Here is a 45,000-nt window from a genome sequence, read left to right on the forward strand (position 1 = left end):
ATGCTGTCTCCACCCGAGACTCAGTGAAATCGAATTCGCCGTGAAGATGCGGTGTACCCGCGGCTAGACGGAAAGACCCCGTGAACCTTTACTACAGCTTGGCACTGAACATTGAACCTACATGTGTAGGATAGGTGGGAGGCTTTGAAGGCGTGACGCCAGTTGCGCTGGAGCCGTCCTTGAAATACCACCCTTGTATGTTTGATGTTCTAACGCAGGGCCCTGAATCGGGCTCGCGGACAGTGCCTGGTGGGTAGTTTGACTGGGGCGGTCTCCTCCCAAAGAGTAACGGAGGAGCACGAAGGTTGGCTAATCCTGGTCGGACATCAGGAGGTTAGTGCAATGGCATAAGCCAGCTTAACTGCGAGACGGACAGGTCGAGCAGGTACGAAAGTAGGTCATAGTGATCCGGTGGTTCTGAATGGAAGGGCCATCGCTCAACGGATAAAAGGTACTCCGGGGATAACAGGCTGATACCGCCCAAGAGTTCATATCGACGGCGGTGTTTGGCACCTCGATGTCGGCTCATCACATCCTGGGGCTGAAGTCGGTCCCAAGGGTATGGCTGTTCGCCATTTAAAGTGGTACGCGAGCTGGGTTCAGAACGTCGTGAGACAGTTCGGTCCCTATCTGCCGTGGGCGTTGGATGATTGAAGGGAGTTGCTCCTAGTACGAGAGGACCGGAGTGAACGAACCTCTGGTGTTCGGGTTGTCACGCCAGTGGCACTGCCCGGTAGCTAAGTTCGGAATCGATAACCGCTGAAAGCATCTAAGCGGGAAGCGAGCCCTGAGATGAGTCATCCCTGACCCCTTGAGGGTCCTAAAGGGCCGTTGGAGACCACAACGTTGATAGGTGGGGTGTGTAAGCGCGGCGACGTGTTGAGCTAACCCATACTAATTACCCGTGAGGCTTAACCATACAACACCCAAGAAGTGTTTCGAGCCTTGTAACGAATACGATACTACTTACATCAGCTTTCACAGATTGAAGAATTTGCCTGGCGGCCATAGCGCCGTGGAACCACCTGATCCCATGCCGAACTCAGAAGTGAAACGCGGTAGCGCCGATGGTAGTGTGGCATTCGCCATGCGAGAGTAGGACACTGCCAGGCACCCAATTAAACAGCGATGTGAAGAATCACGTCACTGGCTGCGAGGATGACACCTCAGAAGAAGCAGCAGAAGATTTAGCGCAAGTTAACCGAATGCGGAGCGGTAGTTCAGTCGGTTAGAATACCGGCCTGTCACGCCGGGGGTCGCGGGTTCGAGTCCCGTCCGCTCCGCCACTAATTTGAAGGCCTTCCCAGATGGGAAGGCCTTTTTGCTATGGGCGTTTTTTGCCCACAAGACCCACAGGTTTGCACATCAGAACGAGTACAAAGGCCCAGTCTCACGACCGGGCTTTTGTATTTTTAGCGTGTTAAACCACCAATATCTGGCTTTTCCCTGCCAAGTAAGAGTGCCAGATGGCCGGTTATTCCCGCCATTTTCTGGCTATATCCGGGCCTTATCAGCCATTTGAACGAGTCTACAAGGGGTCAAATCAGGCTTCTGTCGTTTGCCGACTACAGGGAAGTTCCATATTGACCACCCCCTCTTCCATTTGCACATCGATCTTGAAGCCCAGCCGTTTGGCGAGGTTGACCATGCCGCGATTGCTGGGCATGGTCATGCCGGATAGCTGGCCAATCCCCTGCTCTTTGGCGTAACGGATGATCTTCTCCATCATCAATTTGCCGAGACCCACCCCTTTCAAGTCCGATCGCACCAGAATGGCAAACTCGGCATCGCTCTGGTCCGGGGTCGAAATGGCGCGTACCACGCCGAGGATTTGATCCTGCAGCTCGCCATCTTGCCCCACCGCTACGAATGCCATCTCCCGGTCGTAATCGATCTGGGTCATGCGAGCCAGCTCTTCATGGCCCAGCTCGCCTACATCGGCGAAGAAGCGTTTGTACCTGTCTTCATCGGAGACCTGCAGCACGAACTGCTTGTGAGCCGGTTCATCTTCCGGCCGGATTGGGCGCAGCAGGATATGGCGCTGATCTTTAAGCCAGGCACCCTCCTCCAATTCGGTAGGATAGGGGCGGATCGCCAGTCGGTTGATTGTCGGGATGGTAGGGTCAGTCAGTGTGAGGCTGGCATCCAGCACCACCATCTCGGCACCACACGCTTGCAGCGGGTGCAGGTCCAGTTCCTGAATCTCAGGAAAGGCGAGCAATAGCTCGGAGAGCTGGCAAAGCACTTGGCCCAAGGCATCGATATCCAGTCGCTCCGGCGTGGCCTGTTCGCGGATCTTGCGGCACTTGAGCGCACCGATGATCTGGTAACGAGCCAGCGCCTGATTGAGCGGCGGTAGCGCTGCTACCATCTCCTGTGGTTCGGCGCCCGACTCGCCCAGCAGAATGACGGGGCCAAAGATGGCGTCTTGCTGGATCCGCACCCGCAGCTCCAGGCCGCCGCTGCGGCGAGCCATCCGCTGCACCAGCAAGCCTTCGATGCGGGCGCCCGGATCATGCTGTTTGACCCTGTCCAGAATGGCATCTGCGGCTTGCGCCACTTCGGCCGAGGTGCGCAGATTGAGCACCACGCCGTGTACGGCAGACTTGTGCAGGATATCGGGCGAGCGCAGTTTTACCGCTACTGGATAGCCGATCTGCTCGGCGGTCAGGGTCGCCTCGATGGCATCGGTAACGATCCAGGTTGGCAGGGTCGAGAGACCGGCGGCTTGCAAAATCGGGTGTACTAGATGGGTATCCAGCCTCAGTTGCTTGCGCTCCTGCGCCTGATGGATCAGTTGCTGGCACAGCTCGACATTGAGCTGGTTGCCATGCAGGGATGCCGGTGTCTCCATCAACTGCTTCTGGTTGCGGCGGTATTCCACCATGTGCATGAAGGCCGCCATGGCGCTTTCCGGCGTGCGGTAGGTCGGGAAGCCCGCCTCGGTAAAGAGTTTGCGACCCTCCTGCGCCGAGTATTCGCCCGCCCAGTTGGTGAGGATATTGAAACGGCGCGCTCTGGGATGCTGTTTCAGATGGGCGATAAGATGGCTGGCCAGCGGCGAGCTCGGTGCCGTGAGCGAGGGGGCGTGGATGATCAGGATGGCGTCGATGCCATCTTCCTGCAACACGTTGTCCAGCGCCTCCTGATAGGTGGTGATGGTGGCATCGCTGCCGATGTCGAGCGGCGGGAGAGCCAGCTTGCCGCCTCGCTCCAGCAGTACATCCACCGCCATATTGGCCAGCCCGCGACCGTTGGAGATGATGGCGAGCCGCTCCCCCTTGAGGGTCATGGAGTGGCTGAGGGTTTCCACCGCGGCAAACAGTTCGTGGGTATCCCGCACCCGCAGCATGCCGGCACGGCGGATAGCGGCGTCATAAACATTGTCGAGACCGTGGGCCGGTTCGTGGCGCCCGCTTTTCAGTACCAGGATCGGCTTGTTGCGCGAGGCTGCCCGCGCCGCCGAGAGAAAGTGGCGGGCGTCGTGCAACTTGTCCATATAGATCAAAATGGCGCGGGTGACGCTGTCGCGGGAGAGTTGATCCAGCAGCTGGCCGAAGTCGATGTCGCAGTGATCACCAAGGGAGATGAAGGCGGAAAAGCCCAGTTCATGCTGCTTGGCCCAATCCAGAATGGTGGTGCTGACGGCGGCGGATTGCGACAGAAAGGCGACCTGTCCCGGCTTGGCGGCAATAGGGGAAAAGCTGGCGTTGATCCCCTGGCCGGGCAGCAGCATCCCCATGCTGTTGGGGCCGAGCAGGCGAATGCCATATTGCTGGCAGACCCGTTTCAGCTCCAGCCGCTCCTCGGGGGAAAAGTCGGCGGCCAGTATGATGGCAGCTCCCGCGCCCTTTTGGCCGAGCGCTTCCAGCAACGGCAAGACCCGCTCCCGTCTGGTGCAGATGATGGCGAGATCCGGGGTCAGCGGCAGGCTGGCAATATCGGGATAGGCCAGCACGCCGGCGATGGCCTTGTTACGCGGGGTGACGGGGAGGATGGGCCCTTTGAACTGGCCCGCCAGCAGGTGGCGCACGATCACATGACCCGCCTTGAGCGGGTCAGTCGAGGCGCCGATCACGGCGATTGAGTGGGGTTTGAACAGCCGATCCAGACCGCTTGCTTTCATGGGCACTCCCGACAAAAGGGGGAAGATACTAGTCTAATACGCCTTTGCTGCGGGTTCTGTGACCGGATCTTGATCACCGTTTGTTCAGGGCATTGGCTCGCAGATAAAAGCGCAGTTCGCCTTGCACCCGGCGAATGGCTCCCAGGTGGCGTTCCTGCAGATAGATATCCTGCTCCCGGTCGAGCGCCGTGCTGGGCACGCCCATGCTTTGCAGATACTCGTCAAACAGGGTTGAACCCTTGATCTCTACCAGATGCTGTTTCATGGCTCTCCTCCCTGCGCCTTGGCGTTTGTTGATGAACGCCCAGTCTGCGATGACCTGCCGGGTTTGCCTATTGTCACTTTTGACACGAGATTTGACACGAGAGTGCTCACACATCTTTCAGAGAGGGCGCCGTTGAGGTGCTGGCTGGCGTTATAGTATGGCGAGGAGCATGAGGCACGGATGGTGCGCAGGATGATCAGAGTCTGGTGGTGGTGCATGGCACTGTGGACGGTTGGCGTATCGGCAACCGAGCAGCCTATCCGCGCCTGGAATCTGCTGCTGGATCACCCCAACCCCGCCGTCGTCCAGTTGCTGCGCCTCTCTCTCGATCTCACCGTGCCCGAATATGGCCCCTACCAGTTGGTTTCCAGCCCGCAAATGGAGCAGGGGCGGGCGGTGAAGGAGCTGCGCAGCGGCGAGCTGGTTCAGGTCGGTGTTTTTGCCCCCGATGGTGAGCGAGAACGGGAGTTGCTGGCAATCCACATTCCGCTGGCCAAGGGGCTGCTGGGGTGGCGGGTGTGTCTGGTTCGGCAGGGGGATGAGAGGCGTTTTGCCGCCATCGGGTCGTTGGCGGACTGGCATCGCGCCGGACTCTCCATCGGTCAGCACAGATCCTGGCCAGACACCCAGTTGCTGCGGGCTAACGGCCTCAAGGTGACGGTGGGCAATCTCTATGAGGCGCTCTTCAATATGCTGCGCAAGAAGCGCTTTGACTGCTTCCTGCGCTCGGTCATCGAGGTCGAGGATGAGCTAAGGCTGCATCCGGATCTCGCCATCGAGCCCCGTCTGGTGTTTCGCTATCCGCTGGCGCTGCTCTTCTTTGTCTCGCCAAAATATCCGGAGCTGGCCCAGCGCATCGAGCTTGGCCTGCTGCGGGCGCGGCAGTCTGGTGCTTTTGACCGGGTCTTCGAGGAGGGATTTGGCAGCACCATTCGGCGGCTGAAACTGGATGAGCGGGTGCGCCTCGAGCTGCACAACCCCGACTTGCCGCTGCCCAGCCGCATCATGATGGCCGATCCGGCCCTTATCTATAAACCGGTGTCAGCGCAGTGAGCCCTGATTCTGCGCGGTATCCCAGAAGGCGCGGATCAGCGGTTCCTCCAGCCGCTTCTTGAGTACCCCGATCCCCACATCAAATGGCTTGAAGGCTGGCTTGAGGTCGATGATCCGCACCTTGTCGCCGAGCGGGCTATGGTCGATCACCGCTGCCGGCACCAGCCCCACGCCACAGCCGAGCGCCACCATGGCGACGATTCCCTCGTTACCCGCCACTTCGGCATAGATGTTGGGTGCTATCCCCTTGTTGCGAAACCACTGATCGCTGCGTTTGCGGGCCAGCCCCTGCTCGGAGAGGATGACTGGCAGCTGCTCCCAATCAGGTTCTCCCTGACGGAACCACTGGTTCAGCTGCGGGGCATTGCGCGGCGCGATAAAGACCAGCGGTACCAGCTGCAGGCTGGCGAACTCCAGCTTGGCGGGCAGAGCATCGGGGCGGGCGGCGATGGCGAGATCGGCCTCATCGGCCAGGATCTTGTCCACCGCCAGCGCCGGGTCGCCGGTCTCCAGCTTGATCTCCAGCTGGGGGTAGCGGCGGCGAAAGCGCTCCAGCACCTCGGGTAGCAGAAAGTAGCTGGCGGTGACCGAGCAGAAGACCCGCAGCCGCCCCTGCAGCGGTTCATCGCTGCGTTTGAGCTCCTGCTTGAGCTGACGCCACTCCTGCAACAGGCCGCCGCCGAATTCGCGCAGCTTCTCGCCAGCGGGGGTGAGCCGTACCGAGCGGTTGTCCCGTTCGAACAGGATGCAGCCGGTCTCCTGCTCCAGCCGCTGGATGGCGCGGCTCAGGGTGGAAGGGCTGACCGCCATGGTATCGGCGCTTTTGCCGAAATGAAGGGAGTCGGCGAGGTGGAGAAACAGCTCGAGATTGCGAAGGTCCATCTTTCAGCTCCTGGCGCGGCTTGTGTGCCCGATATCCAGCGGTTGGCGGCTTGTTTCTGCCATCTCGCGGTACATTCAGCAGGCGATTATGAAGGGTGAGCGTTTCAGTTATTGCAATGTACTGTTTCGAATATATCAGTTCAGGCAATAAGTGTCCCGCGCTATAGTGGTTCAGACAACGCCGCTATCCGGCATGGAATCAATCGAACGGAGCAATCACCATGGCTAACTATTTCAACACCTTGAACCTGCGTCAGCAGTTGGCCCAACTGGGCAAGTGTCGTTTCATGCAGCGGGCGGAATTCGCCGACGGTTGCAACGTGCTGAAGGGCAAGAAGGTGGTGATTGTGGGCTGTGGTGCCCAGGGCCTGAACCAGGGTCTGAACATGCGCGACTCCGGGCTGGATATCTCCTACGCTCTGCGCAAGGCTGCCATCACCGAGAAGCGCGCCTCCTGGCAGAAGGCTACCGACAACGGCTTCGCGGTCGGCACCTATGAAGAGCTGATCCCGACCGCCGATCTGGTGCTGAACCTGACTCCGGACAAGCAGCACTCTGACGTGGTGAAGACCGTGATGCCTCTGATGAAGCAGGGGGCTGCGCTGGGCTACTCCCACGGCTTCAACATGGTGGAAGAGGGTCAGCAGATCCGTTCCGACATCACAGTCGTGATGGTGGCGCCCAAGTGCCCGGGTACCGAAGTACGTGAAGAGTACAAGCGTGGCTTTGGTGTACCGACCCTGATCGCCGTTCACCCGGAGAACGATCCCAAGGGCGAAGGCATGGCCATCGCCAAGGCGTGGGCCTCTGCCACCGGCGGCGACCGTGCCGGGGTGCTGGAATCCTCCTTCGTGGCGGAAGTGAAATCCGACCTGATGGGCGAGCAGACCATCCTCTGCGGCATGCTGCAGGCCGGTTCCCTGCTCTGCTACGACAAACTGGTTGCCGAAGGCACAGACCCGGCCTACGCCGGCAAGCTGCTCCAGTTCGGCTGGGAGACCATCACCGAAGCCCTCAAGCAGGGTGGCATCAGCCTGATGATGGATCGCCTCTCCAACCCGGCCAAGTTGCGCGCCTTCGAGCTCTCCGAGCAGCTCAAGACCCTGATGCGCCCGCTGTTCGAGAAGCACATGGACGACATCATCGCCGGTGAATTCTCTCGTGGCATGATGGCCGACTGGGCCGAAGACGATGCCAAGCTGTTCGGCTGGCGCGAAGAGACCGGCAAATCTGCCTTCGAAAACGCCCCGGCGTTTGCAGGCAAGATTGCCGAGCAGGAGTACTTCGACAATGGCGTGGTGATGGTGGCAATGGTCAAGGCGGGTGTCGAGCTGGCGTTCGAGACCATGGTGGCTTCCGGTATCTACGAGGAGTCCGCCTACTACGAATCCCTGCACGAGCTGCCGCTGATCGCCAACACCGTTGCCCGCAAGCGCCTGTACGAGATGAACGTGGTTATTTCCGACACCGCCGAGTACGGCAATTACCTGTTCGCCAACGCCGCCGTGCCGCTGCTGCGTGAGCACTTCATGCCGACCCTGAAAGCGGGCGATCTGGGTGCCAGCAAGGCGGAAGGGCAGAGCGTGGATAACCTGGCGCTGCTGGCGGCCAACGAAGCGACTCGCAACCACCCGATCGAAAAAATCGGTCAGGTACTGCGCGGCTACATGAAGGATATGAAACGCATCGCTGTTGGCGGTTAAGCCTGCATCGAGCTGGATGATGAAGGGGCGGGGATGACGATCCCCGTCGCCGGTCGGACTGGACACCCGCTCGGCCAGCCAGAAAAATCAGCCTGACAGTCATAAAAAAGCCCCGCTCATCGAGCGGGGCTTTTGCATTCAGAAAGGCCCGATAAATCAGGCTTTCCACGCTTTCCAGGTGTTGATCAGACCGTTGGTGGAGCAGTCGTGGCTGGTGACAGCCTCGTTGTTGCCCAGCTCCGGCAGGATCTTGTTGGCCAGCTGTTTGCCCAGCTCCACGCCCCACTGGTCGAAGGAGAAGATGTTCCAGATTGCGCCCTGTACGAAGATCTTGTGCTCGTACATGGCGATCAGGGCACCCAGGGTTTTCGGGGTCAGGCTCTTGAACAGGATGGAGTTGGTCGGGCGGTTGCCTTCGAACACCTTGAACGGCACCAGATCCTTGACCTGCTCCAGGGTTTTGCCAGCAGCCAGGAACTCGGCTTCGACCTCTTCCTTGCTCTTGCCGAAGGCCAGCGCCTCGGTCTGGGCGAAGAAGTTGGCCAGCAGTTTCGGGTGGTGGTCACCGATCGGGTTGTGGCTGATGGCCGGCGCCAGGAAGTCACAGGGGATCAGCTTGGTGCCCTGATGGATCAGCTGGTAGAAGGCGTGCTGGCCATTGGTGCCCGGCTCACCCCAGATGATGGGGCCGGTCTGGTAGTCAACCGGCTTGCCGTTACGATCCACGTACTTGCCGTTGGACTCCATGTTGCCCTGCTGGAAGTAGGCAGGGAAGCGGTGCATATACTGGTCGTACGGCAGAATGGCTTCGGACTCGGCACCGTAGAAGTTGTTGTACCACAGGCCGATCAGCGCCAGCAGTACCGGCACGTTCTGCTCATAGGAGGCAGTAGCGAAGTGCATGTCCATCTCGAAAGCGCCTTGCAGCAGGGCTTCGAAGTTCTCGAAACCGACAGACAGGGCGATGGGCATGCCGATGGCAGACCAGGAGGAGTAGCGGCCGCCAACCCAGTCCCAGAACTCGAACATGTTGTTGGTGTCGATGCCGAACTCGGCCACGGCCTTGCCGTTGGTGGAGAGCGCGGCGAAGTGCTTGGCAACGTGGGCCTTGTCACCGGCGATATTGATAAACCAGTCGCGGGCGGTCAGGGCGTTGGTCATGGTCTCCTGAGTGGTGAAGGTCTTGGAGGCCACCAGGAACAGGGTGGTTTCCGGATCGATCTTCTTCAGGGTTTCGGCGATGTGGGTGCCATCGACGTTGGAGACGAAGTGCATCTGCAGGTGGTTTTTGTAGGGACGCAGTGCCTCGGTGATCATCACCGGGCCGAGATCAGAGCCACCGATACCGATGTTGACCACGTGCTGGATCGCCTTGCCGGTGTAGCCTTTCCACTCGCCGGAGATGATCTTCTCGCAGAAGCCTTTCATCTTGGCCAGTACGGCGTTCACTTCCGGCATCACATCCTTGCCGTCGCACTCGATGGGGCGGTCGGAGCGGTTGCGCAGGGCCACGTGCAGTACGGAGCGGCCTTCGGTCATGTTGATCTTGTCGCCATTGAACATGGCATCGATCGCGCTGCGAAGATCGGTCTCTTTGGCCAGATCAATCAGCAATTTGAGGGTTTCTTCGGTGATCAGGTTCTTCGAGTAATCAACCAGGATGTCGCCGCCGAAGGTAAGGGAAAACTTGTCAAAGCGCTTCGGGTCCTGCGCGAACAGATCCTTGAGTCGAGTCTCTTTGTTTGCTGCAAAGTGGGCTTCCAGTGCCTGCCAGGCCTGGGTTTGGGTTGGATTGATATTTTTCATAGGATTCCTGAAATGCCAAGTTGTGTTTGAACCTTGCAGGCAAGGTCCCGCCAAACCTTATTATCCGAGCATTATAGCGAGCCGATAGGGCGGCCCGTGTAACAGATTTTTACCGATTGTCTTTTACCGCAATGGGTCACTGCCGGGAGCATACAACCAGAACATTGGGATTATGTGTCACGAAAGCAAGGCGGATCTTGCGCTTGCTCATGATTGGGGCCACCCCGATAGCCTGAAATTGTTTTCATCCGGTTGGCGTGGTTATGCATCGACATGGCCATGGGCTGGGGCCAGAAACGACAATGCCAGCCCGAAGGCTGGCATTGTCTGTTGCAGCAGAACCGCGATCACGCCTGCGGTTTTTGCATGTGCATCACCATCTGCGGGAAGGGGATCTCGATGCCTTCGGCATCAAAGGTCAGTTTCACCTTCTCGTGGAAGTCGAACCAGACACCCCAGTAGTCAGCGGTTTTCACCCAGGGGCGCACCACGATATTGACCGAGGAGTCGGCCAGCGCGGCAACGGCGATGGTAGCGGCCGGATCTTTCAGGATGCGCGGCTCTTCGCTTACCAGACGCTCGAGGATCTGTTTGGCCTTGCGCAGGTCAGAGCCGTAGCCGATGCCAAAGGTCATGTCGACGCGGCGGGTATCCATGCGCGAGTAGTTGACGATGGTGCCGTTGAGGATGGCGGAGTTCGGGACTACCACCATCTTGTTGTCACCGGAGGTGAGGGTAGTGGTAAAGAGCTGAACGGACTGCACCACACCCGCAGTGCCTGCCACTTCGATAAACTCACCCGCCTTGATGGGGCGGAAGATGATCAGCAGGAAGCCGGCAGCGAAGTTGGAGAGCGAGCCTTGCAACGCCAGACCGATGGCCAGACCGGCGGCACCGATAATGGCGACGAAGGAGGCGGTCTGCACGCCGACACGGCCCAGCGCGGCGATCACCACGAACACCAGAATGGCGTATTTGAGGATGCTGCCGACGAAGTGAGTGACTGTGGTGTCCAGCTTGCGGGCCTGCATCACCTTGACCACGCCACCGCTGATGAGGTTGGCGGCGATATAGCCGACCAGCAGGGTCAGCAGGGCGGCGGCGATATTGACGCCGTATTCGATCAGCAGTCCCTGATTATTGACCAGCCAGGTCTGCGCTTCGGTAATGATTTCGGGTTCCATAGGATGTCCTGTCAGGTTCTAAAAGGTTTATGGTGGATAAATCTAACACCGCAGCGCGACAGTACGGGTCGCATCTGGTACTTCTTTTCTGCCATAAAAACCTGACACAAAAAAGAAGGGAGGCCAAAGCCTCCCTTCTTTTTGCTGAATGATGCGAAAAAACCATCAGCTCTGCAGCAGCTGGCTGCGGATAAATTGCCACTGATCTTCGAAACCGGCGGTCGGCTTGAGCTTGAACTCGGAGCGCACGAACTGGCTGATACGGCCTTCGGAGTAGGCCAGCAGCAGATTGGCCAGCATGGTCTCGTCGAGCTGGAAGCCTTGCCCCTCGCGCAGTCGCTTCTCACGCAGCACCTGCTTGATCTGGGTCTCCAGCTTGTCAAACAGGATGCTGATGCGATCCCGCAGCCGATCGTGCTCACCCAGCAGGGCGTCGCCGTTGAGGATACGGGTGATGCCGGGATTGCGCTCGGCGAACACCAGCAGCAGCTGCAGGATGTGGTGGCAGCGTGCCATGGTGTCCTTCTCTTCCGCCATGATCAGATTGACCCGTGACAGCAGGGAATCCTCGATAAAGTCGATCAGCCCCTCGAACATCCGCGCCTTGCTGGGAAAATGTCGATAGAGGGCTGCTTCAGAGACGCCGACCTCGGCCGCCAGACGGGCCGTGGTGATACGCTGACCCGGACTGGTTTCCAGCATATGGGCGAGCGCCTGCAGGATCTGATCGCGCCGACTCTGTTTCTGATTACTGCTTGCCATGGATTCCCCTAAAAAAACAATGGCTTGATTCTATTATTAGGCACCGCCCATCGGGCTGGTGTGGTCTGTTATTGGCGACCAGAAGAACCAAAACCGCCTTCACCCCGTTCGCTCTGATTGAACTCATCGACCAGTTGGAAGCTGGCCTGAACTACCGGCATGATCACCAGCTGGGCGATGCGCTCGCCGGGTTGCATGGTGAACTCATCCTTGCCGCGGTTCCAGACTGAAACCATCAGCTGACCCTGGTAATCGGAATCGATCAGACCCACCAGGTTGCCCAGCACGATGCCGTGCTTATGGCCGAGGCCGGAGCGGGGCAGAATGGTGGCACATAGACCCGGATCCTGGATGTGAATGGCCAGACCGGTCGGCACCAGGGTGGTATCGCCCGGAGCCAGAGTCAGCGGCGCATCCAGCAGTGCGCGCAGATCCATGCCGGCAGAGCCCGGTGTGGCGTAGGCGGGCAGCGGGAACTCGGTACCGATACGGGCATCCAGAATCTTCAGTTCAATTTGTGTAGTCATGAATCGCTTTTTCAGTTGGATCTTGTATTGGCGCCCCTCTTGGCAAGGGCGGGGCGCCGTGAGTCTTGTTCTTTCGGGACGCTCAGTGCCGGTAGTGGCGGGCAATCAGGGCGATCAGGTGACGGGCCAGCGTCAGCTTGTCGGCCAGCGGCAGCGGGGCCTGGCCCCCTTGCCAGAACACGGTCAGGGCGTTGTCATCGGCGTTGAAGCCTTGCCCCTCGCGGGACACATCGTTGGCGGCGATCATGTCCAGCCGCTTACGCTGCAACTTGTCGAGGGCGTATTGTTCCACATCCACGGTTTCGGCGGCAAATCCGACGGTGAAGGGTTTGTCTGAAAGGGCACCGACGGCCGCGATGATGTCGGGGTTTTTCACCAGCTTCACCACCATCTGGTCGTTGTCGCCGGTTTTCTTGATCTTCTGGCTGGCCACCTGCTCGGGGCGATAGTCGGCCACCGCCGCGCAGCCGATGAAGAGGTCGCACTCGCCGACCCGGCTCATCACCGCCTGATGCATCTGCTCCGCGCTCTCCACATCGACACGGGTCACGCCAGCAGGCGTAGCTAGCGTCACCGGACCGCTCACCAGCGTCACTTCGGCGCCCGCTTCACGGGCAGCTCGGGCGATGGCGTAGCCCATCTTGCCGGAGCTGTGGTTGCTGATGTAGCGCACCGGATCGAGCGCCTCGCGGGTTGGCCCTGCGGTGAGCAACAGCTTGACGCCTGCCAGCAAGGGCTCGGCGGCCAGCTGCTGGCAGCAGCGATCCACCAGTTCGAGGGGGTCCAGCATCCGCCCCGGGCCCACATCGCCACAGGCCTGGCTGCCGGCATCCGGCCCCCACAGCAGAATGCCGCGGCTGGCCAGGGTCTTGAGGTTGGCCTGGGTCGCGGCGTTGAGATACATCTGCTGGTTCATGGCAGGTGCCAGCGCGATGGGCGCCGGAGTGGCCAGACAGAGGGTGGTCAGCAGTTCGTCGGCCATGCCGGCGGCCATGCGCGCCATCAGGTTGGCGCTGGCGGGGGCGATCAGTACCAGATCGGCCCACTTGGCCAGCTCGATATGGCCCATGCCCGCCTCGGCAGAGGGATCCAGCAGGCTGTAGGCCACCGGATGACCGGAGACCGCCTGCAGGGTCAGCGGGGTGATGAACTCCTTGGCGGAGCGGGTCATCACCACCCGCACTTCGGCGCCCTGATCTTTCAGGCGGCGTACCAGCTCGGCACTCTTGTAGGCGGCGATCCCGCCACTGACACCCAACAGGATGCGTTTATCGGCCAATCTCATCTGCTGTTTCTCTATCCGGCTCATTCTGACTGGTCGGCTAAGATACCACAGGCAATGGATGACGACAGGGGTTGGCATCAAGGGGTGTGGTCGGGCGCGCGCAATTTTTTGCTATGTTTTTTCTCAACAGGGATGAGGGAGAGACAAATGAGCATCAAAGAGTGGCCGGAAGATGAACGCCCCAGAGAGAAGCTGCTGCGTCAGGGGCCTGCGGCGCTCTCCGATGCCGAGCTGCTCGCCATCTTTCTGCGCACCGGCGTCAATGGCCTGAGTGCAGTGGATCTTTCACGTAATCTATTGAATCAATTCGGCTCTTTACGCAGTTTGCTGGGGGCGGATCAACGGGCATTCTGCGAGGCGCACGGCCTTGGCCCGGCCAAATATGCCCAGTTGCAGGCGGTGCTGGAGATGGCCAGACGTCATCTGGCCGAGCAGTTGCAACGGGGCGATGCCCTCACCTCGCCCCAGCTGACCCGCGACTATCTGCAGGCCCAGCTACGGGATCGGCCGCGCGAGGTGTTTGCCCTGCTGTTGCTCGACAATCAGCACAGAGTCATTCAATTTGTTGAGCTTTTTTTCGGCACCATCGACTCGGCAAGCGTCTGGCCAAGAGAAATCGTGCAGATCGCGCTCAAACATAATGCAGCCGCGGTGATTCTGGCGCATAATCACCCGTCCGGCGTCGCCGAGCCCAGCAGGGCCGACCGCCAGATCACGGATCGGATCACGGCCGCTTTGGCCCTGATCGATATCAGAGTGCTGGATCACTTGGTGATCGGTGATGGCATCACGGTTTCTTTTGCCGAGCGCGGTTGGCTATAACTGTGCTCTGGCACCGTATTAGTTGATCTTTGATCACGGATGCTGTATAAAATGCCGCCTTCTGTTTGCCCCGCAATCGAAGGCCAGCGGGGCAGATATTTGCTCGAGCAATGAAGTAAGATTTGGAGAGACTGACATGTCTAGAGTATGCCAAGTAACCGGCAAGCGCCCGGCAGTTGGTAACAACCGTTCGCACGCTAACAACGCCACCAAGCGTCGTTTCCTGCCGAACCTGCACACTCACCGTTTCTGGGTTGAGAGTGAAAAACGCTTCGTAAGCCTGCGCGTATCCGCAAAAGGCATGCGTATCATCGACAAGCGTGGCGTTGAAGTGGTTCTGGCTGAACTGCGCGCCAGCGGTGTTAAGGTATAAGGAATTAGATCATGGCTAAAGGTATTCGCGAGAAAATTCGCCTGAACTCCAGCGCCGGTACTGGTCACTTCTATACCACTACCAAAAACAAGCGCACCATGCCCGAAAAAATGGAGATCAAAAAGTTTGATCCCGTTGTTCGTCAGCATGTGATCTACAAGGAAGGCAAAATCAAGTAATTACTTGATGCTGCATTCCCAAAAACCCGGCTTCGTGCCGGGTTTTTTTATGCGCCGAATTCAGTACACTGCCGGTTCAAAGGGAGGCTTGCCATGTTCAAATTGAGCCGCAAAGGCTGGAATAACGTGATCATTGTGGTGGTGCTGATCGTGATCACCCTGTTGCATCGTATGGAGACTGCCCAGCAGGAGAACAGCGCCAAGCGGGCTCGCCCCTTGCTGCCGGATGCGGCCGTGGTGCTCACCTGGCAGGGGCCGAGCTGGCAGATTGAGCGGATTGGTCAGGGCTGGCGCAGCGTGCCGGATCTGGGGCTCGACACGGCTCAGCTGGATGCCCGTCTGGCGCGCTGGCAGAGCTGGTTGCTGCCCCCCGGCGAGGTGGTGCGCGGCACCCCGGTGGCCATCAAGGTGTGGATTGCCGGCCAGAACGATCCGGTCGAGATCGGCCTCTATCAGAACAGCGGCCAATATGGCGCTCAGCTGCCCTCCGGTCTCTGGCTCGCCCTCACTGCCGAGCAGTATCGCGATCTGCTGCGTCCTGCTCCCTGAGTTTCTTTTCCTTGCGAGGTGCCCATGCCCGAATTGCCAGAAGTTGAAGTCAGTCGTCAGGGGATCTCCCCCTGGCTCACCGGTATCAAGGTGACGCGCGTGGTGGTGCGGGATGGCCGCCTGCGCTGGCCGATCCCCGGTGAGATTCAGGAGCTGGTGGATCTCACCATCCATCGGGTGCGTCGCCGTGCCAAATACCTGCTGCTGGAGACCGATTTCGGCACCGCCATCCTTCATCTGGGGATGTCCGGCAGCCTGCGGGTGCTGGATATCGGCACCCCGGCCGAGAAGCACGACCACGTGGATATCGAGCTGGAGAATGGCAAGCTGCTGCGGCTCAACGATCCGCGCCGCTTCGGCGCCCTGTTGTGGACCCGGGAACCGGCCGAAGCCCACGCGCTGCTCGCCAAGCTGGGGCCAGAGCCGCTCACCGATGCCTTCAGTGCTGATTACCTGCAGGGGCGCGCCAAGGGGCGTAGCACCGCCATCAAACAGTTCCTGATGGACAATCAGGTGGTGGTCGGGGTGGGCAACATCTACGCCAACGAGGCGCTCTATGCTGCCGGCATTCACCCCAAACGGGCGGCGGGCAATATCAGTGCCGAGCTGCTGGGAACCCTGGTGGCCGAGATCAAGCGCGTGTTGGCCGAGGCGATTCGCCAGGGCGGCACTACCCTCAAGGATTTCACCAGTGCCGATGGTAAGCCGGGCTATTTCGTGCAGCAGTTGCAGGTCTACGGCCGTGGCGGTCAGCCCTGTTTCCACTGCCACACCCTGCTGACCGAGACAAGAATGGGCCAGCGCACCACGGTTTTTTGCAGTCATTGCCAGCGCTGAGCGCACTTTTTGCCCCGATCCGGGGGAAGTTGTAACAGCGTATTTCCACTCTGTTGAAGATTTGCACAGCTGTCACTAGTATCCCGACCGTTCAGGCGGTTTGAGAATATAAAAATGACAGTTAAATCAATAGACTGGGAATATTTATCCCGGCAGGAGCGCTATTGCGCAAAATCCATGGCCCGCTTCCTCTACCCCGAGGGATGTGACCGGAAAACCTTCAATCGCGGCAAGTTCGTGCTGCGCAGCCTGCTCTATCGCAAGTCGCTGAGCCGGGTCTTCAGCCTGTTTCAGTGCGACTCGCTCAAGGCACTGCCAGCGGTCTATCCCGAGCTGCTCGACAAGCCGATGCGTCCCTATCGCTTCGCCTGTGCCAGCGCCCGTGAGCGGGCCGAGATGCTGGAAAATCACTATCGGTTGTTGCTGGAGTGCTACCCACAGCTGATCGACCCCCTCTATCTGGGCGAGGGGATCGCGCTGGGGCACTATCCCCAGAGCGGCTGCCGCATTCTGCTGCGCCACGATGGCACCTTCCGCCGCGAGGCCGAGCTGGCGCTCTCCATCGTCAATGGCGAGGGACAGCGCCTCTATAGCTGCGCCTTTTCGCTGGCGGGCAGCGTGGATCGTTTGATTCTGATGATCGGCTCCATGCAGGGGCCGGAGCCTGCGGTCGACAATGCTCAGGATCGGGTGCGCGAGCTGACCAAAGAGGGGCACGGCCTGCGGCCCAAATCCCTGCTGGTGCAGCTGGTGTTGCAACTGGCACAGGCCATGGGGGCGGCAGAGGTGCTGGCGGTGCGCAAGCGGGCCCACGTGTTTCAGGCCAAGCGCTACAGCAGCAAGCAGAAAGCCAATTTGCAGGCCGATTATGACGACCTGTGGCAGGAGTTCGACGCCCGGGATGTGGATGCCAACTTCGTCGCCCTGCAAGCCCAGCCGCGCAAGCCGCTGGAGGAGATCGCCTCCAAGAAGCGGGCCATGTACCGGCGCCGCTACGAGTGGCTCGATCTGCTGGTGCAGGAGATGAATGAGCGGTTTGCCCGTCAGTAACCGGCAAGCAGGCTGGTCTCTCCATGCGAGAGAGATACAACAAGGGCTACCCGTGGGTAGCCCTTGTTCGTAGTTGCCGTTGGGAATGGCGAGTATGGAAGGAGATCACCCTTTCTGTTTGGCTGCGATGGCCTGGGCCACTACCGGGTCGACAAACTGACGAATGTCGCCACCGTGTAGCGCCACCTCTTTCACCAGTGTGGAGGAGATAAAGGAGTTCTCCTCCGCCGGGGTGAGGAAGACGCTTTCCAGCTCCGGCATCAGGCGGCGGTTCATATTGGCCAGCTGGAACTCGTACTCGAAGTCGGAGACGGCGCGCAGGCCGCGGATCAGCACGTTGGCCTGATGCTCTTTGGCGAAATCGACTAGCAGACCGGAGAAGCCCACTACCTTGACGTTGGGAAGCTGGCTGGTCACTTGCTGGACAAGCTGGACACGTTCTGCCAGATCGAACAGCGGGCGCTTGCTCGGGCTGTTGGCGACCCCGACCACCACCTCGTCAAACAGCTTGGCGGCGCGGCCGATGAGATCGGCGTGGCCATTGGTAACGGGATCAAAAGTCCCGGGATAAATTACCCTGGTAGTCATCTTTGCGGTCCTGCAACCTGGAAATTTGGTCGCATTATAAGGTCGTCGCTTGAGAATAGCAGTGCATCAGGCAAGAATACGCCATCGCGCATCAAGCCTCCTTGCATTGGTGACAGGGAGCAAAGGGATTTTTTATGAAACGTATTCTGGTCGTTCGCAATGACAAGATTGGTGACTTCATGCTGGCGTGGCCTAGCTTCGCCATGCTCAAAGGCTCCATGGAGTGTCATGTGACTGCCCTGGTTCCGGCCTACACGGCGCCGCTGGCCCGGCTCTGCCCCTGGATTGACGAGGTGATCATCGATCCGGGCGTGCGGGCCGACAAGGAGCAACAGCGAGCGCTGCTGGCGCGGATCAAGGCGGCGGCGTTCGACGCGTCCATCTGCCTCTTCTCCAACTCCCGCAACGCCATGCTGGTGTGGAAGGCGCACATCCCTTACCGGCTGGCACCGGCGACCAAGCTGGCGCAGGTGCTCTACAACCAGCGACTGGTACAGCGCCGCTCCCGCTCCCAAAAGCCGGAGTCCGAGTACAACCTGGAGCTGATCCGCCGCTTCCTGGCCGATCAACAGGTGGCCGTGGTGGAGCCCAAGACTCCCTTCCTCAGTTTCGATGAGGCGAGCCTGCAGCAGGTGCGCGAGCAGCTGGCGGCCAAGCTTAAGCTCGATGCCAGCCGCCCCTGGTTGATGGTGCATGCCGGCAGCGGTGGCTCGGCCAACAACCTCTCCATCGAGCAGTATGCCCGTATCATCATCAAGCTCAATCAGGCCTGCCCCGAGCTGCAGTGTGTGCTGACCGCAGGCCCGGGCGAGGAGAAGATGGCCGAACAGCTGGCGGCCGAGTTGCTGGCCCACGGCGGCAACGGCTGGATCTACCGCTCCAGCGATGGTCTGCCGATGTTCTGTCAGGTGCTGGCCAACGCAGCCCTGTTCGTTGCAGGCAGTACTGGCCCGCTCCATATCGCCGGCGCGCTCGATGTGCCGACCATCGGCTTCTTTCCGATGCGCCGCTCCGCCACTCCGCTGCGCTGGAAGCCCCTCAACAGCGAAGGGCGTCACCTTGCCTTCAGCCCGCCTGAGGATAGCGACCATCCTGAGGATATGAGCCAGCTCGATCCCAAGACCATGGTGCCGGTGATGGCCCGCTGGGCGGCGCCTTTCTGGCGCAAATAACGTATGCAGCAATGCAAACAGGGCCCCGCGGGGCCCTGTTTCGTATGACGGTTATTCCGGCTGCTGCGGTTGCTGGCGCACCCAAAGGTCGGCGTATTTAACGAAGGTAGAGTGGGCGGAGAGGATCGCCAGCAGCAGCCCCTGCTTGCCATCGAGGAAGCCCGCTTTGAGCAGGTACATCTTGAGGAAGCAGCCGACCGCGTGGATCAGCCCCTGACTGAGGGAGCCTTTCTTGCCGCGGGCGGTGCGCTGATCGGCCCAGGCGCGGGCATAACCGGCGGATTTGACCAGATAGTGCTCCAGATCCCGATAGGTGAAGTGGAGCAGGTCGCCATGAATATTGACGATCTTCATGTTGGCCCGTACTTCCACCTTTTCGTGCACCAGCGCCTCGTTGTAGCTGGTGAGTGCCTTGGGATAGAGACGCAGCACCCGATCCGGATACCAGCCGCTGTGGCGGATAAAGCGGCCAAACACCCAGGAGAGGCGCGGGATCGAGTAGATGGTATCGCTGGCCGGATTGGCCATCACGTTGGCGATGGCGGTTTTCAGCTCGGGGGTGAGCCGCTCGTCGGCATCCAGCCACAGCACCCAGTCGGACTGCACATGGGACTGGGCCAGTCGGCGCTGTTTGCCAAAGCCCGGCCACTTGGCGTTGACGAAGAAACGGGCGCCAAACTCGGCGGCAATGGCCGGGGTCTCGTCCTGACTGCCGGAGTCCAGAATGACGATCTCGTCCACCAGTCCGTCGAGGGAGGCGAGGCACTTGCGCAGGTTGTCGGCTTCATTCTTGACGATCAGAACGGCAGCCAGAGTCGGTTTTTTCACGAATGTGGGCTCACGGTTATTGCCCGGCTGGCGGGTCGAATGCGTATTGATGGGCCATTCTAACGGAAAAACGGGCCAAAGAGAGAGCCGCCATTGCCCGTTTCTATCAGCTGTTTGCCTGCTCGGCTGGCGTTGCATCTCTTCAGAAGACCTGTGGAAAAATGAGACGGCAGGGGGGATTGCCAAGGATCTTCTGTTATTTATCCAGTCATTCTTGGGGCATAATCTCGCCCAGTGATGATTAACCGCCGGGCCAGACCCGAGAGAAGACGCGTAATGAAAATATTGGTGATCGGCCCCTCCTGGGTCGGCGATATGGTGATGTCCCAGAGTCTCTACAAGGCGATCAAGGCCAACCATCCGGAGAGCGAGCTGCACGTGATGGCCCCCGCCTGGTGCTGCGCCCTGCTGGAGCGGATGCCGGAGGTGGACAAGGCGATCACCATGCCCCTTGGCCACGGTGACTTCAAGCTGGTGGCGCGCCGCCGCCTCGGCAAGCAGCTGGCAGCCGAGAAGTACGATCAGGCCATCGTCCAGCCCAACTCCATGAAATCGGCGCTGATCCCCTGGTTTGCCCGCATTCCGGTGCGTACCGGCTGGAAAGGGGAGCACCGCTTCGGCCTGCTCAACGATATGCGCAGCAACAAGTCCGCCTTCCCGCTGATGGTGGAGGGCTATCTGGCGCTCGCTTATCCCAAGGAGCAGATGAAGAGCCGAGCCGATATTCCGACCATTCCCCACCCCTCTCTGCACGTCGATCTGGTCAACCAGAGCAAGGCGCTGGAGCGACTGGGGCTGGATCGCGCCCGCCCGGTGCTGGTGCTCTGTCCCGGTGCCGAGTTTGGCCCGGCCAAACGCTGGCCGGAGGGCCACTACGCCGTGGTGGCCCAGCAGCATCTGGACGAAGGGTGGCAGGTGTGGATCTTCGGCTCCAACAAGGATGTGCCGGTCGCCAATACCATCCGGGATCGGGTCAATCTGCTGACCCGCCCCAACTGCCACGTGCTGGCGGGCAAGACCAGTCTGCACGAGGCGATCGATCTGATGGCGCTGGCCAGCCGGGTCATCTCCAACGACTCCGGCCTGATGCACATCGCCGCCGCCCTCAACCGGCCGCTGGTGGGCGTCTATGGCTCCACTTCGCCGCTCTACACCCCGCCGCTGGCGGATCGGGTCGAGATCGTCCACACCGACATCGAGTGTCGCCCCTGCTTCAAGCGCACCTGCAAGTTCGGCCATCTCAAGTGCCTGATCGACCTGGCGCCGGAGCAGGTGGTCGATGCCTGCAAGAAGCTGGAGCAGAGTCAGTAAGATGCCCTACCGTCTGCTCTACAACCTGCTGATCCATCTGGGATTGCCGCTGGCGCTGCTGGCCCTCTACAAGCCGAAGAAAGGCAAGCCAGGCTTTGGCAAGCGCTGGGCCGAGCATCTCGGGCGGCTGCCCGCCACCGGACAGGAGGCGCCGCTCTGGATCCATGCGGTGAGCGTGGGGGAGACGCTGGCCATCACGCCGCTCATTCGCGCCCTCAAGGCGGAGCGGCCCGATCTGCCGATCCTGCTCACCACCACCACCCGCACCGGCGCCGATCAGGCTGCCAGGCTGGGGGATCTGGTGATCCATCGCTACGCGCCGCTCGACTACCCCTGGGCCATTGCTGCCTTTCTCGACACCTTCAAGCCGCGCGCGCTCTGGGTGATGGAGACCGAGTTATGGCCGAACTGGCTGGCCGCCTGCGAGACGCGCCATTTGCCGGTGACCATCATCAACGCCCGCCTCTCCGAGCGATCCTGCCAGCGTTATGACCGCTTCCACGGCGCCTTCGACGCCCTGAGCCGGCCGTTGACCCATCTGCTCTGCCAGCATCAGGATGATGCCGACCGCTTCGCCCGCCTCGGCATCGATCGTTCGCGGCTGGCGGTGACCGGCTCCATCAAGTTCGACATCCAGTTTGGTGACGAGGTGCAGACCAAAGGGCGAGTCCTGCGCCAGCAACTGGGGGCGGATCGGCCGGTCTGGATCGCCGCCAGTACCCATCTGGGTGAGGACGAGCAGGTGCTGGCCGCCTTCGATCTGCTGCTCAAACGCCATCCCGCAGCGCTGCTCATTCTGGTGCCGCGCCACCCCGAGCGGTTCGACCGGGTGGCCGAACTGTGCGCCCCTTACGGCTGCGTGCGGCGCACTGATGGTGCTGCGGTGAGTGCGGAGGATAAGGTCTATCTCGGCGATACCATGGGCGAGCTGCCGCTGATGCTGGCGGCGGCCGATGTGGCCTTTGTTGGCGGTAGTCTGGTGAAGATCGGCGGTCACAACCTGCTGGAGCCGGCAGCCCTCGGCAAGCCCTGCCTGACGGGGCCCGCCTACTTCAACTTCAGCGATATCACTCGCCAGCTGGTGGCTCAGGGTGGCGCAGCCATCGTGGCCGATGCTGCCGAGCTGGGCGAGCGGGTGAGCCAGCTGTTTGCCGACGGCAACGCCCGCCGCGAGATGGGGGAGCAGGCCCGCGCCGTGGTGCTGCGCAATCAGGGAGCCCTGGCGCGCACCCTCTCTCATTGCCTCACCGCGTTGGAGAACGACTGAGTGTCAGCCTTTCATACAGTCCGGCCATAAAAAAACGGAGCGCGATGCGCTCCGTTTTGTTTTTGGCGGTGGCCGGGATTAGCGAACGATCAGCCCCAGCAGGATGCCGACCACACCGAAGTCGGAGTCGCTGAAGGTGGTGTTGGCGAAGCCGAGGTCGCCCAGTACCGGCAGCAGGAACACCGGCAGAATGGTGAGCAGCAGCAGGCCGTTGGCGAAGGAGCCCAAAATTGCGCCACGACGACCACCGGTGGCGTTGCCGAAGACTCCGGCAGCGGCGCCGACGAAGAAGTGCGGTACCACGCCCGGGATGATGACGGTCAGGCCCATGGCGTAGAGCAGCGCCATCCCCACCAGGCCGGCGGCAAAGCTCGACAGGAAGCCGATCAGTACGGCGTTGGGGGCGTAGGGGAAGACGATGGGGCAGTCGAGCGCCGGCTTGGCGTTCGGCACCAGCTTGTCGGAGATCCCCTTGAAGGCCGGTACGATCTCGGCGATGACCATCCGCACACCCTGCAGGATCACGTAGACACCGGCGGCGAAGGTGATGGACTGCATCAGGGAGAACATGAACCAGTGCTTGCCCTTGGCGACGCTGGAGACAAACTCGGGGCCGGCGAAGGCGGAGGTCACCAGGAAGATGATGCCCATGGTGAAGGAGATGGCCACCGGGGTATCGCGCAGGAACAGCAAGCTCTTCGGTACCTGCACATCTTCGCAGCTGTGGGCCTTGTTGCCGAACTTGGCGCCGATCAGGGCGGAGAGCACGTAGGAGCAGGTGGAGAAGTGGCCCAGCGCCACGTCATCGGAGCCGGTGATCTGCTTCATGAAGGGGTGGGCGATGGCCGGGAAGAAGACCATGGCGACACCGACCACCAGACTGCCCACCGCGATCAGCGGCACACCGCTCATGCCGCCGGCAGAGAGGATCACCGCCACCATCATCGACATGAACAGGGTGTGGTGACCGGTCAGGAAGATAAATTTCCACGGGGTCAGGCGGGCGATCAGGATATTCACCAGCATGGCGAAGAACATGATCATCGCCATCTCCTTGCCAAACGAGGTCTGGGCGATGGAGACGATGGCTTCGTTGTTGGGGACGACCCCCTTGATGCCGAAGGCGTGCTGGAAGATGACGGCAAAGTCACCCAGCGAGTTGATCACCAGAGTGGCACCGGCCCCCAGAATGACGAAACCCATGATGGTCTTGACCGTGCCCTTGATGCACTCGGTCACCGGTTTCTTCTGGGCAATCAGGCCGATAAGTGCGATCAGGCCGACCAGCACGGCGGGCTCGGACAGCACGTCAAACATCAGAAAGTTGAAAAATTCCATGGTCAGCTCCTGGCAACGGAAGATGCGGCCCGCAGGCCGCATGGAGGATCCTTAGAGGGCGCCCAGTTCGCGCAGGGCGGTGGCGAGCTTCTCTTTCATCGCGGCCTTGTCGACCATGTTGTCGAGGGCCACCAGACGGCCGTTGACGCCCATGCTCTGTAACTGCTCGGCGATGTCGCGGGTGGCGACAAAGATCTCGGCGCTTTCACTACCGGCGGAGGCCAGATCGCGGTGATCCACCTCGGCGGTGACTGCCAGCTCTTTCAGGATGCTCTTGATGCTCATCTCCATCATCAGGCTGGTGCCCAGACCGTGACCGCATACAACCAGAATTTTCATTGTCTCTTCCTCTGTCAGGTGCGCCGTGGCGCAGATCAGTAGCGCGCCAGAATGCGCAGGATGTCGTCTTTGGTGTCGGCCGCGATAATGGCCGCCACGTCCTCTTCATTCATAAACAGCTCGGCCAGCTGGGCGATGGTCTCCACGTGGGAGTTGCTGTCGCTGGCGGCCAGGGTGATCAGCAGCCGGATCGGGTCGTTGCCCTCGGAATCGAAGTTGACCCCCTGCTTGATGACGGTCAGCCCCAGACCCAGCCGGTTGACGCCGTCTTCGGGGCGGGCATGGGGCATCGCCAGACCGGGGCCCAGCACGTAGTAGGGGCCGAGCTCTTCATGAGAGCGAAACAGCGCCGCCACGTAGGAGGGTTCGATGGTGCCATTGGCCAACAGGGGCGCCGTTGCCAGCTCGATGGCGTGACGCCAGTCGCGGGCTGCGGGTTCGATGCGGATGACATCCTCGGTCAGCAGTTGAGTCAGCATGGTGGTGATCCGGCTAGTTAAGATGGCGCCAATCTATCGATCTTGCGGTGGTGAAACTGTGAGGGTGATCGCGAAAGTTAGCGCTATCAGGTAGCGCTAACATGAAACTGTGATAGCGCTATCACTTCACCCATTAACGGGAGCCATCTTGCCCCTGCGGTAGGGGAAAGAGAGTAGAATCGGCCCTGAGCAAATAGTCAGTGGCGCTCTTTTGCCTTAAAGTGAGCAGCCGCAAGCCGAGGAAGGGATGGATGTCAGAAGCGAAAAAGCGCCGTAGCACGGGTCGGGTGACCCTCAACGATGTGGCCCAGCTGGCCGGTGTGGGGGCCATGACGGTTTCCCGTGCCCTGCGCACGCCGGAGATGGTCTCCGACAGGATGCGCGAGCGCATCGAAGCAGCGGTGGAAGAGCTCGGCTATATCCCCAATCGGGCCGCCGGGGCGTTGGCCTCTGCGACTTCCCAGACCATCGTAGTGATCGTCCCGAGTCTGGCGGAAGCGGGCTGTGGCGAGATGATCGCTGGCCTGCAACAGACCCTGCTCGAGGAGGGTTACCAGATCATGCTGGGGGATGCCCAGCATCTGAAACAGCAGGAAGAGAGCCTGCTGACCAGCTTTTTGCAGCACAATCCGGCGGCGGTGGTGCTGTTTGGTGGCGATCCCGGCGAGACGATTCGTACCCGCCTGAAAGCCTCCCGCCTGCCGGTGGTGGAAGTGGGTGCCATGGCCCGCAGCCCCATCGACATGAATGTGGGGGTCTCCAACTTCGATGCCGGTTATCAGCTCACCCTCCACCTGATCGAGCGGGGCTACCGCAATATCGGTTTTCTCTGTGCCCGTCAGGAGCAGTGGATGCTGCAACAGCGGATGCAGGGCTGGCAGAAGGCGCTGCTCGACAACTACCTCTCCCCCGATGCCATCATCAACACCTCTGAGCGGCCCAGTTTCAGCACCGGCGCCACCATGCTGGGTGAATTTCTGCTGCGCTGGCCCGAGCTGGACGCGCTGATCTGCGTCAACGATGAACTGGCGGCCGGGGTGCTGTTCGAGTGCCAGCGCCGCCATTTGAATGTGCCGGGCAAACTCGCCATCGCCGGATTTGACGATCTGGATGTGGCGCGCGCCTGTTATCCGACCCTTACTTCGGTCAGGATCCCCTATCGCAAAATGGGGCAGGAGGCTGCCGAGCTGATCCTGCGCCAACTGGCCGGGGAGCCCGTGATGGGCACTGCGCTGGCCCTCGATTTTCAACTGCAAAAGCGTCAAAGCAGCTGATCCCCGTTTCACACGTCATCAAAGAGGCAACCATGTTCAAGGCTCTGTTACTGGAAAACCAAGACGGCAAGACTGTACCGACTCTGACCCGGCTGGCCGAGAGCCAGTTGCCGGAAGGTGAGGTGCGGGTAGCGGTGAGCTACAGCTCCATCAACTACAAGGATGGGCTGGCCATCACCGGCAAGGGCAAGATAGTGCGCCAGTGGCCGCTGGTGCCCGGCATCGACTTCGCCGGTACCGTGCTCGAGTCTGCCGACAGCCGCTATCAGCCCGGCGACAAGGTGGTGCTGACCGGTTGGGGCGTGGGCGAAGGCCACTGGGGTGGTATGGCCGAACAGGCGCGGGTCAAGGGGGACTGGCTGGTGCCATTGCCCGCCGGGCTGGATGAACGGCAGGCCATGTGCATCGGTACCGCCGGTCTCACCGCCATGCTCTGCGTACTGGCGCTGGAAGAGGCGGGCATTACTCCCGCAAGTGGCGAGGTGCTGGTCACCGGCGCGGCAGGCGGTGTTGGCTCCACCTCGGTTGCCCTGCTGGCAGCCCTTGGCTATCAGGTGGCAGCGCTGACCGGTCGGCCCGAAGAGCAGGGCGCCATGCTCACTGCGCTGGGTGCCAGCCGCATCGTGCCGCGCAGCGAACTGCTGGTGCCCGCCAAACCGCTGGAGAAGCAGCTGTGGGCCGGGGCCATCGATACCGTCGGCAGTCAGGTGCTGGCCAAGCTGCTGGCCCAGATGAACTATGGCGGCGCCGTGGCGGCCTGTGGGTTGGCGGGCGGCTTTGATCTGCCTACCAGTGTGATGCCCTTCATCCTGCGCAATGTGCGGCTGCAGGGGGTCGATTCGGTGATGTGCCCGCTGGCACGTCGTCAACTGGCTTGGCAGCGACTGGCACGGGATCTGCCAGCCAGCTTCTTTGCTCAGGCGGTCACCGAGATCGGGCTGGAGCAGGTGGTCGAGGCTGCCGAGGCCATCACGCTGGGTCAAATCGCGGGGCGCACTCTGGTCAAACTTTGAACTCTGACGACTGGCGAGCCCGACATTTCCGGATAGAATTGGATTGCGGGTGAACTATCCAAGGAGAGTGAAGATGGGTGGACACAAGCCGGATTACGACTCCTCTGATGATGATTGGGAGCCGGATTCCTGGGAAGAAGAGCTGGATCAGTGGGAAGATGAAAGCTGGCAGGATGATGACACTTTCGATGACCAGTGAACCACGGCATTGAACGAACAGGCGGGCTTTGGGCCCGCCTGATTTTTTTGCCGCGCTCACATGGCTGAGCGTTCGTCCTTGGTCAGGGGCGGGGCGCTGGGTAGAATGAACTGCCCAAATGACGCTCAAGGATGACTATGCGACTCTCCATCATATTGTTGGCTGCCCTGCTGGGTGGCTGTGTCTCCAACGATGACCCTTGCGAGAAGGTGTGGAGTGAGGTTGGGGAGGCGGATGGCAAGCTGGGCTTCACCACCGAGCGGATCGAGTTCCATCAGGGGCAATGTGGCAAGAAGGTGGATGCCGAACTGTGGAAGCAGGGACATCAGAAGGGATTGGCATGGTATTGCCGCCCCGAGCATCTCTATCTGGCTGGCCGCTCAGGCGAGGAGTATCGCGGCGTTTGCCCGAATGATACCCAGGCACGCAGATTGTTCGAACAGGGGCGTCAGGGGTGGACCGATCAATAACGCCCTGACAGGGAGGGGCGTTACTCCTCTTTCAAACGCAGCGGCTGGCAGAGGTAACCCTTGTCATTGGCACTGCGGGCGCACTTGCTGCAGACAAACTTGGGTTTGCGCACGATTTTTCTCAGCGCCTTGAGATCGGTGGGGATCTCGTGACGGCGCCATTCACACAGGGTTTTGCTGCCCATAACGACTACCTCTACGACTTGACGGCCGTATTGTAATCGATTTTCATTTCGAATAAACCGGCAAAGCTCGCTTATTGGCCGATATGCCAATAAGCGATTGTTTCGGGATGGATTACTGGTAGAGGAACTTGGTGAAGATAAGCTCGCGCACCGCTTTCTTGCCGGTCTCTTTCACCAGCAGTTCGTTGACGGTTGTCTCGCACTCCTTGCGCAGCTCTTCTCGGTTGGTCAGGGACTTCACTTGATCGGCATTTTTGCTGCCAATCAGACGGATGATGGCATCGCGGATCAGCGGGTCATGCTGCTCCAGCAGCTTGAGATCGGCCTCGTTTTCCGCCATCAGCTCTACCGTGACCCGGATATAACCGAGGGTTTTGCTATCACTCAGGTAGTTGGTGATGATGTCGGGATCGAGCGCGTGGTAGGAGAAACCGGGCTTGGCAGCCCCCTCTGCGCCCTCGGCGGGCGGCTCATCTTCAGCCAGAGCTTGCTGCTGCAGGGCGCCACAGCTCAGTAACAACACCAGCAGAATTTTGAAGATCTTCATATAGATGGCTCATCAGCAAGAGATAACCCATTTTTGATGTTGCCATCGGGGCCGTCAAGCACGGATGTTCTTACATTTCGCTATTGATTTACGGATAATAAACCGGATTTTAACCTGAACACGGAAATCTCTGGATGGTGAAGCTGTGAAGTCCGAGTTGACTGTTCCCCTCACGCCGTTAAGCGGGTGGCTGGCCCCCGAATGTTGCGAATTGCCCGCCAGCTTGCGCCCCTGGCTGCTGGAGCCCGGCTCCATGACCCGGCGGCTGCGTCAGCACAATCGCCACTTTTCGGTGGAGTGGCTGGGCAATCACCCGGTCGCCCTTACTGCCGATGAGCAGTGGCTGGTGGATTCGGCCTCGCCGGCCGGTACCTGCCGTGAGGTGATCCTGCACGGGGATCGTGGACCCGCCGTGCTGGGCTGGACCCTGTTTGCCGATGACGCACTGCAAGGGAGCGGCATTGCCGAGCTTGGCGATCAGCCGCTGGGTGAGCGGGTATTTGGCCATGAGCCAGCCCGCCGCGATCATCTGCAACTGGCCCGTTTCGATATTACCGCCAATCCCCGTTGCCCGGCCGCCACTGTCTGGGGGCGTCGTTCCCGTCTGTTTCTGGGGCAGTGGCCACTGCTGGTGCACGAGCTGTTTCTGCCCTCTCTCGTCTGTGACAAGGAGCTGGAGTGAATCTGTTAACCAAGGAGCGGGGACTTGCCTATATGCAGTTGGCCCGCGTCGACAAACCCATAGGCACTCTGCTGCTGCTGTGGCCAACCCTGTGGGCGCTCTGGCTGGCCGCTGGTGGCCTGCCCAATCTCTGGGTGCTGACCGTATTTGTGGTCGGGGTCTTTCTGATGCGCTCGGCAGGGTGCGTCATCAACGACTATGCGGATCGCAACTTCGACGGTCATGTCAAACGCACCGCTGGTCGCCCCTTGCCCACGGGCAGAGTCAAGCCGTGGGAGGTGCTGGCGCTCTTCTTCGTGCTGGCGCTTATTTCGTTTGGTCTGGTGCTGACCATGAATCCGCTCACCATCGGTCTGTCGTTTGTCGCCCTGCTGCTGGCGGTGAGCTACCCCTTCATGAAGCGCTTTATCTCCAATCCCCAGCTGGTGCTCGGGATGGCCTTCTCCTGGTCGATCCCGATGGCCTATGCGGCGCAGGCGGATGCCCTGCCGCTGGTGGCCTGGTTGCTCTTCTTCGCCAATCTGCTCTGGACGGTGGCTTACGACACCCAGTACGCCATGGTGGATAGGGATGACGACCTCAAGATCGGCCTCAAATCCAGCGCCATCCTGTTTGGTCGTTACGACAAACGGATCATCGGCGCATTGCAACTCTCGACGCTGCTGCTGCTGCTGGCGGTCGGGCAGCTGATGACGCTGGGGGGCTGGTATTACTGGGGATTGCTGGGGGCGGCGGTGCTGTTTGTTTATCAGCAGCGGCTCATTCGCGAGCGGCAGCGGGAAGCCTGCTTCCAGGCGTTTCTGAACAACAACTATGTGGGGGCGCTGGTGTTTGCCGGTCTGGTGCTTGACTACCTGCTGGCGTGATTGCGCCCCGAGTAAAACTGGATAAAAAGAAGGCCGCATCATGCGGCCTTCTTTGTTTGCGTTGCAGATCAGAGCTGATTGCCTGCCTGAATGGTGCGGCGGATCTTGTTGCTCAGCAGCGGCACTATGTTGTCGGCCAGCGCCTGGAAGCGGCCGAGATCCGGCTTGCACTCGGGAGAGAGGTAGCCCTCCTTGCGCAGCGTGTGGATCAGGGTGCTGAACAGCTTCTGGTCGAAGAACTCGGGGGCGTTGATGCCGTGCAGGGTGCCGAGGCGCTCTGCCATCATCAGGCCGTCCGCCTCCAACTGCTCCGCCTCGATATGAGGCTGGGCCAGCACCCGGGTCAGCACGATGGCGTAGCGTTGCAGGGTCTCCTGAATGCTCTCCGCCAGCAGCAGCAGGCGCATCTGGTTGGCCGGATTGACCCAGTAGCCGTCATCGCGGGTCTCGATCAGTTGCTGGGTCTGCAGCGCGTCGAGCAGGCTGTCGACCAGCGCCGGCAACGCCTCCTCTTCATAACGCAGGAACAGCTCGGTCTTGAGCAGCGGATAGATGTCGATGCAACGAGCCATGATCTCGCTGCGGGAGATCCCTTCACACCGTTCGATCAGTGCCGCCACCAGAGAGGGCATGGCAAACAAGTGGAGGATGTTGTTGCGGTAATAGGTCAGCAGGATCGCCTGATAGCGGTCCAGACTGATGATCTGCCCCAGTTTGTCCTCGCTCACCTCGAACTTGTTGAGCTCCATCGCCTGATCCAGCAGGGTCTTGGCATCCTCATCCGGAATGGTGCTCTGCGGGCTGTAAGGCACCGCCTTGAGCAGATCCAGATAGGTGTTGAGCTGGGCCTGCAATTCGTCGCGGGTCAGGGCGTGGCGCTCGGCGGCCAGCAGCGCCAGCGCACTCAGGGTCAGGCCGTTGACCGCGGCAGCGCCGTTGATGCGGGTCATCAGCAGTTCGGCCAGATTGTTGACGGTGCCCGCCATCCACTCCGGACGTTCCTCTTCCCCGATGTGCTTTTTCCAGTCGGGAATATGTTCGCTCAGGTAGCTGTTGAGGGTCAGCGGTTCGCCGAAGTTGACGAAGCCACGGCCGTAGTTACGCAGCTTGCGCAGGATGCCGAGCACCTGCAGGAAGCTCTCCTTCTCCTTGCGGCTCCCTTTGAGCTCGTTGTGGTAGGTGTTCACCTCCATCACGTGCTCGTAGCCCAGATAGACCGGCACCAGAGTGACCGGCCTGTCCAGCCCGCGCATCATTGCCTGCAGGGTCATCGCCAGCATGCCGGTCTTGGGCGGCAGCAGACGGCCGGTACGGGAGCGACCACCTTCGGTGAAGAACTCTACCGAGTAACCCTTGGCAAACAGCAGGTTGAGGTATTCGCGGAATACCGTGCTGTAGAGCGGGTTGCCCTTGAAGGTGCGGCGAATGAAGAAGGCACCGCCGTGGCGGAAAATCGGGCCCGCCGGCCAGAAGTTGAGGTTGATGCCTGCCGCGATATGGGGCGGCACCATCCCCTGGTGGTAGATGACGTAGGAGAGCAGCAGGTAGTCCATGTGGCTGCGGTGGCAGGGAACGTAGACGATCTCGTGCCCTTCCTGCGCCAACTGGCGCACCTTCTCGGCGCCATTGACCGACAAACCGCGGTAGAGCTTGTTCCACAGCCAGCCGAGGAAGCTCTCGCCCAGGCGGATCAGCCGGTAGGAGAAGTTGGAGGCGATCTCGTCCATGTAGCCATGGGCACGCTTTTGCGCCTTCTCGAGGCTGATCCCTTCGCGCTGGGCCTCCTCTTCAATCGCCTGCTGGATCACCGCGGAGTCGAGCAACTGCTTGAACAGCAGGTTGCGGTTCGGCAGTTTCGGGCCGGTGGCAGCCAGCTGCTGACGGCTGAAGTGGGTTCGGGCCACTCGTGCCAGCTTGTGGGCGATGGCCTCGTCGGTGCCGTGTTTGTCCGCCATGTAGCGCAGGGAGAGCGGCGGCGAGAAGCGCACCAGATTCTCGCGACCCTTGAGGATCACGATGAGCGCCTTCTTCAGCCGGTTCGGCGCCAGGCTGCTGATGATGTTGAGGCCGGAGGCTTCTTCCCCTTCCCGACCCGGAGCGCGGCCCCAGAACAGGGTGACGGGCACTACCTGGATATCGAGTTCGGGATCCTGCTTGTGCAGATCCAGCAGCTGGTGGAACTCCTGCAGGAAGGGGAGCGGTTTGCTGCGTTTGCCAAACAGGGGAGGCGGACGATCCAGACAGACATAGCGCGGCAGCAGCTGGCCGTTCAGTTCCAGCGGCGTGAAGGGACCGGGCAGACCGAGATCCTCGCAGCACTGCTGCAGGGTCATCAGGTCGGTGATCGAACTGGTTTTCAGGGCATAGACGATGGGTCTGGCCGGATCCAGATTGAGTTCTGTGATGGGATTTTCCGGCAGGCTCTTGTGATTGACCAAGCCGCTGACCGGCCATTGCAAGATGGCTCTGGAAATCTTCTGTCCTAGGGACATGTGCGTCTGCTCTCCAAAAAAATGCGGCGTGAGCATAGCAAATCGACAGCCCCTTGTCGCCGAGAGGTACGATGAGTCGGCTGCGCAGGATCAAAACAGCAGTAAATGAGGGGGTTGGTTGCGACAAATGTCAGCTGCGCCTTGCCTTGGCCACTGCACTGTATATACTGCCAGTGTGCTGTATAAAAAGACAGGTGCCAATTCTATGAAACCCCTTACCCCCCGCCAGGCCGAAGTGCTGGAGCTGATCAAGGTGAACATGAGCGAGACCGGTATGCCGCCGACTCGTGCCGAGATTGCCCAGAAGCTTGGTTTCAAGTCGGCCAATGCGGCCGAAGAACATCTGAAGGCCCTGGCCAAAAAAGGGGTCATCGAGATCATGCCGGGCACGTCCCGCGGCATTCGCCTGTTGCTCGAAGAGGAAGAGGTGCTGGAAGAGAGCGGCCTGCCGCTCATCGGCAAGGTGGCTGCCGGTGAACCTATCCTGGCTCAGGAGCATATCGAGAGCCACTATCAGGTGGATCCTGCCCTGTTCCACCCGCGCGCAGATTTTCTGCTGCGGGTGCAGGGGATGAGCATGAAGAACATCGGCATTCTGGATGGCGATCTGCTGGCGGTGCACAAGACCCAGGAGGTGCGCAACGGTCAGGTAGTGGTCGCCCGTCTCGATGAGGATGTCACCGTCAAGCGCTTCCAGCGCAAGGGCAGTCAGGTATGGCTGCTGCCAGAGAATGAAGAGCTCTCCCCCATCGAGGTGGATCTCTCCTGCCAGCAGCTCACCATCGAAGGGCTGGCGGTCGGGGTGATCCGCAACGCCGACTGGATGTAATCATCTCCGCCAACTGCGTTTGCCACACGGCCTCCTTCGGGAGGCCGTGCTGTTTCTGGCGCACTTTCCTTGTCATATCAAACAGATCATCGGTGGCGGCATTTTTGTCCTGCGCGACCGGCTACCAATCATCCATTTCAGATATATGCTCAGATCAGTGCCCTGTCGCCGAGACAGGGCTTGGCGCCTCCCTCTGACCATCGCAATGCGCCGTGACGGGAGGGCCGGTAACAACGAGAATCAGGCAGTACACCTTCACGGGATATGAAGGGGGAGTGGGGAGATCCCGAGCCTTGTCGGGCAAAGGGGACCACTCGTAATGGTTGCAGATAGTCGTGACGGGCCTGTTCCCAGTTCAGGCCGGCGAAGCAACATGACCTGTCGGTCAAGGAGGACTGGTATGGCATCAAGATCGCCATGGGATTCAGAGGCTGGGGCTACGCCAGCAGAATCGTCTATCACCCGTTTTGTCAAAGGTAGCCGGATGACCTGGTTTTACGGTCTCTGGCTGCACCATCGTGGTTCGCACTGGACGCTCTGGCTGGGATGCCCGAAAGAGAAGGTGGTGCGTCTGGTATTGCTGTTCAAGCGTGGCCATGGCGATCGCCAGGGGGAAGAGGACTGGCTGGCCCCCGTGATTCCCATCGGCGTGCGGGCCATCGGCAAGATGTTGCAGCAGGGGCGTAACGCTCGCCCCTGAGCAGAAGAGACAAACAAATCCATTCATAACCGGCACCCGAGGGGGCCGGTTTTTTTATGGCCGCAACTGGCGATTAATTATGCCAAATGGTCGACTCCTGACAGGGCGTTGCACAAGGTTGAACCACCTTGGCGGCTCGCTGGGGTACAATGCCCCCCTCTTGTCCGGTCACTGCTGGCCATCTGCCTCGAACTGAAAGGGTCTCTTGTTATGATGAAGCTCCGCTATCCCCTGCTCTTTCTGCTGCTGACAGCCTGCCTGATCCTGGTGTTCTACGCCACGCAGCCAGAGCAACCGGAACAGGCCGATTATTATCCGGCGGGGCGGGACATCAATGATTTCGCCTTTACCGATGCGGACAACCAGCCGTTCACCCCTGCCAACCTGAAGGGGCACTGGACCTTCCTGTTTGTCGGTTACACCTTCTGCCCCGATATCTGCCCCACCACGCTGGCAGATATGCGTTCCGTCTATGACCAACTGAAGAAGATGGCGCCCGACAGTCAGGTGGTGTTTATCTCGGCGGATCCCCAGCGTGACGACATTCCACGCCTCAAGACCTATACCGCCTTCTTCAATCCCGAGTTCAAGGCAGCCACTGCCCCCCACGACAAGCTGTTCCCGTTCGTGCGCAATCTGGGGCTCATCTACTCCATCGCCAATCAGGGGGAGAAGGATTACCTGATCGATCACTCCGCCTCCATCGTGCTCATCAATCCCAAGGGCAAGCTGCAGGCGGTATTCCGTCCGCAAGTGGCGCCGGGTCAGGTGCCCAGGGTGCAGATGGCCACCATGCTCTCTGACTTCTCCCGCATCCTGAAGCTGGCAGGCCACTGAGCGTGACCCCAGCTGTTGCCCCCTGGTGGCGAGATCCCTCTCGCCACCGCGCCGTCTTTGCGCTCGCCCTGCCCATGGTTTTCTCCAATATCACCACCCCCTTGCTGGGGCTGGTGGACACCTGGGTGATCGGTCATCTCGGTCAGGCCTGGTTTCTGGGGGGCGTTTCGGTCGGTGCAACCCTGATCAACCTCATTTTCTGGCTGCTCGGCTTCTTGCGGATGTCGACCACCGGCCTGACGGCGCAGGCGCACGGCGCCGCCGACGGTCGTGCCCAGCTCGATACCCTGCTGCGGGCGCTGGGGCTGGCCATTGCTCTTGGCCTGGCGCTGCTGTTGTTGCTCTTCCCCCTGTTGCCACGACTGATCGCCCTGAGTGGCGGCTCGCTCGAGGTGCAGCTCTATGCGGGCCAATATGTGGCGGTGCGGATCTGGAGCGCCCCGGCGGCGCTCTGCAATCTGGTGATCATGGGCTGGCTGTTGGGGATGCAGGATGCCCGCAGCCCCATGGTGATGTTGATCCTCACCAATCTGGTCAATATGGCGCTCGATGCTCTGTTTGTGCTGGGGCTCTGCTGGCAGGTGCGGGGTGTGGCGGCGGCCTCGGTCATGGCGGACTACTGCGCGCTGGCGGTCGGGATCTGGCTGGTACGCCGTCAGCTGCGGCAACTGGCGCCGACGGTGTGGCAGGATGGTTGGCAGCGCTGGCGGCAGCTTGCGCCCATGGTGCGGTTGCTCGGCCTCAACCGCGATATCTTCCTGCGCTCCCTCTGTTTGCAGCTCTGTTTCGCCTTCATGACTCTGCAAGGGGCACGACTGGGGGATGTGGCGGTGGCCGCCAATGCGGTGCTGCTCAACTTCCTGATGCTCATCTCCTACGGACTCGATGGTTTTGCCTATGCGGTGGAGGCCATGGTAGGACGAGCCATCGGTCAGCGGGATCGGCAGAAACTGCGGGAGGCCATCGTGCTCAATCTGGGCTGGGCCGCCCTCATCGCCACTGGTTTTACCCTAGTGTTTGCCCTCTTCGGTGCCCACCTTATCGGCTATATCACCGACATTCCGGCCGTGGTGGCGGAGGCACATCGTCAGCTTCCCTGGCTGATCGCCATGCCCTTGCTGGCGGTCTGGTGTTTCCTGCTGGATGGCGTATTTATCGGGGCGACCCGGGCGCGGGAGATGCGCAACAGCATGTTGCTGGCCGCGTTTGGCGGCTTCTTCCCGATCTGGTGGCTCTGTCAGTCGTGGGGCGTGGCCGCGTTATGGGCGGCGATGGCAGCGTTGATGGTGGGGCGCGGTCTGTCGCTGGGGGTAACTTGCTGGCGGCTGGAGCGCAGCGGGCATCTGCTCGACGCCCGCCACTGATCATCGGTGGCGCTTACATGGCACCGTCGTAGCCGAGCTGGCGCCAGCTCTCGTAGACAAAGACAGACACCGCGTTGGAGAGGTTCATGCTGCGGCTCTGGGGCACCATAGGGATGCGTAGCCGCTGCTCGAATGGCAGACTCTCGATGATCTCGATGGGCAGGCCGCGACTCTCCGGGCCAAACAGCAGGGCGTCGCCAAGGGCATATTGTGCTGCCGAGTGCGCGGTGCGGCCCTTGGTGGTGCAGGCAAACACCCGCTTGGGCGCCACGGCGGCCAGAAAGGCCTCATAGCTCGGCCAGCGCTTCACCTCGGCAAACTCGTGATAGTCGAGTCCCGCCCGTTTTACCCGCTTGTCATCCCACTCAAATCCCAGCGGCTCGATCAGATGGAGCCGGTAACCGGTATTGGCGCAAAGCCGGATGATATTGCCGGTGTTGGGCGGAATTTCCGGCTGGTAGAGGACGATATCGAGCATGACGAGCTCCTGCAAAGAGGTGTAAAGCCAAGAAGGGGCGCCAGCATACCCAGCGCCCGTCCGGATGAAAAGGATCAGGCGATGGGCAAGCGGATGGTGATGGTCAGCCCGGTCGGGTGATTGTTGCTGGCCGCAATGGTACCGCCATGGCGCTGTATTGCCTCCGAGGCGATGGCCAGCCCCAGCCCGGTGCCGCCAGTTTTGGCGTTGCGGGCGTCATCGACCCGGAAGAAGGGCTGGAACAGCAGCGCCTGCTGCTCGTCTGGCACCCCGGGGCCGTCATCCCGAATGGTCATCACCCACTCCAGTCCCTCCCGATACCAGTCCACCTTGATGAACTCGCGGGCATATTTGAGGGCGTTGCGCAGGGGGTTCTCCACGGCCCGGGCCAGCAGCTCGGGCCACATCTGGATCGACTCTGCGGGCAGCGGCGGCAGTCTGAGCTGTTTGCCGCTCTGGTTTGCCTCGAACATGGCATCTTCGAGGATGGGTTCCAGCAGGTCGGCCAGCGGGTGTACCACCGGCGCCTCCACATGCTGCTGCACTCGCGACAGATCCAGCAGATCGCCGATCAGCTTGTCCAGCCGTCCGATCTCCGATTCGATCCGCGCCAGCTCGGCGCTGTCACCTTGCTTGCGGCGGATCAGCGCCTGCGCCAGTTGCATCCGGGTGAGGGGACTGCGCAGCTCGTGGGAGATATCGGAAAGCAGCTGTTTCTGCTTCTGGATCATGCTCTTGAGCGTCTCTACCATGCGGCTGACGTTGTCCGCCAGCTGGCCGATCTCGTCGCCCCGTCCCAGGTTGGGGATCTGTACCTCCAGATTGCCGGCCGCCAGTTGGGAGACCGACTTCTGCAACTGCAGGATGGGGCGGGTCAGCCGCCAGGCGAGCAGCAGGCAGAGCGGGGTGCTGACCAGCATCGAGATGCCCAGAATGCGGATCGGGTGATCCAGCACCTGAATGAACAGGAACAGATAGGGGTTCTCGGCATTGAGGCCGAAATAGACGTGATAGCGATGACCGTGGTGCTCCATCAGGAAGGGGCCGGCGATCGCCTTGCGATCCTCGTTGCCCAGCATGGGATTGGCCGGGTCGTCAGCATCCACCATAAAGCGCACCACGAACTTGCGCGGATGGGTGGTGGACTGGATCTGCCCCTTCTCGTCGCGCAGGTAGACGTTGTCCACCGGCAGCATGGCGATCTTGTCCATCGCCTTGGCCAGATCGAAATCTTGATCCGGCTCGGCGGCGTTGAGCAGGGCTTGCACGTTGTTCTGCATCCGCGCGACTTCGTGGGTCGGCAGCGGGATCTGGTTGCGGGGATCCAGGGTCGGCAGGCTGATCACGGCGGCCAGCATCACCAGCAGCATGAACCAGAACCAGAGGAAGATGTGGGTCGAGATCCCGTTGAGGGAGTTGATACGCTCTATTCTTGCTCTAGCCACAGGTAACCGCGCCCCCGTACGGTTTTGAAGCGGGGCTGGCCATCGGTGCGGTCCGGCAGCTTCTTGCGCAGGTTGCTCAGGTGCATGTCGATGGCCCGATCGAAGGGTTCCAGCTTCTTGCCCAGCACCTGCTCGGAGAGGTGGCTCTTGCTGACGATCTGGCCGGGATTGCGCAGCAGGCACTCCAGCAGGCCAAACTCGGTGGCGGTCAGCTCCAGCAGTTGTTCGCCGCAGCGGGCCTGCTGCAGGCCGGGTTGCAGCACGATATCCATGAAGTGCACTTCGTCGGAGGAGTTGCCGCGCTGGGGTGGGGCGCTCTGGGTACGGCGCAGGATGGCGCGTACCCGGGCCAGCAGCTCCCTGTCATCGAACGGCTTGGCCAGATAGTCGTCGGCACCCGCTTCCAGACCGTTAACCCGGTCCTGGCTGTCACCGCGGGCGGTCAGCATCAGCACCGGGGTGTCGTGGGTCTTGCGCAGCTTGGTCAGCATGGCAAAGCCGTTGAGCTTGGGCATCATCACATCCAGCAGCACCAGATCGAAGCTCTGCTCCGCCAGCCGTTGCAGCCCCTCTTCACCATCCTCGGCGACCGTGACCTGAAATCCCTCCAGGGTCAGAATTTCGGTGAGCAGTTGGGTCAATTCAAGATCGTCGTCGACCAGGAGTATTCTGTTCATCTGGTGTTATTCCGCAGATTTTCGCGCCAAACTGACGCCGGGGTCAGGGTATAATAAGTTTTTCATCGCCAGAGGAAAGCCGGTTTTGAGCCATCAACAATATTCCCGTTGGGTGACCTTTGCCAGCATAGCGGCGGTCACCACCGCTACCTTGCTGATCATCGGCAAACTGATCGCCTGGCTGATGACCGACTCATCGACCCTGCTGGCATCGCTCACCGACTCCTTCATGGATGTGAGTGCCTCCATCATCAACCTGCTGGCCATTCGCTATGCGCTTGCCCCCGCCGATGACGAACACCGCTTCGGTCACGGCAAGGCGGAGTCGCTGGCGGGCCTCATCCAGTCGGCCTTTATCTCCGGCTCCGCCCTGCTGCTGGTGATGCACGGAATTTCATCCCTGCTCAATCAGGCGCCTATTTTGCGGCTGGAGGCGGGTCTCTGGGTCAGCGGTGGCTCCATCGTGCTGACCCTGCTGCTGGTCAGCTTCCAGAGCTTTGTCATTCGCAAGACCAACAGTGTGGCCATCAAGGCCGACATGCTGCACTACCGTTCCGATCTGCTGCTCAATGCCGGTGTCTTGCTGGCGCTGGTGCTGGCGGGGCAGGGGTGGTACTGGGCCGATGGCCTGTTTGCCATCCTGATCGGGCTATTCCTGCTGTGGGGGGCGGGACACATCGGCTACGAGTCGGTGCAGGCGCTGCTCGATCGTCAGTTGCCAGCGGAAGAACAAGCGAGAATAATGGCGCTCTGCTGTGCCGTAGAAGGTGTACACGGCGTACATGACCTGCGCACCCGTCAATCCGGGCCGACCCGATTCGTACAGTTGCATCTTGAACTGGATGATCAGATCCCCCTGGTCAAGGCCCATCAGATCGCCGATGAAGCCGAACTGGCGGTACGCCAGGCATTCGAGCGGATGGATGTCATCATCCACATGGACCCCATCTCGGTGCTGACAAAAGAACAACAGAGCCCTCACCCAGAACAACAGTAGGCTGCAACATGGATGAACTGGTTGCCAAAACCTGGCACAAAATTCAGCAAGAAGCGGAGTGCATGGCGGCCCAGGAGCCGATGCTGGCCAGCTTCTTCCACTCCACCATTCTCAATCACAAGAATCTGCGTTCGGCCCTCAGCTTCCAGCTGGCCAACAAACTCGACAGCGCCACCATGCCCGCCATCGCCCTGCGCGAGGTGATCGAGCTGGCCCTGCGCAGCGAGCCCGAGCTGCTGACGGTAGTGGCGGCCGACATCTGCGCCGTGCAGGAGCGCGATCCTGCGGTCGATCTCTTCTCCACCCCGCTGCTCTATCTCAAGGGGTTCCATGCCCTGCAGGGGTACCGGGTCGCCAACTGGCTGTGGCGTCAGGGGCGCCGCTCGCTGGCCCTTTATCTGCAAAACCAGATCTCGGTGGTGTTCGGGGTGGATGTGCACCCGGCCGCCCGCATCGGCAAGGGGATCATGTTTGACCATGCCACCGGCATAGTGGTGGGCGAGACGGCGGTGATTGAAGATGATGTCTCCATCCTGCAGAGCGTGACCCTCGGTGGTACCGGCAAGGAGAGCGGCGATCGCCATCCCAAGATCCGCGAAGGTGTGATGATAGGGGCGGGCGCCAAGGTGCTCGGCAATATCGAAGTGGGCGTGGGTGCCAAAATTGGTGCGGGCAGCGTGGTGATCAACCCGGTGCCGCCTCATACCACGGTCGCTGGCGTACCTGCCAAGATCGTCGGCCGTCCGGAGTGCGACAAGCCTTCACTGGATATGGATCAGTGTCTCTGATCTCCCGGCCGGAGTAGTCGATGGCCAAACGCTGGTCGGGTTATCTGATTTTGGGGATGTGGCTGCTCAACCTGCTGCATCTCTATCTGGGACTCTCCCCCTGGCCTGCTGCCATTGCGGCCTGGGGGGCATCACTGCTCACCTGGCCCTGGCTGGTGGGGGCCGCCAAGCGGCAGGCGCTGGCCCTGTATGGCGCGGCGCTGTTGCTGCTCTTCTTCTCCTGGTGGCAGGGAGCGACCCTCACCGCCGGTGACTGGCTGCTGCCTAACATCAATATGCTCACCATGTTTGCCGCGGTGAGCACCCTCAACCTTGCCACCTCCGGCTTGCTGACCGGCACCACCTCCTGGACCGGGCGCAAGGGGCTGTGGAGCACCATGGCCAGCCTCAATCTGCTGGGGGCGGTCATCAACCTCTCGGTGCTCTTTATCATCGGCGATCGGCTGGAGCGCAATGGCACCCTGGAGCGGCGTCAGGTGATGGTGCTGAGCCGGGTCTTCTGTGCGGCTGCCTTCTGGTCACCCTTCTTTGTCGCCATGGCGGTGGCGCTCACCTATGCGCCGGGCTTGCAGCTCTCCCATATTCTGCCGTTCGGGATCCTCGCCGCCTTGCTGGCGATGGGGCTGACTGCCTGGCAGGTGGAGCGGATCGGGGTGGCCGACTTTGCCGGTTATCCGCTGCGGCTGCAGACCCTGGGGTTGCCGGTCACGCTGGCGCTGCTGGTACTGCTCATCAAGCAGATCTGGCCCCAGCTCGGCATTCTGGCGGTGATCGCGCTGGTGGCCCCGCTGCTGGCACTGCTCTTTATGCCGACGGTCGGGCGCAAGGCGGCCCTCAAGCGGCAGGTGGTGGAGCGCTTCCCCGCCATCGGCGGTCAGCTGGTGCTGTTTCTGGGGGCCGGTTTGCTGGCGGCAGGCATCAACAGTGCGCTGTCGGTCATCGATCTTGGCGCTGGCCACGGCCTGCCACTGTTCAACCACTTTGACTGGCTTGAGGCGTCCCTCACTTTGCTGCTGATCCTGCTGGTGGCCATCGTCGGGGTACATCCGCTCATCAGTATCTCCGGGCTGGCGCCGCTGCTCTGGCCGCTGGCGCCGGATCCCAGCCTGCTCGGCATGTGTTTCCTGTTGGGGTGGGGGCTTGCCACCGGCACCAGTCCGCTCTCCGGATCCAATCTGGCGCTGGCCTCCCGCTACAACCTCAGTGCCGGGCTGATCCTGCGCTGGAACCTGCTCTACGGCCTGCTGATGTATGTGGTCGCCTGTCTGTTGCTGGGGGCTTATATCGCCTTGCATGGATAACGGCGGCGCCGTCAGGAGGGTGCCAATGATGCGCGGGTGGCGGGGCTTTTTACGCACGGTTCAGTGTGTTGTCGCGGCTCTGGCGCAGGATGCGAGAAAAATAGACGCATATTTAGACAATACATCTATGGAAGGCGCATTTTACAGCGCACTGGCTTGTTTGTGCCGATGCGCTCGGGGTATGCTGGCTTCACGCGCTTGAATCGCCCTCTGTGGGGCATCGCAATTGAACAAACAGGTATGCATATGTCACTAGAAGTCCTTGAGCAACTCGAATCCAAAGTACAATCCGCCGTCGACAACATCTCCCTGCTGAAGATGGAGCTGGACGAGCTGAAAGAGCAGAACAGCAAGCTGCAAGACGAGAACCATCAGCTGCGCAACGAGCACACTGCATGGCAGGAGCGTCTGCGTGCCCTGCTGGGCAAAATGGATCAGATGGGCGAAACCATCTAATTCATCGCCTTCAGGCAGAATTGAAAACGGGCCGCTCCATGAGCGGCCCGTCTGTTTTTGGCGGGATGGGAATTACAGCGCCAGCAGTTGCTTGACCGTCTTCTCGATGCCGTCCGCCGCTTCGACTATGTTGTTGGCCAGCATGTAGGCGGGGGTGGAGATCACCTTGCGCTCCTGATCCACCACGAATTCGTTGACCGGGCAGTTGAGATGGCTGCCACCCATCGCCTCGATGGCGTTGGCGGTACCCTCGTCATGGCCGATGGTCGCCAGCGTCCCGGCACCATAGATCAGCGGGATCATGGCGGGTGCGATGCAGATATAGGCGGCCGGTTTGTTGGCTTTGGCAAAGCTCTGGCACGCTTTCAGCACATCGGGCTGGATCTGGCACTCGGCCCCTTTGATAGCGAAGTCGCACAGGTTCTTGGCAGCGCCAAAGCCGCCGGGCACCAGCAGCGCGTCGTAATCGGCCGCATCCAGCTCGGCCACATCCTTGATCTGGCCACGGCAGATGCGGGCCGCTTCGACCAGCACGTTGCGGCTCTCTCCCTCGCTCACTTTACCGGTCAGGTGGTTGATGACATGGAGCTGCGCCACGTTCGGGGCGAAGCACTGGACGGCGGCTCCCTGACGGGCCAACGCCAGCAGACTGATGACGGCCTCGTGGATTTCGGCCCCGTCAAAGACACCGCAGCCACTCAAAATCACGGCCACTTTTTTCATGGCAAACTCCTCGTTGTTGAAAATGTGAGCCAGGATGGATTGTTGTACTTTTGTATGGTTATCGCTCGCCCTCCGCTGGTCAAGTCATCTTGCTGTGCTAGGATTGTTTCGTTTTGGATCCTGCCGTACCAACTCCCTTAAATCTTTTTCCACATTGATCGAGATCATTCTAACTGTCTCGCGATCGGTTTTTACGATCTCAATGAATTGTTTTTAATAGATTTTTATATTCTTATGCACAGCTTTATCACTGTGCGCTCTGATGCGTCCCATTTTTGAACACAGAGTTATCCACAGATTGAGTCCCTTAATCAGGCGCTGTGTGCTGTTGCTGCGCCCCTTGGTGTGAGGGGGGCCCTGTGGCATCCTAGCGGCTGTTTATCTCTGGCAGGACGATTTCATGGCCCCTAGCAACCCCCTTATTCTGGTCGACGGCTCCTCTTATCTTTACCGCGCCTTCTTCGCCTCCCAGCAGGCCGATCTGCGCACATCGACCGGTTTGCCGAGCGGCGCCGTCCGTGTCATGGCCAACATGATGCGCAGCCTGCGCAAGCAATATCCTGACTGTCATGTGGCCGTGGTGTTTGATGCCAAGGGCAAGACCTTCCGCGACGACATCTATCCCGAGTACAAGGCGACCCGCGCCAGCATGCCGGACGATCTGCGCAGCCAGGTCGCGCCTATCCACCAGATGATCAAGGCGATGGGCTTTCCCTTCCTGATGGTGGAAGGAGTTGAAGCCGACGACGTGATCGGCACCCTGGCCCGCCAGGCGACCGAGAAGCAGCTGCCGGTGCTGATCAGCACCGGTGACAAGGATATGGCACAGCTGGTCTCCGACCATGTCACCCTGATCGACACCATGAAAGATGTGAAGACCGATCGGGAAGGGGTGATCGAGAAGTTCGGCGTACCGCCCGAGCTCATCATCGACTATCTGGCCCTGATGGGTGACAAGGTCGACAACATTCCCGGCATGACCGGTGTCGGCGAGAAGACCGCACTGGCTCTGCTGCAGGGGATTGGCAGCATCGACGAGATTGCCGCCAACCTCGACAAGGTCGCCGCCCTAGGCTTCCGTGGCTCCAAGGCGTTCGCCGACAAGTTCCGCGAGCAGGAGGAGCTGGTTCGTCTCTCCTATCGACTGGCGACCATCAAGACTGATGTCGAGCTGGAACAGAGTCTGGAAGAGCTGTTGCTCAAGCCGGTCGACAAGGAATCCCTGCTGGCGGTCTATCGCGAATACGAGCTGCGCAACCTGATCAAGGAGCTGGAATCCGGTGGTGAAGAGGGGAGCGAGAGCGCCGGACAGGGCGACGCTGGCGATGACAACACCGCTCCGGTTGCCGCCATCGAAACCGATTACCGCTGCATTCTGGACGAAGCCGAGTTTGACGGTTGGCTGGAACAGTTGAAAGCGGCACCGCTGTTTGCCTTCGATACCGAAACCACCAGTCTCGACTATATGGAGGCGCGGATCGTCGGTGTCTCCTTCGCGGTTGAGCCGGGCAAGGCTGCTTATGTGCCGTTTGGCCACGACTATCTGGGGGCACCGGTACAGCTAAGCGAGGCCGTGGTGTTGGGCAAGCTCAAGCCGCTGCTGGAAGATCCGACCCGTCTCAAGGTGGGGCAGAATCTCAAGTACGATCGCAACGTGCTGCTCAACCATGACATCGACCTGCAGGGCATCGCCTACGACACCATGCTCGAGTCCTACGTGCTCAACTCCACCGCCAGTCGCCACGACATGGATTCGCTGGCCAAGCGTTACCTCGGGGTTGAGACCACCTCCTTTGAAGATATTGCGGGCAAAGGGGTGAAACAGCTCACCTTCAACCAGATCGAGCTGGAGCAGGCCGCTCCCTATGCGGCGGAAGATGCCGATATCACTTTGCGCCTGCACCAGACCCTGTGGAGTCAGCTGGAGGCCGTGCCGGGTCTTGCCAAGGTAT

46 protein-coding genes, 1 tRNA gene and 2 rRNA genes (2 of these 49 cut by a window edge) are annotated in these 45,000 nt (G+C 60.6%); 29 read left to right on the top strand and 20 right to left on the bottom strand.

The window, feature by feature from the left end:
- The 3 genes from I6L47_RS14365 to I6L47_RS14375 form a co-directional block, all read left to right on the top strand.
- A 23S ribosomal RNA gene (locus I6L47_RS14365) occupies positions 1–919 on the top strand (it extends 1,971 nt beyond the left edge of the window).
- Positions 920–997: 78 nt separating this feature from the next.
- Positions 998–1,112: ribosomal RNA gene (gene rrf, locus I6L47_RS14370) — 5S ribosomal RNA — on the top strand.
- Between the two features lie 97 nt (positions 1,113–1,209).
- Positions 1,210–1,286, top strand: a tRNA-Asp gene (locus I6L47_RS14375).
- Positions 1,287–1,543: 257 nt separating this feature from the next.
- Here the strand turns inward: I6L47_RS14375 and I6L47_RS14380 are convergent.
- On the bottom strand, positions 1,544–4,126 hold the full coding sequence (locus I6L47_RS14380; RefSeq protein ID WP_216947673.1) for a bifunctional acetate--CoA ligase family protein/GNAT family N-acetyltransferase: 2,583 nt from the start codon (positions 4,124–4,126) through the stop codon (positions 1,544–1,546).
- A 73-nt stretch (positions 4,127–4,199) separates the two neighbouring features.
- Entirely contained in the window at positions 4,200–4,391 is a 192-nt protein-coding gene (locus tag I6L47_RS14385) for a hypothetical protein (RefSeq protein WP_005339486.1), read from the bottom strand.
- A gap of 192 nt (positions 4,392–4,583) precedes the next feature.
- Between I6L47_RS14385 and I6L47_RS14390 the strand changes: the two genes are divergently transcribed.
- Positions 4,584–5,444, top strand: a complete 861-nt coding sequence (locus I6L47_RS14390; protein ID WP_216947674.1) for a hypothetical protein — start codon at positions 4,584–4,586, stop codon at positions 5,442–5,444.
- Here I6L47_RS14390 and ilvY read toward each other — a convergent pair.
- Complete coding sequence (ilvY, locus tag I6L47_RS14395) at positions 5,433–6,326, bottom strand: HTH-type transcriptional activator IlvY (RefSeq protein WP_216947675.1); 894 nt, start codon at positions 6,324–6,326, stop codon at positions 5,433–5,435. The two genes, I6L47_RS14390 and ilvY, sit on opposite strands and share 12 nt — an antisense overlap.
- 221 nt (positions 6,327–6,547) lie before the next feature.
- Here ilvY and ilvC point away from each other — a divergent pair, with 221 nt between their 5' ends.
- Positions 6,548–8,029 (top strand): ketol-acid reductoisomerase, encoded by a 1,482-nt coding sequence (gene ilvC / locus I6L47_RS14400; protein WP_216947676.1) that lies wholly within the window; start codon positions 6,548–6,550, stop codon positions 8,027–8,029.
- A gap of 156 nt (positions 8,030–8,185) precedes the next feature.
- On the opposite strand, the gene pgi is transcribed toward ilvC, so the two are convergent.
- From pgi to coaBC, 5 genes are all read right to left on the bottom strand, one after another.
- Positions 8,186–9,835: a glucose-6-phosphate isomerase gene (gene pgi / locus I6L47_RS14405; RefSeq protein WP_123174042.1), complete on the bottom strand. Its 1,650-nt coding sequence runs from the start codon at positions 9,833–9,835 to the stop codon at positions 8,186–8,188.
- 347 nt (positions 9,836–10,182) lie between these two features.
- Positions 10,183–11,019 (bottom strand): mechanosensitive ion channel domain-containing protein, encoded by an 837-nt coding sequence (locus tag I6L47_RS14410; protein ID WP_005339493.1) that lies wholly within the window; start codon positions 11,017–11,019, stop codon positions 10,183–10,185.
- A 165-nt stretch (positions 11,020–11,184) separates the two neighbouring features.
- Positions 11,185–11,781, bottom strand: a complete 597-nt coding sequence (gene slmA, locus I6L47_RS14415) for a nucleoid occlusion factor SlmA (RefSeq protein WP_216947677.1) — start codon at positions 11,779–11,781, stop codon at positions 11,185–11,187.
- A gap of 68 nt (positions 11,782–11,849) precedes the next feature.
- Positions 11,850–12,308: a dUTP diphosphatase gene (dut, locus tag I6L47_RS14420; RefSeq protein WP_005355985.1), complete on the bottom strand. Its 459-nt coding sequence runs from the start codon at positions 12,306–12,308 to the stop codon at positions 11,850–11,852.
- Between the two features lie 82 nt (positions 12,309–12,390).
- Positions 12,391–13,593 carry a bifunctional phosphopantothenoylcysteine decarboxylase/phosphopantothenate--cysteine ligase CoaBC gene (gene coaBC / locus I6L47_RS14425; protein ID WP_005357385.1) on the bottom strand — a complete coding sequence of 401 codons (1,203 nt, stop codon included), beginning with the start codon at positions 13,591–13,593 and terminating at the stop codon, positions 12,391–12,393.
- Between the two features lie 147 nt (positions 13,594–13,740).
- Here coaBC and radC point away from each other — a divergent pair, with 147 nt between their 5' ends.
- The 6 genes from radC (at position 13,741) to I6L47_RS14455 (ending at position 17,403) form a co-directional block, all read left to right on the top strand.
- Positions 13,741–14,415, top strand: a complete 675-nt coding sequence (gene radC / locus I6L47_RS14430; RefSeq protein ID WP_005339502.1) for a DNA repair protein RadC — start codon at positions 13,741–13,743, stop codon at positions 14,413–14,415.
- A gap of 136 nt (positions 14,416–14,551) precedes the next feature.
- Positions 14,552–14,788 carry a 50S ribosomal protein L28 gene (rpmB, locus tag I6L47_RS14435; RefSeq protein ID WP_005307492.1) on the top strand — a complete coding sequence of 79 codons (237 nt, stop codon included), beginning with the start codon at positions 14,552–14,554 and terminating at the stop codon, positions 14,786–14,788.
- A gap of 11 nt (positions 14,789–14,799) precedes the next feature.
- Positions 14,800–14,967: a 50S ribosomal protein L33 gene (gene rpmG / locus I6L47_RS14440; protein ID WP_005307500.1), complete on the top strand. Its 168-nt coding sequence runs from the start codon at positions 14,800–14,802 to the stop codon at positions 14,965–14,967.
- 93 nt (positions 14,968–15,060) lie between these two features.
- Complete coding sequence (locus I6L47_RS14445; protein WP_005339507.1) at positions 15,061–15,516, top strand: hypothetical protein; 456 nt, start codon at positions 15,061–15,063, stop codon at positions 15,514–15,516.
- 24 nt (positions 15,517–15,540) lie between these two features.
- Complete coding sequence (gene mutM, locus I6L47_RS14450) at positions 15,541–16,353, top strand: bifunctional DNA-formamidopyrimidine glycosylase/DNA-(apurinic or apyrimidinic site) lyase (protein ID WP_216947678.1); 813 nt, start codon at positions 15,541–15,543, stop codon at positions 16,351–16,353.
- Positions 16,354–16,467: 114 nt separating this feature from the next.
- Positions 16,468–17,403, top strand: a complete 936-nt coding sequence (locus I6L47_RS14455) for a VirK/YbjX family protein (protein ID WP_254204748.1) — start codon at positions 16,468–16,470, stop codon at positions 17,401–17,403.
- A gap of 105 nt (positions 17,404–17,508) precedes the next feature.
- On the opposite strand, the gene coaD is transcribed toward I6L47_RS14455, so the two are convergent.
- A complete protein-coding gene (gene coaD, locus I6L47_RS14460) occupies positions 17,509–17,991 on the bottom strand; it encodes a pantetheine-phosphate adenylyltransferase (protein WP_005356008.1) in 483 nt (160 codons plus the stop codon).
- Positions 17,992–18,125: 134 nt separating this feature from the next.
- Here coaD and I6L47_RS14465 point away from each other — a divergent pair, with 134 nt between their 5' ends.
- Complete coding sequence (locus I6L47_RS14465; RefSeq protein WP_216947679.1) at positions 18,126–19,163, top strand: glycosyltransferase family 9 protein; 1,038 nt, start codon at positions 18,126–18,128, stop codon at positions 19,161–19,163.
- A gap of 51 nt (positions 19,164–19,214) precedes the next feature.
- Here I6L47_RS14465 and I6L47_RS14470 read toward each other — a convergent pair whose 3' ends face one another.
- On the bottom strand, positions 19,215–19,991 hold the full coding sequence (locus tag I6L47_RS14470) for a glycosyltransferase family 2 protein (RefSeq protein ID WP_005339515.1): 777 nt from the start codon (positions 19,989–19,991) through the stop codon (positions 19,215–19,217).
- 276 nt (positions 19,992–20,267) lie between these two features.
- On the opposite strand from I6L47_RS14470, the gene waaF reads away from it, so the two are divergent.
- Positions 20,268–21,302 carry a lipopolysaccharide heptosyltransferase II gene (gene waaF, locus I6L47_RS14475; protein WP_040069406.1) on the top strand — a complete coding sequence of 345 codons (1,035 nt, stop codon included), beginning with the start codon at positions 20,268–20,270 and terminating at the stop codon, positions 21,300–21,302.
- Position 21,303: 1 nt separating this feature from the next.
- Positions 21,304–22,569 (top strand): lipid IV(A) 3-deoxy-D-manno-octulosonic acid transferase, encoded by a 1,266-nt coding sequence (waaA, locus tag I6L47_RS14480; protein WP_216947680.1) that lies wholly within the window; start codon positions 21,304–21,306, stop codon positions 22,567–22,569.
- Positions 22,570–22,647: 78 nt separating this feature from the next.
- Here waaA and I6L47_RS14485 read toward each other — a convergent pair whose 3' ends face one another.
- From I6L47_RS14485 to I6L47_RS14495, 3 genes are read right to left on the bottom strand one after another with little or no spacing between them, the layout of a single operon-like run.
- Complete coding sequence (locus tag I6L47_RS14485; RefSeq protein ID WP_005357405.1) at positions 22,648–23,907, bottom strand: PTS ascorbate transporter subunit IIC; 1,260 nt, start codon at positions 23,905–23,907, stop codon at positions 22,648–22,650.
- 51 nt (positions 23,908–23,958) lie between these two features.
- Positions 23,959–24,246 (bottom strand): PTS sugar transporter subunit IIB, encoded by a 288-nt coding sequence (locus I6L47_RS14490; RefSeq protein ID WP_139406838.1) that lies wholly within the window; start codon positions 24,244–24,246, stop codon positions 23,959–23,961.
- Positions 24,247–24,281: 35 nt separating this feature from the next.
- Positions 24,282–24,725 carry a PTS sugar transporter subunit IIA gene (locus tag I6L47_RS14495; RefSeq protein WP_005356016.1) on the bottom strand — a complete coding sequence of 148 codons (444 nt, stop codon included), beginning with the start codon at positions 24,723–24,725 and terminating at the stop codon, positions 24,282–24,284.
- Between the two features lie 251 nt (positions 24,726–24,976).
- On the opposite strand from I6L47_RS14495, the gene I6L47_RS14500 reads away from it, so the two are divergent.
- The 4 genes from I6L47_RS14500 (at position 24,977) to I6L47_RS14510 (ending at position 27,681) form a co-directional block, all read left to right on the top strand.
- The gene (locus I6L47_RS14500) at positions 24,977–25,999 is read left to right on the top strand and encodes a LacI family DNA-binding transcriptional regulator (RefSeq protein WP_216947681.1); all 1,023 of its coding nucleotides are present in this window, start codon (positions 24,977–24,979) and stop codon (positions 25,997–25,999) included.
- Between the two features lie 32 nt (positions 26,000–26,031).
- On the top strand, positions 26,032–27,012 hold the full coding sequence (locus tag I6L47_RS14505) for an MDR family oxidoreductase (RefSeq protein WP_216947682.1): 981 nt from the start codon (positions 26,032–26,034) through the stop codon (positions 27,010–27,012).
- A gap of 73 nt (positions 27,013–27,085) precedes the next feature.
- Positions 27,086–27,211, top strand: coding sequence for a hypothetical protein (locus I6L47_RS22610; RefSeq protein WP_005339521.1), 126 nt, complete (start codon positions 27,086–27,088; stop codon positions 27,209–27,211).
- A 137-nt stretch (positions 27,212–27,348) separates the two neighbouring features.
- Positions 27,349–27,681: a DUF2799 domain-containing protein gene (locus I6L47_RS14510; RefSeq protein WP_047434106.1), complete on the top strand. Its 333-nt coding sequence runs from the start codon at positions 27,349–27,351 to the stop codon at positions 27,679–27,681.
- Between the two features lie 20 nt (positions 27,682–27,701).
- On the opposite strand, the gene I6L47_RS14515 is transcribed toward I6L47_RS14510, so the two are convergent.
- Entirely contained in the window at positions 27,702–27,866 is a 165-nt protein-coding gene (locus I6L47_RS14515) for a hypothetical protein (protein WP_005339525.1), read from the bottom strand.
- A 112-nt stretch (positions 27,867–27,978) separates the two neighbouring features.
- Positions 27,979–28,413 carry a flagellar basal body-associated protein FliL gene (locus I6L47_RS14520; protein ID WP_005339527.1) on the bottom strand — a complete coding sequence of 145 codons (435 nt, stop codon included), beginning with the start codon at positions 28,411–28,413 and terminating at the stop codon, positions 27,979–27,981.
- Positions 28,414–28,558: 145 nt separating this feature from the next.
- Between I6L47_RS14520 and I6L47_RS14525 the strand changes: the two genes are divergently transcribed.
- Together I6L47_RS14525 and ubiA are read left to right on the top strand one after the other, a co-directional pair.
- Positions 28,559–29,095 (top strand): chorismate lyase, encoded by a 537-nt coding sequence (locus I6L47_RS14525; RefSeq protein ID WP_058059072.1) that lies wholly within the window; start codon positions 28,559–28,561, stop codon positions 29,093–29,095.
- Entirely contained in the window at positions 29,092–29,961 is an 870-nt protein-coding gene (ubiA, locus tag I6L47_RS14530) for a 4-hydroxybenzoate octaprenyltransferase (RefSeq protein ID WP_005339536.1), read from the top strand. The genes I6L47_RS14525 and ubiA overlap by 4 nt, the downstream gene beginning before the upstream one ends.
- Before the next feature lie 68 nt (positions 29,962–30,029).
- Here ubiA and plsB read toward each other — a convergent pair whose 3' ends face one another.
- On the bottom strand, positions 30,030–32,453 hold the full coding sequence (plsB, locus tag I6L47_RS14535) for a glycerol-3-phosphate 1-O-acyltransferase PlsB (RefSeq protein WP_216947683.1): 2,424 nt from the start codon (positions 32,451–32,453) through the stop codon (positions 30,030–30,032).
- A gap of 205 nt (positions 32,454–32,658) precedes the next feature.
- Between plsB and lexA the strand changes: the two genes are divergently transcribed.
- From lexA to I6L47_RS14555, 4 genes are all read left to right on the top strand, one after another.
- Positions 32,659–33,282 carry a transcriptional repressor LexA gene (gene lexA / locus I6L47_RS14540; protein WP_005339540.1) on the top strand — a complete coding sequence of 208 codons (624 nt, stop codon included), beginning with the start codon at positions 32,659–32,661 and terminating at the stop codon, positions 33,280–33,282.
- Between the two features lie 484 nt (positions 33,283–33,766).
- Positions 33,767–33,982: a hypothetical protein gene (locus tag I6L47_RS14545; protein WP_254204750.1), complete on the top strand. Its 216-nt coding sequence runs from the start codon at positions 33,767–33,769 to the stop codon at positions 33,980–33,982.
- Positions 33,983–34,192: 210 nt separating this feature from the next.
- Positions 34,193–34,819, top strand: coding sequence for an SCO family protein (locus tag I6L47_RS14550; RefSeq protein WP_100647126.1), 627 nt, complete (start codon positions 34,193–34,195; stop codon positions 34,817–34,819).
- 74 nt (positions 34,820–34,893) lie between these two features.
- Positions 34,894–36,183, top strand: coding sequence for an MATE family efflux transporter (locus tag I6L47_RS14555; RefSeq protein WP_254204868.1), 1,290 nt, complete (start codon positions 34,894–34,896; stop codon positions 36,181–36,183).
- A 13-nt stretch (positions 36,184–36,196) separates the two neighbouring features.
- Here I6L47_RS14555 and trmL read toward each other — a convergent pair whose 3' ends face one another.
- The 3 genes from trmL to I6L47_RS14570 all read right to left on the bottom strand — a co-directional run bounded on the left by trmL (position 36,197) and on the right by I6L47_RS14570 (position 38,783).
- Positions 36,197–36,661, bottom strand: coding sequence for a tRNA (uridine(34)/cytosine(34)/5-carboxymethylaminomethyluridine(34)-2'-O)-methyltransferase TrmL (gene trmL / locus I6L47_RS14560; RefSeq protein ID WP_005339545.1), 465 nt, complete (start codon positions 36,659–36,661; stop codon positions 36,197–36,199).
- A 74-nt stretch (positions 36,662–36,735) separates the two neighbouring features.
- Complete coding sequence (locus tag I6L47_RS14565; protein WP_005356054.1) at positions 36,736–38,106, bottom strand: ATP-binding protein; 1,371 nt, start codon at positions 38,104–38,106, stop codon at positions 36,736–36,738.
- A complete protein-coding gene (locus I6L47_RS14570) occupies positions 38,088–38,783 on the bottom strand; it encodes a response regulator (protein WP_005339549.1) in 696 nt (231 codons plus the stop codon). The genes I6L47_RS14565 and I6L47_RS14570 overlap by 19 nt, the downstream gene beginning before the upstream one ends.
- Positions 38,784–38,868: 85 nt before the next feature.
- Between I6L47_RS14570 and I6L47_RS14575 the strand changes: the two genes are divergently transcribed.
- From I6L47_RS14575 to I6L47_RS14590, 4 genes are all read left to right on the top strand, one after another.
- Positions 38,869–39,780: a cation diffusion facilitator family transporter gene (locus tag I6L47_RS14575; RefSeq protein WP_005339551.1), complete on the top strand. Its 912-nt coding sequence runs from the start codon at positions 38,869–38,871 to the stop codon at positions 39,778–39,780.
- Between the two features lie 8 nt (positions 39,781–39,788).
- Positions 39,789–40,568, top strand: a complete 780-nt coding sequence (cysE, locus tag I6L47_RS14580; protein WP_005339552.1) for a serine O-acetyltransferase — start codon at positions 39,789–39,791, stop codon at positions 40,566–40,568.
- A 20-nt stretch (positions 40,569–40,588) separates the two neighbouring features.
- Positions 40,589–41,869 (top strand): hypothetical protein, encoded by a 1,281-nt coding sequence (locus I6L47_RS14585; RefSeq protein ID WP_216947686.1) that lies wholly within the window; start codon positions 40,589–40,591, stop codon positions 41,867–41,869.
- Positions 41,870–42,115: 246 nt separating this feature from the next.
- Positions 42,116–42,325, top strand: coding sequence for a cell division protein ZapB (locus I6L47_RS14590; RefSeq protein WP_005339554.1), 210 nt, complete (start codon positions 42,116–42,118; stop codon positions 42,323–42,325).
- 72 nt (positions 42,326–42,397) lie between these two features.
- Here the strand turns inward: I6L47_RS14590 and elbB are convergent, their stop codons facing one another.
- The gene (gene elbB / locus I6L47_RS14595; protein ID WP_216947687.1) at positions 42,398–43,048 is read right to left on the bottom strand and encodes an isoprenoid biosynthesis glyoxalase ElbB; all 651 of its coding nucleotides are present in this window, start codon (positions 43,046–43,048) and stop codon (positions 42,398–42,400) included.
- A 400-nt stretch (positions 43,049–43,448) separates the two neighbouring features.
- On the opposite strand from elbB, the gene polA reads away from it, so the two are divergent.
- Positions 43,449–45,000, top strand: the 5' portion of a protein-coding gene (gene polA, locus I6L47_RS14600) for a DNA polymerase I (RefSeq protein ID WP_216947688.1). Its footprint extends 1,214 nt past the window's final position; the window shows 1,552 of its 2,766 coding nt (coding positions 1–1,552); it begins with the start codon at positions 43,449–43,451; its stop codon lies beyond the right edge, outside the window.

Origin of the sequence: Aeromonas sp. FDAARGOS 1417 (genome assembly GCF_019046985.1) — a bacterium.
In the GTDB taxonomy this organism is placed as follows: domain Bacteria; phylum Pseudomonadota; class Gammaproteobacteria; order Enterobacterales; family Aeromonadaceae; genus Aeromonas; species Aeromonas veronii.

Bases quoted from the DNA above. Each gene is read 5' to 3' on its own strand.
- I6L47_RS14380 (WP_216947673.1), bottom strand. From the start codon at position 4,126: ATGAAAGCAAGCGGTCTGGATCGGCTGTTCAAACCCCACTCAATCGCC.
- I6L47_RS14385 (WP_005339486.1), bottom strand. From the start codon at position 4,391: ATGAAACAGCATCTGGTAGAGATCAAGGGTTCAACCCTGTTTGACGAG.
- I6L47_RS14390 (WP_216947674.1), top strand. From the start codon at position 4,584: ATGATCAGAGTCTGGTGGTGGTGCATGGCACTGTGGACGGTTGGCGTA.
- ilvY (WP_216947675.1), bottom strand. From the start codon at position 6,326: ATGGACCTTCGCAATCTCGAGCTGTTTCTCCACCTCGCCGACTCCCTT.
- ilvC (WP_216947676.1), top strand. From the start codon at position 6,548: ATGGCTAACTATTTCAACACCTTGAACCTGCGTCAGCAGTTGGCCCAA.
- pgi (WP_123174042.1), bottom strand. From the start codon at position 9,835: ATGAAAAATATCAATCCAACCCAAACCCAGGCCTGGCAGGCACTGGAA.
- I6L47_RS14410 (WP_005339493.1), bottom strand. From the start codon at position 11,019: ATGGAACCCGAAATCATTACCGAAGCGCAGACCTGGCTGGTCAATAAT.
- slmA (WP_216947677.1), bottom strand. From the start codon at position 11,781: ATGGCAAGCAGTAATCAGAAACAGAGTCGGCGCGATCAGATCCTGCAG.
- dut (WP_005355985.1), bottom strand. From the start codon at position 12,308: ATGACTACACAAATTGAACTGAAGATTCTGGATGCCCGTATCGGTACC.
- coaBC (WP_005357385.1), bottom strand. From the start codon at position 13,593: ATGAGATTGGCCGATAAACGCATCCTGTTGGGTGTCAGTGGCGGGATC.
- radC (WP_005339502.1), top strand. From the start codon at position 13,741: ATGAGCATCAAAGAGTGGCCGGAAGATGAACGCCCCAGAGAGAAGCTG.
- rpmB (WP_005307492.1), top strand. From the start codon at position 14,552: ATGTCTAGAGTATGCCAAGTAACCGGCAAGCGCCCGGCAGTTGGTAAC.
- rpmG (WP_005307500.1), top strand. From the start codon at position 14,800: ATGGCTAAAGGTATTCGCGAGAAAATTCGCCTGAACTCCAGCGCCGGT.
- I6L47_RS14445 (WP_005339507.1), top strand. From the start codon at position 15,061: ATGTTCAAATTGAGCCGCAAAGGCTGGAATAACGTGATCATTGTGGTG.
- mutM (WP_216947678.1), top strand. From the start codon at position 15,541: ATGCCCGAATTGCCAGAAGTTGAAGTCAGTCGTCAGGGGATCTCCCCC.
- I6L47_RS14455 (WP_254204748.1), top strand. From the start codon at position 16,468: ATGACAGTTAAATCAATAGACTGGGAATATTTATCCCGGCAGGAGCGC.
- coaD (WP_005356008.1), bottom strand. From the start codon at position 17,991: ATGACTACCAGGGTAATTTATCCCGGGACTTTTGATCCCGTTACCAAT.
- I6L47_RS14465 (WP_216947679.1), top strand. From the start codon at position 18,126: ATGAAACGTATTCTGGTCGTTCGCAATGACAAGATTGGTGACTTCATG.
- waaF (WP_040069406.1), top strand. From the start codon at position 20,268: ATGAAAATATTGGTGATCGGCCCCTCCTGGGTCGGCGATATGGTGATG.
- waaA (WP_216947680.1), top strand. From the start codon at position 21,304: ATGCCCTACCGTCTGCTCTACAACCTGCTGATCCATCTGGGATTGCCG.
- I6L47_RS14485 (WP_005357405.1), bottom strand. From the start codon at position 23,907: ATGGAATTTTTCAACTTTCTGATGTTTGACGTGCTGTCCGAGCCCGCC.
- I6L47_RS14490 (WP_139406838.1), bottom strand. From the start codon at position 24,246: ATGAAAATTCTGGTTGTATGCGGTCACGGTCTGGGCACCAGCCTGATG.
- I6L47_RS14495 (WP_005356016.1), bottom strand. From the start codon at position 24,725: ATGCTGACTCAACTGCTGACCGAGGATGTCATCCGCATCGAACCCGCA.
- I6L47_RS14500 (WP_216947681.1), top strand. From the start codon at position 24,977: ATGTCAGAAGCGAAAAAGCGCCGTAGCACGGGTCGGGTGACCCTCAAC.
- I6L47_RS14505 (WP_216947682.1), top strand. From the start codon at position 26,032: ATGTTCAAGGCTCTGTTACTGGAAAACCAAGACGGCAAGACTGTACCG.
- I6L47_RS22610 (WP_005339521.1), top strand. From the start codon at position 27,086: ATGGGTGGACACAAGCCGGATTACGACTCCTCTGATGATGATTGGGAG.
- I6L47_RS14510 (WP_047434106.1), top strand. From the start codon at position 27,349: ATGCGACTCTCCATCATATTGTTGGCTGCCCTGCTGGGTGGCTGTGTC.
- I6L47_RS14515 (WP_005339525.1), bottom strand. From the start codon at position 27,866: ATGGGCAGCAAAACCCTGTGTGAATGGCGCCGTCACGAGATCCCCACC.
- I6L47_RS14520 (WP_005339527.1), bottom strand. From the start codon at position 28,413: ATGAAGATCTTCAAAATTCTGCTGGTGTTGTTACTGAGCTGTGGCGCC.
- plsB (WP_216947683.1), bottom strand. From the start codon at position 32,453: ATGTCCCTAGGACAGAAGATTTCCAGAGCCATCTTGCAATGGCCGGTC.
- lexA (WP_005339540.1), top strand. From the start codon at position 32,659: ATGAAACCCCTTACCCCCCGCCAGGCCGAAGTGCTGGAGCTGATCAAG.
- I6L47_RS14545 (WP_254204750.1), top strand. From the start codon at position 33,767: ATGACCTGGTTTTACGGTCTCTGGCTGCACCATCGTGGTTCGCACTGG.
- I6L47_RS14550 (WP_100647126.1), top strand. From the start codon at position 34,193: ATGATGAAGCTCCGCTATCCCCTGCTCTTTCTGCTGCTGACAGCCTGC.
- I6L47_RS14555 (WP_254204868.1), top strand. From the start codon at position 34,894: ATGGTTTTCTCCAATATCACCACCCCCTTGCTGGGGCTGGTGGACACC.
- trmL (WP_005339545.1), bottom strand. From the start codon at position 36,661: ATGCTCGATATCGTCCTCTACCAGCCGGAAATTCCGCCCAACACCGGC.
- I6L47_RS14570 (WP_005339549.1), bottom strand. From the start codon at position 38,783: ATGAACAGAATACTCCTGGTCGACGACGATCTTGAATTGACCCAACTG.
- cysE (WP_005339552.1), top strand. From the start codon at position 39,789: ATGGATGAACTGGTTGCCAAAACCTGGCACAAAATTCAGCAAGAAGCG.
- I6L47_RS14585 (WP_216947686.1), top strand. From the start codon at position 40,589: ATGGCCAAACGCTGGTCGGGTTATCTGATTTTGGGGATGTGGCTGCTC.
- I6L47_RS14590 (WP_005339554.1), top strand. From the start codon at position 42,116: ATGTCACTAGAAGTCCTTGAGCAACTCGAATCCAAAGTACAATCCGCC.
- elbB (WP_216947687.1), bottom strand. From the start codon at position 43,048: ATGAAAAAAGTGGCCGTGATTTTGAGTGGCTGCGGTGTCTTTGACGGG.